56 protein-coding genes and 3 pseudogenes (1 of these 59 running past the window's edge) are annotated in these 55,283 nt (G+C 60.6%); 5 read left to right on the forward strand and 54 right to left on the reverse strand.

Annotated elements, in window-relative coordinates; all coding sequences use genetic code 11:
- Nucleotides 1–37: 37 nt before the first annotated feature.
- Genes hisE through hisC form a run of 10 tightly spaced genes read right to left on the reverse strand, consistent with a single transcriptional unit; the run spans nt 38 to nt 7,423 of the window.
- The gene (gene hisE, locus ACESY8_RS03260) at nt 38–373 is read right to left on the reverse strand and encodes a phosphoribosyl-ATP diphosphatase (protein WP_054339497.1); all 336 of its coding nucleotides are present in this window, start codon (nt 371–373) and stop codon (nt 38–40) included.
- 1 nt (nt 374) lies between these two features.
- Nucleotides 375–725: a phosphoribosyl-AMP cyclohydrolase gene (gene hisI, locus ACESY8_RS03265; RefSeq protein ID WP_009256677.1), complete on the reverse strand. Its 351-nt coding sequence runs from the start codon at nt 723–725 to the stop codon at nt 375–377.
- Nucleotides 710–1,468 (reverse strand): imidazole glycerol phosphate synthase subunit HisF, encoded by a 759-nt coding sequence (gene hisF, locus ACESY8_RS03270; RefSeq protein WP_054339498.1) that lies wholly within the window; start codon nt 1,466–1,468, stop codon nt 710–712. The genes hisI and hisF overlap by 16 nt, the downstream gene beginning before the upstream one ends.
- A 1-nt stretch (nt 1,469) precedes the next feature.
- Nucleotides 1,470–2,183: a 1-(5-phosphoribosyl)-5-[(5-phosphoribosylamino)methylideneamino]imidazole-4-carboxamide isomerase gene (gene hisA / locus ACESY8_RS03275; protein WP_054339499.1), complete on the reverse strand. Its 714-nt coding sequence runs from the start codon at nt 2,181–2,183 to the stop codon at nt 1,470–1,472.
- The gene (hisH, locus tag ACESY8_RS03280) at nt 2,180–2,809 is read right to left on the reverse strand and encodes an imidazole glycerol phosphate synthase subunit HisH (RefSeq protein WP_044939788.1); all 630 of its coding nucleotides are present in this window, start codon (nt 2,807–2,809) and stop codon (nt 2,180–2,182) included. The genes hisA and hisH overlap by 4 nt, the downstream gene beginning before the upstream one ends.
- Nucleotides 2,806–4,089, reverse strand: a complete 1,284-nt coding sequence (gene hisD, locus ACESY8_RS03285; RefSeq protein WP_434307975.1) for a histidinol dehydrogenase — start codon at nt 4,087–4,089, stop codon at nt 2,806–2,808. The genes hisH and hisD overlap by 4 nt, the downstream gene beginning before the upstream one ends.
- Nucleotides 4,090–4,096: 7 nt before the next feature.
- Nucleotides 4,097–4,714: an ATP phosphoribosyltransferase gene (gene hisG / locus ACESY8_RS03290; protein ID WP_007494526.1), complete on the reverse strand. Its 618-nt coding sequence runs from the start codon at nt 4,712–4,714 to the stop codon at nt 4,097–4,099.
- On the reverse strand, nt 4,711–5,781 hold the full coding sequence (locus ACESY8_RS03295) for an ATP phosphoribosyltransferase regulatory subunit (protein WP_021630334.1): 1,071 nt from the start codon (nt 5,779–5,781) through the stop codon (nt 4,711–4,713). Before ACESY8_RS03295 ends, hisG begins: the two co-directional genes overlap by 4 nt.
- A 2-nt stretch (nt 5,782–5,783) precedes the next feature.
- The gene (gene hisB / locus ACESY8_RS03300) at nt 5,784–6,371 is read right to left on the reverse strand and encodes an imidazoleglycerol-phosphate dehydratase HisB (protein WP_007494522.1); all 588 of its coding nucleotides are present in this window, start codon (nt 6,369–6,371) and stop codon (nt 5,784–5,786) included.
- Nucleotides 6,368–7,423, reverse strand: coding sequence for a histidinol-phosphate transaminase (hisC, locus tag ACESY8_RS03305; protein WP_007494520.1), 1,056 nt, complete (start codon nt 7,421–7,423; stop codon nt 6,368–6,370). Before hisC ends, hisB begins: the two co-directional genes overlap by 4 nt.
- 197 nt (nt 7,424–7,620) lie before the next feature.
- On the opposite strand from hisC, the gene ACESY8_RS03310 reads away from it, so the two are divergent.
- Nucleotides 7,621–8,160, forward strand: a complete 540-nt coding sequence (locus ACESY8_RS03310; RefSeq protein WP_009256669.1) for a methylated-DNA--[protein]-cysteine S-methyltransferase — start codon at nt 7,621–7,623, stop codon at nt 8,158–8,160.
- Between the two features lie 487 nt (nt 8,161–8,647).
- Here ACESY8_RS03310 and ACESY8_RS03315 read toward each other — a convergent pair whose 3' ends face one another.
- From ACESY8_RS03315 to ACESY8_RS03340, 6 genes are all read right to left on the reverse strand, one after another.
- Entirely contained in the window at nt 8,648–9,943 is a 1,296-nt protein-coding gene (locus ACESY8_RS03315) for a transglutaminase domain-containing protein (RefSeq protein ID WP_498794618.1), read from the reverse strand.
- Nucleotides 9,855–12,077 (reverse strand): M20/M25/M40 family metallo-hydrolase, encoded by a 2,223-nt coding sequence (locus tag ACESY8_RS03320; RefSeq protein ID WP_054339501.1) that lies wholly within the window; start codon nt 12,075–12,077, stop codon nt 9,855–9,857. Before ACESY8_RS03320 ends, ACESY8_RS03315 begins: the two co-directional genes overlap by 89 nt.
- 149 nt (nt 12,078–12,226) lie before the next feature.
- Nucleotides 12,227–13,153, reverse strand: a complete 927-nt coding sequence (gene speB, locus ACESY8_RS03325; protein WP_007494513.1) for an agmatinase — start codon at nt 13,151–13,153, stop codon at nt 12,227–12,229.
- The gene (locus ACESY8_RS03330) at nt 13,144–14,337 is read right to left on the reverse strand and encodes a M20 family metallopeptidase (RefSeq protein ID WP_024723120.1); all 1,194 of its coding nucleotides are present in this window, start codon (nt 14,335–14,337) and stop codon (nt 13,144–13,146) included. Before ACESY8_RS03330 ends, speB begins: the two co-directional genes overlap by 10 nt.
- Before the next feature lie 19 nt (nt 14,338–14,356).
- A complete protein-coding gene (locus tag ACESY8_RS03335; RefSeq protein WP_054339502.1) occupies nt 14,357–15,754 on the reverse strand; it encodes a YfcC family protein in 1,398 nt (465 codons plus the stop codon).
- 218 nt (nt 15,755–15,972) lie between these two features.
- Nucleotides 15,973–17,343, reverse strand: a complete 1,371-nt coding sequence (locus tag ACESY8_RS03340) for a sigma-54 interaction domain-containing protein (protein WP_054339503.1) — start codon at nt 17,341–17,343, stop codon at nt 15,973–15,975.
- A gap of 215 nt (nt 17,344–17,558) precedes the next feature.
- Here ACESY8_RS03340 and ACESY8_RS03345 point away from each other — a divergent pair, with 215 nt between their 5' ends.
- The gene (locus tag ACESY8_RS03345; RefSeq protein ID WP_055178969.1) at nt 17,559–18,404 is read left to right on the forward strand and encodes a tyrosine-type recombinase/integrase; all 846 of its coding nucleotides are present in this window, start codon (nt 17,559–17,561) and stop codon (nt 18,402–18,404) included.
- Nucleotides 18,405–18,754: 350 nt separating this feature from the next.
- Nucleotides 18,755–22,561: an S-layer homology domain-containing protein gene (locus ACESY8_RS03350; RefSeq protein WP_054338490.1), complete on the forward strand. Its 3,807-nt coding sequence runs from the start codon at nt 18,755–18,757 to the stop codon at nt 22,559–22,561.
- Between the two features lie 143 nt (nt 22,562–22,704).
- Here the strand turns inward: ACESY8_RS03350 and ACESY8_RS03355 are convergent, their stop codons facing one another.
- From ACESY8_RS03355 to ACESY8_RS03540, 38 genes and pseudogenes are all read right to left on the reverse strand, one after another.
- Entirely contained in the window at nt 22,705–23,622 is a 918-nt protein-coding gene (locus tag ACESY8_RS03355; protein WP_204681173.1) for a CorA family divalent cation transporter, read from the reverse strand.
- A gap of 97 nt (nt 23,623–23,719) precedes the next feature.
- On the reverse strand, nt 23,720–24,259 hold the full coding sequence (locus ACESY8_RS03360) for a EutP/PduV family microcompartment system protein (protein WP_065534863.1): 540 nt from the start codon (nt 24,257–24,259) through the stop codon (nt 23,720–23,722).
- Nucleotides 24,256–24,636, reverse strand: coding sequence for a BMC domain-containing protein (locus ACESY8_RS03365; protein WP_007494494.1), 381 nt, complete (start codon nt 24,634–24,636; stop codon nt 24,256–24,258). The genes ACESY8_RS03360 and ACESY8_RS03365 overlap by 4 nt, the downstream gene beginning before the upstream one ends.
- A gap of 1 nt (nt 24,637) precedes the next feature.
- Nucleotides 24,638–24,922 carry a glutaredoxin family protein gene (locus ACESY8_RS03370; protein WP_275556806.1) on the reverse strand — a complete coding sequence of 95 codons (285 nt, stop codon included), beginning with the start codon at nt 24,920–24,922 and terminating at the stop codon, nt 24,638–24,640.
- 9 nt (nt 24,923–24,931) lie between these two features.
- A pseudogene (locus ACESY8_RS03375) lies at nt 24,932–25,450 on the reverse strand (peroxiredoxin); the annotation flags it as partial.
- A gap of 28 nt (nt 25,451–25,478) precedes the next feature.
- Nucleotides 25,479–25,751: a hypothetical protein gene (locus tag ACESY8_RS03380; protein WP_195445996.1), complete on the reverse strand. Its 273-nt coding sequence runs from the start codon at nt 25,749–25,751 to the stop codon at nt 25,479–25,481.
- 38 nt (nt 25,752–25,789) lie between these two features.
- The gene (locus ACESY8_RS03385; protein ID WP_007494489.1) at nt 25,790–26,341 is read right to left on the reverse strand and encodes a BMC domain-containing protein; all 552 of its coding nucleotides are present in this window, start codon (nt 26,339–26,341) and stop codon (nt 25,790–25,792) included.
- Nucleotides 26,342–26,376: 35 nt separating this feature from the next.
- Nucleotides 26,377–27,291 (reverse strand): DUF7973 family transport facilitator, encoded by a 915-nt coding sequence (locus ACESY8_RS03390; RefSeq protein ID WP_498794619.1) that lies wholly within the window; start codon nt 27,289–27,291, stop codon nt 26,377–26,379.
- A 21-nt stretch (nt 27,292–27,312) separates the two neighbouring features.
- Nucleotides 27,313–28,638 (reverse strand): SLBB domain-containing protein, encoded by a 1,326-nt coding sequence (locus tag ACESY8_RS03395; protein WP_054338488.1) that lies wholly within the window; start codon nt 28,636–28,638, stop codon nt 27,313–27,315.
- 18 nt (nt 28,639–28,656) lie between these two features.
- The gene (locus tag ACESY8_RS03400) at nt 28,657–30,072 is read right to left on the reverse strand and encodes an aldehyde dehydrogenase family protein (RefSeq protein WP_007494484.1); all 1,416 of its coding nucleotides are present in this window, start codon (nt 30,070–30,072) and stop codon (nt 28,657–28,659) included.
- A gap of 13 nt (nt 30,073–30,085) precedes the next feature.
- Nucleotides 30,086–31,069, reverse strand: a complete 984-nt coding sequence (locus ACESY8_RS03405) for a cob(I)yrinic acid a,c-diamide adenosyltransferase (RefSeq protein WP_007494482.1) — start codon at nt 31,067–31,069, stop codon at nt 30,086–30,088.
- Nucleotides 31,069–31,335: a EutN/CcmL family microcompartment protein gene (locus ACESY8_RS03410; RefSeq protein ID WP_007494480.1), complete on the reverse strand. Its 267-nt coding sequence runs from the start codon at nt 31,333–31,335 to the stop codon at nt 31,069–31,071. Before ACESY8_RS03410 ends, ACESY8_RS03405 begins: the two co-directional genes overlap by 1 nt.
- A gap of 13 nt (nt 31,336–31,348) precedes the next feature.
- Nucleotides 31,349–32,173, reverse strand: a complete 825-nt coding sequence (locus ACESY8_RS03415; RefSeq protein WP_498794620.1) for a hypothetical protein — start codon at nt 32,171–32,173, stop codon at nt 31,349–31,351.
- A gap of 15 nt (nt 32,174–32,188) precedes the next feature.
- Nucleotides 32,189–33,016 carry an ethanolamine utilization protein EutJ gene (eutJ, locus tag ACESY8_RS03420; RefSeq protein ID WP_009256650.1) on the reverse strand — a complete coding sequence of 276 codons (828 nt, stop codon included), beginning with the start codon at nt 33,014–33,016 and terminating at the stop codon, nt 32,189–32,191.
- Nucleotides 33,017–33,039: 23 nt separating this feature from the next.
- The gene (gene pduL, locus ACESY8_RS03425; protein ID WP_024723132.1) at nt 33,040–33,699 is read right to left on the reverse strand and encodes a phosphate propanoyltransferase; all 660 of its coding nucleotides are present in this window, start codon (nt 33,697–33,699) and stop codon (nt 33,040–33,042) included.
- Nucleotides 33,700–33,714: 15 nt separating this feature from the next.
- A complete protein-coding gene (gene pduA / locus ACESY8_RS03430) occupies nt 33,715–33,990 on the reverse strand; it encodes a propanediol utilization microcompartment protein PduA (RefSeq protein ID WP_007494473.1) in 276 nt (91 codons plus the stop codon).
- A gap of 62 nt (nt 33,991–34,052) precedes the next feature.
- On the reverse strand, nt 34,053–34,733 hold the full coding sequence (locus tag ACESY8_RS03435) for a BMC domain-containing protein (RefSeq protein WP_009256648.1): 681 nt from the start codon (nt 34,731–34,733) through the stop codon (nt 34,053–34,055).
- 4 nt (nt 34,734–34,737) lie between these two features.
- Complete coding sequence (locus ACESY8_RS03440) at nt 34,738–35,097, reverse strand: glycerol dehydratase reactivase beta/small subunit family protein (RefSeq protein WP_007494469.1); 360 nt, start codon at nt 35,095–35,097, stop codon at nt 34,738–34,740.
- A 1-nt stretch (nt 35,098) separates the two neighbouring features.
- Nucleotides 35,099–36,919, reverse strand: coding sequence for a diol dehydratase reactivase subunit alpha (locus tag ACESY8_RS03445; protein WP_054338487.1), 1,821 nt, complete (start codon nt 36,917–36,919; stop codon nt 35,099–35,101).
- A 28-nt stretch (nt 36,920–36,947) separates the two neighbouring features.
- Complete coding sequence (locus ACESY8_RS03450) at nt 36,948–37,463, reverse strand: diol dehydratase small subunit (RefSeq protein ID WP_007494465.1); 516 nt, start codon at nt 37,461–37,463, stop codon at nt 36,948–36,950.
- Between the two features lie 17 nt (nt 37,464–37,480).
- Nucleotides 37,481–38,143 carry a propanediol/glycerol family dehydratase medium subunit gene (locus ACESY8_RS03455; protein ID WP_007494463.1) on the reverse strand — a complete coding sequence of 221 codons (663 nt, stop codon included), beginning with the start codon at nt 38,141–38,143 and terminating at the stop codon, nt 37,481–37,483.
- Nucleotides 38,144–38,159: 16 nt separating this feature from the next.
- Nucleotides 38,160–39,821, reverse strand: a complete 1,662-nt coding sequence (locus ACESY8_RS03460; RefSeq protein WP_007494461.1) for a propanediol/glycerol family dehydratase large subunit — start codon at nt 39,819–39,821, stop codon at nt 38,160–38,162.
- Between the two features lie 24 nt (nt 39,822–39,845).
- The gene (gene pduB, locus ACESY8_RS03465; protein ID WP_024723135.1) at nt 39,846–40,655 is read right to left on the reverse strand and encodes a propanediol utilization microcompartment protein PduB; all 810 of its coding nucleotides are present in this window, start codon (nt 40,653–40,655) and stop codon (nt 39,846–39,848) included.
- A 43-nt stretch (nt 40,656–40,698) separates the two neighbouring features.
- The gene (pduA, locus tag ACESY8_RS03470) at nt 40,699–40,977 is read right to left on the reverse strand and encodes a propanediol utilization microcompartment protein PduA (protein WP_009256646.1); all 279 of its coding nucleotides are present in this window, start codon (nt 40,975–40,977) and stop codon (nt 40,699–40,701) included.
- Nucleotides 40,978–41,210: 233 nt separating this feature from the next.
- On the reverse strand, nt 41,211–42,353 hold the full coding sequence (locus tag ACESY8_RS03475) for a 1-propanol dehydrogenase PduQ (RefSeq protein WP_007494455.1): 1,143 nt from the start codon (nt 42,351–42,353) through the stop codon (nt 41,211–41,213).
- 46 nt (nt 42,354–42,399) lie between these two features.
- Complete coding sequence (locus ACESY8_RS03480; RefSeq protein WP_007494453.1) at nt 42,400–43,467, reverse strand: helix-turn-helix domain-containing protein; 1,068 nt, start codon at nt 43,465–43,467, stop codon at nt 42,400–42,402.
- A gap of 38 nt (nt 43,468–43,505) precedes the next feature.
- Nucleotides 43,506–44,729, reverse strand: coding sequence for a PocR ligand-binding domain-containing protein (locus ACESY8_RS03485; RefSeq protein WP_007494450.1), 1,224 nt, complete (start codon nt 44,727–44,729; stop codon nt 43,506–43,508).
- Nucleotides 44,730–44,963: 234 nt separating this feature from the next.
- Nucleotides 44,964–46,007: a phosphotransferase gene (locus tag ACESY8_RS03490; RefSeq protein ID WP_434307974.1), complete on the reverse strand. Its 1,044-nt coding sequence runs from the start codon at nt 46,005–46,007 to the stop codon at nt 44,964–44,966.
- A 740-nt stretch (nt 46,008–46,747) separates the two neighbouring features.
- A complete protein-coding gene (locus ACESY8_RS03495) occupies nt 46,748–47,200 on the reverse strand; it encodes a low molecular weight protein-tyrosine-phosphatase (RefSeq protein ID WP_007494437.1) in 453 nt (150 codons plus the stop codon).
- Nucleotides 47,201–47,291: 91 nt separating this feature from the next.
- Nucleotides 47,292–47,792: pseudogene (locus ACESY8_RS03500) on the reverse strand (DUF1016 N-terminal domain-containing protein); the annotation flags it as partial.
- A complete protein-coding gene (locus ACESY8_RS03505) occupies nt 47,789–49,243 on the reverse strand; it encodes a recombinase family protein (RefSeq protein ID WP_230982646.1) in 1,455 nt (484 codons plus the stop codon). The gene ACESY8_RS03505 and the pseudogene ACESY8_RS03500, both read right to left, overlap by 4 nt.
- 3 nt (nt 49,244–49,246) lie before the next feature.
- Entirely contained in the window at nt 49,247–49,435 is a 189-nt protein-coding gene (locus tag ACESY8_RS03510; protein WP_009256639.1) for a hypothetical protein, read from the reverse strand.
- Nucleotides 49,432–50,184, reverse strand: coding sequence for a recombinase family protein (locus ACESY8_RS03515; protein WP_054338484.1), 753 nt, complete (start codon nt 50,182–50,184; stop codon nt 49,432–49,434). Before ACESY8_RS03515 ends, ACESY8_RS03510 begins: the two co-directional genes overlap by 4 nt.
- Nucleotides 50,184–51,408 (reverse strand): annotated as a pseudogene (locus ACESY8_RS03520) (recombinase family protein). The gene ACESY8_RS03515 and the pseudogene ACESY8_RS03520 overlap by 1 nt, the downstream one beginning before the upstream one ends.
- Before the next feature lie 782 nt (nt 51,409–52,190).
- Nucleotides 52,191–52,346, reverse strand: coding sequence for a sigma factor-like helix-turn-helix DNA-binding protein (locus tag ACESY8_RS03525; protein ID WP_081032331.1), 156 nt, complete (start codon nt 52,344–52,346; stop codon nt 52,191–52,193).
- 61 nt (nt 52,347–52,407) lie between these two features.
- Nucleotides 52,408–52,842: a hypothetical protein gene (locus tag ACESY8_RS03530; protein ID WP_054338483.1), complete on the reverse strand. Its 435-nt coding sequence runs from the start codon at nt 52,840–52,842 to the stop codon at nt 52,408–52,410.
- Nucleotides 52,843–52,919: 77 nt separating this feature from the next.
- Nucleotides 52,920–53,684 (reverse strand): hypothetical protein, encoded by a 765-nt coding sequence (locus tag ACESY8_RS03535; RefSeq protein WP_498794621.1) that lies wholly within the window; start codon nt 53,682–53,684, stop codon nt 52,920–52,922.
- Nucleotides 53,681–54,196 carry an RNA polymerase sigma factor gene (locus ACESY8_RS03540; RefSeq protein ID WP_131971891.1) on the reverse strand — a complete coding sequence of 172 codons (516 nt, stop codon included), beginning with the start codon at nt 54,194–54,196 and terminating at the stop codon, nt 53,681–53,683. The genes ACESY8_RS03535 and ACESY8_RS03540 overlap by 4 nt, the downstream gene beginning before the upstream one ends.
- A gap of 295 nt (nt 54,197–54,491) precedes the next feature.
- On the opposite strand from ACESY8_RS03540, the gene ACESY8_RS03545 reads away from it, so the two are divergent.
- Together ACESY8_RS03545 and ACESY8_RS03550 are read left to right on the forward strand one after the other, a co-directional pair.
- Nucleotides 54,492–54,869, forward strand: a complete 378-nt coding sequence (locus ACESY8_RS03545; RefSeq protein ID WP_021631591.1) for a helix-turn-helix domain-containing protein — start codon at nt 54,492–54,494, stop codon at nt 54,867–54,869.
- A protein-coding gene (locus tag ACESY8_RS03550; RefSeq protein ID WP_054338481.1) for an RNA polymerase sigma factor crosses the window boundary here: on the forward strand, nt 54,866–55,283 show its 5' portion. The gene runs 140 nt beyond the window's last position; only the first 418 of its 558 coding nucleotides appear in the window; its start codon is at nt 54,866–54,868; its stop codon lies off the right edge, out of view. Before ACESY8_RS03545 ends, ACESY8_RS03550 begins: the two co-directional genes overlap by 4 nt.

Below are 55,283 nucleotides of genomic sequence, written 5' to 3' on the forward strand. Positions count from 1 at the left end.
CCCCCGGGGGCTCCTTCGCTCTGTGTGCAAATTCTCCTCACTCCACCTGATCGGAGGCCATCTTCTCCTGCTTCACCTTGTGGTCGATGACGTGGCGGCCGGCCAGCTCGGCCCTCACCTCGTCCAGGGAGATACCCGCCTCCACCATCAGCACCAGAACATGGTACGCCAGATCCGCCAGCTCATAGACCGTCTCCTTGTGATCCCGGTCCTTGGCCGCGATGATAACCTCGGTGCACTCCTCGCCCACCTTTTTCAAAATCTTGTCCAGGCCCTTTTCAAACAGGTAGGTGGTATAGGAGCCCTCCGGCCGCTTGGCCCGGCGCTCCTCCAGCAGGCGGTAGAGCCCCTCATAGCTGAACTGCTCGTCCATGTCATCTCTCCTCCCTTGCAAAGAATACCGCTCCGTCGAAGCAGGAGTCGGTGCCCAGGTGGCAGGCCGGCCCCTCCTTCCGCACCCGGATCAGGAGGGCGTCCCGGTCACAGTCGGCCCGCAGCTCCACAATGTGCTGGTAATTGCCGCTGGTTTCCCCCTTGAGCCACAGCTCCTGCCGGGAACGGGACCAGAAGCAGGTCAGGCCCTTTTCCAGGGAAATGGCCAGGGACTGCCGGTTCATGTAGGCCAGGGTGAGCACCCTCCCCGTCTCCGCATCCTGCACAATGGCGGGTATGAGCCCCTTCTCGTCAAATTTCAGCGTCTGCACATCAATCACAGCCGCACGCACACCCCTTCCTCCGCCAGTACCCGCTTCAGCGCAGGTATGGTCACCTCGCCGAAGTGGAAAATGCTGGCCGCCAGCCCGGCGGACAGCTCCGGCAGGGCGCGGAACAGGGCCGCGAAGTCGGCGGCGCTCCCTGCGCCGCCGGAGGCCACCACCGGCACGGACACCGCCCGGCTTACGGCCTTCAGCAGCTCCACATCGAAGCCGCCCTTCACCCCGTCGGTGTCCATGGAGTTGACCACCACCTCGCCGGCCCCGGCGTCCACTCCCCGGCGCACCCACTCCAGGGCATCCAGTCCGGTGTCCACCCGGCCGCCGTTCAGAAATACGTGGTAGCTCCCGTCCACCCGCTTCACGTCCACCGACAGCACCACGCACTGGTCGCCGTACCGCCTGGCCGCCTCCCCGATGAGAGCGGGGTTCCGGACAGCCCCGGAGTTGACCGAAACCTTGTCCGCCCCGCAGGCCAGCACCCGCTCGAAGTCGTCCAGCCCCCGGATGCCGCCCCCCACGGTGAGGGGGATGAAAATGGCGGAGGCCACCTTGGTCAGAATATCGGTAAAGAGCTTCCGCCCCTCATGGGACGCAGTGATGTCGTAGAACACCAGCTCGTCGGCACCGGAGCGGGAGTAGTGCTCCGCCAGAGCCACCGGGTCGGACACGTCCCGGAGCCCCTGAAAATTGACTCCCTTTACCACCCGTCCGTCCCGTACATCCAGGCAAGGGATGATACGCTTGGTCACCATGTCACTCCACCTCCCCCAGGGCGTCGCGCAGCGACAGGGCCCCGGTGTAAAGGGCCTTGCCCAGAATCGCGCCGTACAGGCCCAGCGCCTTCAGCCGCCTCAACTCCTCCAGGGAGGACACGCCGCCAGAGGCGATGAGCTGCAGGGGAAGCCGCTCCGCCAGGGACTGGTACAGCGCCACGTTGGTCCCCCCCAGCATACCGTCCCGGGAGACATCGGTGCAGATGACGGTCCGCACCCCCCAGTCCACCAGGCGCTGGAAGAAGGCCTCCGCCGGCTCTGGAGCGGTCTCCCGCCAGCCCTGGATAGCGATGGCCCCGTCCTTCAGATCCACCCCCACCGCCACCCGATCTCCGAAGCGGTCCAGTGCGGTCCGGAGAAAAACGGGGTCGGTGACGGCGGCAGTGCCCAGGATCACCCGCGCCGCCCCCGCGTCCAGGTAGCGGGCCACGGCCTCCAGCGTGCGGATGCCGCCGCCCACCTCCACCTGTAGGCCGGTGGACCGGCACAGCTCCGCTACCACCCGGAAATTGGGGGTGGTTCCGTCCCTGGCCCCCTCCAGATCCACGGTGTGGAGCCAGGCCGCCCCGGCGATCTCAAACTCCCTCGCCTGGTCCAGAGGGTCCTCCCGGTAGACCGTCATCCGGCTGTAGTCCCCCCTGGTCAGGCGGACCACCTTTCCCTCATAGAGATCAATAGCCGGAAGCAGAATCATGCTTCACCCTCCAATCCGCAGAATGCCTTGAGAATCCGCAGTCCCACATCCCCGCTCTTCTCCGGGTGGAACTGGGTGCCGTACACGTTTCCTCTCTGCACCGCCGCCGTCAGAGGCGCGCCGTACTCGGTCCAGGCGGTGAGCCCCTCTCCGCAGGCAAAGCCCGCGTAGGAGTGGACGAAATAGACGTGCTCCCCCTCCTCCAGAGCCGCGAAAATGGGGCTGCGGGGCCGCTCCGCCGGGAAGCGGAGGGCGTTCCAGCCCATGTGGGGCACGGCCAGCCCCACCGGAATCACGTCCCGGATGGGGCGCACCTCCCCCGGAATGAGGCCCAGGCCGGGGTGCTCCCCGTACTCAAAGGAGCGCTCCAGGAGGAGCTGCATCCCCAGGCAGATGCCCAGGACGGGCTTGCCTGCGGCAGCGGCCTCCAGTACCGCCTCCGCCATACCGGCGGCCCGCAGCCGGGCCGCCGCGTCGCCGAAAGCCCCCACGCCGGGGAGGATCACGTGGCTGGCCGCCCGGAGGACCGCTCGGTCCCCGGTGACCACGGCCTCCCGGCCGATGGCCGCCAGAGAGCTCTTGAGGGAGAACAGGTTACCCACCCCGTAGTCGATGATGGCGATCATGCCTCTCCCCCCTCAAACCGGATATCCACCGCCCTGGCGTGGGCGTCCAGGCCCTCCTTGCGGGCGAACAGGCTCACCTTCCGGTAGTCCCTGGCCAGGGCGTCCCTAGTATAGTAGCTGAACTGGGACTTCTTTACGAAGTCATCCACCGACAGGGGACTGTAGAACCGGGCGGTGCCCATGGTAGGCAGAGTGTGGTTGGGCCCGGCAAAGTAGTCCCCCATGGGCTCCGGGTTATAACGGCCCAGGAAGACGGAGCCGGCGTTCTGAATCTCCCCCAGGTAGTCGAAGGGGTTGTCCACGCACAGCTCCAGGTGCTCCGGGGCGATGCGGTTGGCCACCGCGATGCCCTCCCGGAGATCCCGGCAGACGATGAGCTTGCCGTTGGCCTCCAGGGAGGCCCGGGCGATCTCTGCCCGGGGCAGGGCGGCCAACTGCCGCTCCAGCTCATGAGCCACCGCCTCGGCCAGGGGGCGGGAGTCAGTGACCAGCACGGCGGCGGCCATCCGGTCGTGCTCCGCCTGGCTCAGCAGATCCGCCGCCACCCAGGCGGGATTGGAGCGGCCGTCGGCCAGTACCAGCACCTCGGAGGGCCCGGCGATCATGTCGATGTTCACCCGGCCGAAGACCTGGCGCTTGGCCTCCGCCACGTAGGCGTTTCCGGGGCCCACGATCTTATCCACCTGAGGGATGGTCCCGGTGCCGTAGGCCAGGGCGGCCACCGCCTGGGCGCCGCCCACCTTGTAGATCCGGGTCACGCCGGCGATTTTGGCTGCGGCCAGGATGTGGGGGTTCACCGCCCCATCCCGCCAGGGCGGCGTCACCATAATGATCTCCCCCACTCCGGCGATCCGGGCGGGAATGGCATTCATCAGCACGGTGGAAGGGTAGGCGGCGGTGCCGCCGGGCACATAGATGCCCACCCGCGCCAAGGGGATGATCCGCTGGCCCAGCACCACGCCCTCCCGCTCGGTCATCACGAAGCTCTCCCGCTTCTGCCGGGCGTGGTAGGCCCGGATGTGCTCCGCGGCCTCCTCCAGCACGGCCAGGAAGGCCGGCTCCACCTGCGCCGCCGCCTGGTCCACCTCCTCCGCCGTCACCGCCAGGGCGTCCGGCGCTGCGCCGTCAAAGCGGAGGGTATACTCCCGCAGGGCCGCGTCCCCCCGCTCCTGCACGGCCCGGAGGATCTCCGCCACCGGGGCGGATACGTCCGCCCCGCTTCCGCCGCGGAACAGGATCTCCCGATCCTCCAGCGTTTCCATATCATATATTTTGATCATGACCGCCTCACAGCTTCCGCGCCAGGGCCGCCTGCATCGCGGCGATCTCCTGATGCTTGAATTGATAGCTCACCCGGCTGCTGATCAGCCACGCGCTGATGTCCACAATGGTCTCCAAAGGCGCCAGGTGGTTTTCCAGCAGGGTCTTGCCCGTCTCTACAATGTCCACAATCACGTCGGACAGGCCCAGGATGGGAGCCAGCTCGATGGAGCCGTTGAGCTTGATGATGTCGATGTCGCGGGACTTGGCCGTGTAGTGCTCTGCCGTGATGTGGGGGAATTTGGTGGCCACCCGGAGGGTTCGGCCGGGCGCGTCGTAGAAGTTTTCTGGCCCGGCCACGCACATACGGCACCGGCCGATGCCCAGATCCAGCAGCTCGTACACGTCGGGCTCGTACTCCAGCAGGATATCCCGGCCGGCCACCCCCACGTCGGCCGCCCCCCGCTCCACATAGATGCTCACGTCGGAGGGCTTCACCCAGAAATACCGCACTCCCTTCTCCCTGTTTTCAAAGGTCAGCCTGCGGTTTTTCTCCAAAATCGCGGGGCAGTCGTACCCGGCGGAGGCAAAGGCCTCGTAGGCCCTCTCCCCTAGCCGCCCCTTGGGCAGCGCCACATTGATCATAGTCCCACCTCCTCCGGTGTCATGCCGCTGCGGTAGCGCAGCTCAGTCCGACAGCGGAGCTGGGCGGAGCCCCCCGCCCGCTCACAGCGGACGGAGCGGCCGGAGGCCCGCAGGGCCTCGGCAAAGGCTGCCAGCCCGGCCAGCTCCGCGTCGGGCCCATAGGTGAGCAGCACGTCGGCGTCAAACCGTCCGCCGTCCGCCCTTTCCTCCAGCAAGCCCATGGACAGGGCAAAGCCGATGGCCCCCACCTGCTTGCCCATCTTACGGGGCAGGTTGTCGTACCGCCCGCCGGAGAGCACCGGGGTGTGGAGGCCGGGCAGAAAGCCCTGGAAGATCACCCCATTGTAGTAATCCATGCTGTTCACCAGGGAGAAATCCAGCCGTACCCGCTCCTCCAGCCCAAACGACTCCAGCAATCCGGCTGTGAGGGAGAGCTGCCGCAGGGCCTCCCAGGCGGCGTTACTCTTGGCCAGCCGCCCCACCCGGCCAATCCCCTCCTTGAGAGGGGCGTACAGCTCCACCAGCTCCCGCAGGCCGTCGGCCTGCTCCCCGGTCAGCTCCCCCCGCTCCGCCAGGACGCACAAGCCTGGGACGTTCTTTCGGGCAATGAGGCCCAGCACCTTCCCCCGCACGGGGGCGGACAGCCCCATCTGGTCCAGCAGGCTGCCCACGAAGCTCACGTCGGACAGAGCCAGCACGTACTTCGGGGAGAGCTGCTCCAGGGAGCGGGCGGCCAAGGCGATGACCTCTGCCTCGGCATAGGGGTCAATCTGCCCCACCGACTCCACCCCCACCTGGAGGATCTCCCGGAAGGCGCCCCCCACCTCCCGGCAGACGTTCTCGTTGTAGTACACCTTTTCGCTGTCTCCTCCGTTGCTCTTCATGATGGACAGGGTGATGTCCGGCTTGAGGGCCTTGAGGGCGCCGTCGGCGTCGGTAAAGGTGATAATGCGGTCTTGCCGCAGAAAATCCCGGTTCTGGGCGTAGAGGTCGTAATCCTCAAACCGGGACATTTTGAATTTTCGGTAGCCGTACTGCTCATAGAGCCGGTTCAGCCGCTCCTGCATGGTCAAAGCATCCCCTTTGTGGATGGAATTTCGTCCCGGCCCTCTGGATCAATGGCCGCCGCCTCCCGCAGGGCCCGGCCCAGGGCCTTGAAGGCCCCCTCCACGATGTGGTGGGAGTTGCGGCCGCACACCCTCCGCAGGTGGAGGGTGAGGCCGGCGTGGACGGCGAAGGCGTTCATGAACTCGTACACCAGCTCGGTGTCGAAGCGCCCGATCTTCTGGGCCGGGATGTCCAGGGCATCGTAATAGCCCCCCCGGCCGGACAGATCCACCGCGCACAGAATCAGCGCCTCGTCCATGGGCAGGTGGAGGGAGGCGTACCGGCGCACCCCCCGCTTTTCCCCCAGGGCCTGGGCCACGGCGTCCCCCAGAGCGATGCCGATATCCTCCACGCTGTGGTGGTCGTCCACCTGAGTGTCTCCCCGGCAGGTGAGCTCCAAATCCAGCCGCCCGTGGCGGGCCAGCAGGGTGAGCATGTGGTCAAGAAAGCCCACGCCGCTCTGAATGGCGCTCACCCCCCGGCCGTCCAGACAAATGGTGAGGGTGATGTCGGTCTCATTGGTCTTGCGCGCAATGCGGGCGGTTCTCATAGCAGTCCCTCCAGCCGTTCCAGCAGGGCGTCCATCTGGGCCCTGGTACCGATGGTGATGCGGATATAGTCCCCGATGCGGGGGGCGTCGAAGCGGCGCACCAGCACCCCGCGCTCCTTGAGCCTCCGGTAGAGGTCCCCGCCGTCCGCTGCCGGATGGCGGGCAAAGAGGAAGTTCGCCCTGGAGTCGGTGCAGGTGAAGCCAAGCGCCTCCAGCCGCCGCTTGGTATCGGCGCGGGTGTCCACGATGGCCGCGCAGTTGGCGTCGTAGTAGTCCTGCTCCGCCAGGGCCGCGGCCCCTGCCCGCAGGGTCAGGCGGTTGACGTTGTAGGGATTGGTGGAGAAGCGGATGGCCTCCAGATCCTGAATCAGGGCCGCATCCCCGATGGCGTAGCCCAGCCGGGCTCCCGCCATGGAGCGGGACTTGGAAAAGGTCTGCACCACCAGCAGGTTGGGATAGCGGGCGGTGAGGGGCACCGCGCTCTCCCCGCCGAAGTCCACATAGGCCTCGTCCACCACCACCACCGCATCCGGGTTGGCCCGGACAATCCCCTCTACCTCGTCCCGACTCAGGGCCAGGCCGGTGGGGGCGTTGGGGTTGGCGAGCACAATGGTTCGATGCAGGTGATTGTAGTCCTCCGGCACCAGGCGGAAGTCCGCCCGCAGGGGCACCTGCCGGACTGGTATGCCGTACAGGCGGGCGAACACGGCGTAAAACCCGTAGCTGATGTCGGGAAAGGCCACCCCCCGGCCGTCGGCGGCATAGGCCAGAAAGGCGAAGCTGAGGGCCTCGTCGGAGCCGTTGGCGACAAACACATTCTCACGCTCCACCCCGTACCGGGCCGCCAGCGCCTCCCTCAGCTCCACCGCTTCCGGGTCGGAGTAGAGGCGCAGGTTCTCCCCCTCCGCCCGGTTCAGCGCCGCCAGTACCCCCGGCGACGGGGGATAGGGAGATTCATTGGTGTTCAGCTTGATGTATGCCTGATTCCGGGGCTGTTCCCCCGGCGTATAGGGGGTGAGCCGCCGGAGCGCCCCGTTTAGAAACTGCGACATTGAATCACCTTCTATCTCGCTAACGAATTAAAGCGTTAGTGTAATGATACACATATTCCCCGCTCCTGTCAACCCCCTTTTGTTGGCTTGGAACGTTCATAGGAGAAAATCGGTGCGTTTTGTGCTATGATCTCATTGACAGGCGGCCTGCGGTGCCGCTGTGAAATCCATCTGATTGATCAAAAAGGAGGAATTGGATGTACTATTCTGCGGTCTGCCCATCCCCGCTGGGGATGCTCACGCTGGGCAGCGATGGGGAGCACCTGATCGGCCTTTGGCTGGAGGGGCAGAAGTATTTCGGCGGAGCCGTGCGGGAGGCGCTGGAGGAGCGGGACGGGCTTCCCGTCTTTGACGCGGCGCGGGACTGGCTGGCCCGGTATTTTGCTGGAGAAAAGCCGATGCCCTCCGAACTGCCCCTGTGCCCCATCGGCGGGGAGTTCCGACAGCGGGTATGGAGGCTGCTGTGCCAAATACCCTACGGAGAAACCACGACCTATGGAGCTCTTGCCCGGGCGCTGGCGGCGCAGATGGGAAGGCCCTCCATGTCCAGCCAGGCAGTGGGCGGCGCGGTGGGCCACAACCCCATCTCCATCATCATTCCCTGCCACCGGGTCGTGGGCTCCGGCGGCAGCCTCACCGGGTATGCCGGCGGCATCGCCGCCAAGCTCCGGCTGCTGGAGCACGAGGGCGTGGAGCTCTCCCGCCTGTCCGTCCCCAAGAGGGGCACGGCGCTTTGAGCCATGGCAGCTTGACTCTCTCGGCAGACGCGGACCGTCCTCAACCGCCTATTTCGTCTCCCGGATTGGGAGGACTGCCGGGATGCAGAAGGACAGGGGCCGGGATAGAGCAAACGTCTCGGTCTTAATTTGCATACCCAAAATCAGAAATTTGGCTGCGTTTTGCCCCGGGTGTGATCAATATAGAGTCCGGCGGAGAGCACTGTCCCAGTGGGGAAGTCAAAATGGTGATTCCACATATCTGCATATTGCACAGCAGGCATGCGCTGATCCCTTCGGGAGACAAGCCCTCAGCCCGGCTGATGGGGCAGCGCAGTACGCGCTCTGGACAACATCATCCAAGCCGAAACCGCCACACGCTTCTTTCGCCTGCCCAATGCGATGCCTATCATCTGCGCCGAGGCCATGACGATGATTCGCCGGGCAGCCGAAAACGGCATTGACGTATACAGGGGTATGCGTCAATGCCGTTTTCCAATTTTCCCGATTAGGGAAACAGCGCCTCCGTTAAACTGCGCGCCCCCTCCCGGTCCCAGGTATAGCGGAACAGAGCATCCTCTCCCACTCCGAAGTACTGAAAACCGTAATCAACCCTGCCCCGGTCGCTGGTGGGATCAAAATAGAGCCACTGGCCGTCCACCTGGGCCAGAACCCACATGTGGTTCTCTCCACCCATCTTCCCACTGACGGTAATACAGGGAATCTCCGCCTGTTGTAAAAGCATCTGGAACGCCTGGGCATAGCCGCCGCAGATGGCTAGATGGTCATGGAGCGCCCCGTATGCGGTGGTAGCGCTGTAGGGCATCTCACCGGGCTGGCTGTAGTAGCGGAAGTCGTAACGTACCTGTTCCGTCAAGTAAGCATACAGCGCCTCAGCCTGTGCAGCCTTCCCCATCTCCGCCGTGACGATTTCCTCATAAACCTGCCTTGCCAGGCACTCTGACTGAGCCAGCCGGTTCAGGGCCTCCTCTCGGCTCAGGCCACCCTGGGGCGTGACCGTGATAGCGGTGCCGTCACGGCTGAGCTGGCACAACAGCCAACCGCCGCCCACCTGCTGAAGCGCCCGGTTCATGGCATCCACTGTCAGAGTGGGCTCGGTAATCCGGATGGGAATACTCTCCTGTGACAGTCCACCCCGCGCCACCTCCACCAGACGATCCAGGCCATCCACCTCTATTCCCTGAAATCCAGCGGGATACGCGCCGGTACGGTAGGGCATATAGGACACTTTACAGCGGAGCAGTCCGTCCTCCCCTACCTCTGAAGTGAGATCATAGGCATACTTGTACTCCGGATGGTCGGATAAGATGCTGTAGTACAGGTTTTTAACAGCCATGGGCAGCTCCGCCGAACCGACCGGTGCCGCACATGCTAAGGCGGGCGGCTGCTCCACCGCTACAATCGCTTCCATCAGCTTCTGTTCCAATTCCTCCAGAGTAGCGGCCACCGGCGGCGTGGGGCTGGAGCTGCTGGTGTCAGCTCGCTTCGGCCACTCCAACCCCAGGTTTTCCCGGACAGCGGACCGCAGCGCCGTCATATCTGGATCCCTCCAGAAAAAGCGCAGCTTCTCCTCTGCCACAGTGTTTTTTCCAGGCTCCCCACCCAACACAAAGACGGCAAAGGTGTCGGCGATATCCTCATGGAAGTAGTTGGCCCCGTAACGGCTCACATAGTGAGTAGGCGATCTGTCGTAATCACCCGCGCCGCTGACTCCAAGCTCCCTCCAAAACGCATCGTAAAACGCTCTGCGGAAGGCCCCCCTCCACAAATCCCGCCGGGTCATGAGTGTCCCTGCCCACGGTCAGGTCTACCTGTGTCTCGTCCTCCAGCAGGACGTGGCCATACTCGTGCAAAATCGTGTAGGTCAGTTTGCTCCAGTCCCGCTTCTCCCCGTTTTCATCATACACATCGAAGTAGTCAATGCTGATGGAAAAGCGGGTGTTGTCCGTAACGCCCTCCTCCCGAATGGGAGAGGTATAGGCCAGGACATTACTGGTACCATCCGTAAACAGGTTGAACTCGGCCAGCTTCTGTCTGGCCTCCAGCGGGAGGATCGAACACAGATAGTTCCATACCGCCGCATCCTCCGGATCGCTGATGACGGCTTGACCGCCGCTCACCGGATAGGAGGCCAGCACATTGGTAATGCCCACGGAGTAATTTCCCACCGTGACGAGACACCCCTCCTCGTCACGGGACAGCGTGATATATTTGCTGTAAATGGGGTCGGACCAGTCGGTCTGTCCCCCCTCCTCTGATACGGGGGAGCCATACATCGCCTCAATGAGTTCCCGTACCTGTTCCCCTGTATAGCCGGTTTCCTCCGGCCGCAGCTCAATGCGCTCTAGAAAACCGTTGCGGTACTGGTAATAGGTACTCATAGGAGCTTTGCTGTCAAACCAGCGCATGGAGTAGTGGTAGGTCTCATAGGTGTCGGTCCACCCCTCCCCGGATATCTCACTGGCGCCTACGGGCTCTCCCGCCGCTCCGATGTACGCCTCAGTATCCGCTCTGGAACTGCCGAAATAGATCATATTCTGTCTGGTCTGGCGGTAGGCGCTTCTCTCTCCCTGCTCCCGGGCCAGAGCCCGGTAGGAGGGGGTATCGGTCGAGCAGATCTCCTCCGCCGCGGCTGCTGCGCTGTCAGCGGCAGCCGCAATGGCATACAGATCCAACTGTTCCGCCGTATCCGCCGCCGAGTGGTACAGGTAGCCCCGCCCCCTCTGCATCAGCAGGACAGCAGGTATTCCAGAGAGCTGAAACGAGGTATGGTCGCTGGCGGTCTCCACTCCGCTCTCCAACCCCGGATTCTTTTTCTGAAGCAGGTCGCTGACCCAGTTCGCCTCCCCGTCTACAGTACACACCAAAGTCCCTGTGGAACCGAGTCCGCCCAGCATATCGAACTGGATCGCACCGACTATCCGAGTCCGCTCCTCCTCTGTCAGAGAGGCGGTGTAGGTCCGGGATCCATTCTTACCGTTCTCTTCATCGGTGAAGCTGAGGAAGCGCACCTCCGTATCAGTCGGTACATTCCTCAGCGCCTCCGCCGTATAGAGCAGGGCAGCCACACCCGAGGCATTATCATTTGCCCCATAGGCAGTGGGCACACTGTCGTGATGGGCGGACAGCACCAAGATATCCGCATCGGGAACAGAGGCCGCCTTTACCGCGGCGACATTGTGCCCGGTGCGGCCCTGGCCGTCGGTATAGGGCTGGAGAGTGACGCTGTACCCCATTTCCTCAAAGCGGTCCCTCAGATACCGGACTGCATCGGCCTCCCCCTGGGAGCCCACCGGCCGGTGGTGTGCGGCAAGGATCTCCAGATCGTCCCGGAGCTGCCCGACATCGGGCAGCCCGGCGGCCCGCTCCAGCATGACCAACGCCTCCGCTGTGGTGATGGTATCCTCTGGGGCCAGTTTATCCCCGCTCCGGCCTGCCATTACCCCGGCCTGCTGGCACCAGAGCACAGCATCCCTCGCCCATTCCGACACAGTGCCGGCGTCCCCAAAACGCTCGAGTCCTTGGACCGGTACCTCGGGTGTTCCCGCCTGTCTCCAGAGGATAGCGGCAAATTCCTGCCGGGTGACAGGGCGGCCTGGCTCATAGGTTCCATCTCCCACGCCAGTGAGATAGCCCTGCCCTGCTGCCCAGCCCACGGCTACGGCATCCTTTTCAGACACATCAGAGAAAGGGCACTCCTCATGCGCAGCGGGCTGCCCTGCCGACTCATAGAGCAGCCGGGCCACCGCTCCGCGGGTCAAACGCTGTCCCGGCGAGGCCAGAAATGCCCGGCTGACCGACTTTTCCCGTCCCCAGGCCAGCGCCTCGGCTGCCCAGGCCGGCCAAGGGGTGCCGGAAGCTCCGGCGGCCGGGAGCAGCAGAATACCGCAGAGCAGCAGCGCACCTATCCGCTTCATTAAGCTCACCTCATCCAAACGTATACCGCCGCAGTGGCTGTTAAACATTGGACGGATGAACGGTCTGAAAAGTTTTTCTGAGCGCATAAAACACGGCCTCCGCCTGAACCGGAGGCCGTGTTTTATGCGCTTGGTCTTCTTCTCTCTGCTTACGCACGGGCGAGGTTTTTGAAGTAGTGGTGGGCCCAGCACTCGGTAATAATTTTCCGGGCCGCGAACAGCGCCGCCAGAGAGGGGTCCAGTCTGGGGGCCACCTCCACCACGTCCATGCCGATGATGTTGAGGCCGTCAAAAAGGCCCTTCAGCAGGTCCAGGAGCTGCCGGGCGGTGAGGCCGCCGAATTGGGGCGTGCCGGTACCGGCGGCATAGGCGGGGTCCAGGCAGTCAATATCCAGAGTGATATAGACTTTGGAGAACCGCTTCATGTGGGACACCATCCGCTCCAGTGCCGCCGGCACCCCCAGGTGGTCCACATCAGCGGCGGAGAGGACGTTGATCTTGTTGTTCTGGTAGAACTCCAGCTCGTCGGACTCGATGGAGCGGATGCCGAGGAAGTAGAGGTGGTCACTGTCCCCCACGTGGGACAGCTCGGTGGCCCGCCGCTCGGTGGAGCCGTGGGACAGAATGTCCCCGTGCATCTCGTGGCAGAGATCGAAGTGGGCGTCGATGTGGATGATACCGAAGTCCTCCTCCACCGCCCGGTTGACGCCCCGGTGGACGGGGATCGTCACCGAGTGGTCGCCGCCGATCATGGTAAAGAACTTTCCCGCCTTCACGGCCTGATAGGCCAGCTCCTCCGCCTCGGCGAACATCTCGTCCCGGTCCTTCCCCACGCAGTCACCCAGATCCTTGACCTTCACAGGGGAGATATCCCGGAAATCCTCGGTGGTGGGCGAGATGGTGTGGGTGATTTTCCGCAGCTCCTGGGGCGCCTCACAAGTGCCGGAGCGGAAGCTGACCCCGCCGTCGTAGGGGATACCGAACACAGCTATGTCGGCCTCCTCCAGGGGGAGCTCCGGGTGGTTCAGGCCAGCCCAGATAGTCTTGTCCTCCGTGATAGAATTTTTCAATAGCATGATGATGAAACTCCTTTCTCGTCCTGTTCCCGGATGCCCCGCTGGAAGTCGGCCCGGACAGCCTCCAGCAGCTCAGGCCGGGTGAGCAGGTCGTAGCCCACACCCGCCAGGGCACAGACTCCCAGCCGGGTGGCCTCCCGGCCCTCCTCGGTCACGGTTCGGGCGGCGAACTCCTCCGTATGCAGATCGACACCCCCACATCCGTGAATGCCGAGCATCCCGTGGAGGGTGGGTATCCGGAAGCTCACGTTGCCCGCGTCGGTAGATAGGCGGTTGGCCTCCTCCACCACGACCGGCTCACCCAGCGCGGCCATGTTCGTTTCATAGGCATCCAGCAGCGGCTCGTTGAGCAGCAGCGGCTGGGTGGGACACAGGTACTGGGTGATCTTCAGCTCCGCCCCCATGCTGTCCGCCGCCCCCTGGACACAGCGGTTGATGCGCTCCACCGCCCGACGGGTCTTCCACTCCTGGTCACAGCGGATGTAGTAGCGCAGGCTGGCATAGTCGGGGATGATGTTGGGCAGGGTGCCGCCGCTGTTGAGGATACCGTAGATGTTGGCGTCCAGATACTGCTTGACCTGGTTGACGCTGAGGTAGGCGGCAACGGCGGCGTCCAGGGCGTTGATGCAGTCGCTGCCCGGCCCGGCCTCGTTGGCATGGCACTTCTTTCCGAAAAACTCGTACTGCACCGGATAGATGCCGATGCTCCCCATCCGGCCGCAGGTCTTTTGATAGGGGTGTAGCATGAGGGCCACATCCAGCTCGTCAAAGGCCCCTTCGTCGGTGAGCTGTACTTTGGTACAGGTGACCTCCTCGTCGGGCGTACCGTAGACAATCAGGGTGCCGCCGACGGCGTCCACCGTCTGCCGCAGGACAGCCGCAGCTCCCGCCGAGACGACGCCAATGAGGTCGTGGCCGCAGCCGTGGCCCACCTCGGGCAGCGCATCGTACTCGCACAGGAAGCCCAGCACCGGCCTGCCGGAGCCGTAGACTGCCCGGAAGGCGGTGGGCAGGCCGTGGAAGTTCTCCTCCACCTTGAAGCCCTGCTCCGCCAGCCACTCCCGCAGCATGCGGGAGGAGTTGACCTCCTCCAGCCCCAGCTCAGGGTGGTCGTACATCGCACGGGACATGGCCCAGAGCGCGGGGAGGAAGCTCTCCGCCGCTGTTTGTATTGTCTCTTTCATCGAAATACCTTCTTTCTGCTCACATTGGCCCGAGGCGGATGGCGTTGGCGATCAGCACCAACACCGCGCCCGCCGCGAACTGGAGGCCCAGCAGGGGAATAAACCACTTGGCCCACTTGCCGTAGGGAACCTTTGCCATGGTCAGGGCCACCATGAAGGTGCCCGAGGTGGGCACCAGGATGTTGGACAGGCCATTGCCGATCTGGAAGATGATGCAGGTGGTCTGTCGGGTAATGTCGGCCATGTCGCCCATGGGGAGCAGGATGGGCAGAGAGGTGGCCGCCTGCCCGCTGGCCGAGGGAATCAGGAGGTTAAGGAAGTTTTGGAATACGTACATACCCAGCACTGTCAGAGAGGAGGGCAGCGAGGTCAATAGGCCGGAGGCGCCGTACAGGATGGTGTGGAGAATGTTGCCGCCCTCCAGCACGATGAGGATGCCGCGGGCAAAGCCAACCGCCAGCGCGCCGGCCGCGAAGTCGGCCACGCCGCGGCTGAACAGGCGGCCAAAGCCGTCGAAGCCCACCCGGGCCACAAAGCCCACGACGATGCCCATGCCCAGGAACAGGGCAGAAAGCTCGTTGATATACCAGCCCCACTTGAGCACGCCCACGATCAGCAGGGCGAAGGTGGCGCCCATGACCAGCAGGACCAGCTTCCGGGTGCCCGTCAGCTCCGGAAGATCGTTCAGATCCACCTTCTCCTCCCGCTGGCGGTCGAACTCGTACATCAGGCTGCGGGTTGGGTCCCGCTTGATGCGCTGGGCATACAAATAGATATACACCGCCGCGATGGTCAGCATGACCACCAGGATGATGAGGCGGTACCACATGGCCGAGTACATGGGCAGACCCGCGATGCTCTGGGAAACCCCCACGTTGGCGGCCTGGACAAAGGAGCCTGCGTAGCCGCTGGAGCTGCCCACGATGGCCACCGCCAGGCCGGTGATGGAGTCGTAGCCCATAGCGATGCAGATGGGTACCAGGAAGGGGATGAAGACCAGGCACTCCTCAAACATGCCAAAGGAGCCGGCGCCGAAGCCCACCACAAAGATCATGATGGGGATCAGCAGCTCCTGCCGTTTGGAGGTTTTCTTGATGATGCGTCCGATGCCCGCCTCAATGGCCTTGGTCTCCGCCACAACTCCGAAGGCGCCGCCAATGATGAAGATAAAGGCGGAAATATAAGCGGTTTCGATCAGGCCCTCCTGTACGGCCATCAAAGCCTTCATCGGGGTCACCGGGGCCTGCTCGATGCGGTGGTAGCTGCCGTCCACCAGCATCTCCACGCCGTTCTCATCCACGTAGGTTTCGTACTGGCCCGCAGGAATCACATAGGTCAGAATGGTACATACCGCGATGATGAGCAGGAGCAGCGTGAACATGTGGGGGATACGGATACCTTTTTTCTTTGGTGCCATCTTTAACCCTCTCCTAACTTCAGATATGTGGTCCACGCATAACCACTGCCCCTAGAATAAGCAAGCCGGATGCCAGCTTGTCAAAAGAGGCAAACATAGTTAGAACTGCCTGCGCTGCCAGGGGTTGCGCAGAACGCGGCCGCCTCGCGGGACAGGCCCGGCAAAAAGAAAGCAAGAATTTTTGCGCAAAATGCAAAAAATTCTTGCTTTCTACAGTCCTATCCGTTGAGATGGTACTTCATCATCTTGTATTGAAGTGCCTGCCGGGTCAGCCTCAGCTTCTCCGCGGCCTCCGTAACCGTCCGGCTCTGCTCCAGCGCACGGACAATCAACCCCTTCTCGTAGCGGCGGACCGCCTCCTGAAGCCCCATATGTTCCGGCATAGGCCACGGCTCCTGCCTCTCCCCCGCCTCCTCCTCGTGGTAAAAGATATAGCGGGGAATATCATTGAGCTGTACCGTGGCCCCGGTACAGAGGTTGAACGCCGACTCCACCGCATTGCGCAGCTCCCGTACATTGCCCGGCCAGTCATAGGCCAGCAGGGCATTGCGCACCAGCTCGCTCACGCCGGAGATCGCCCGCTCCATGTTCCGGTTGTACTGCTCCACATAGAAATCGGTGAGCAGCGGAATGTCCTCCGGCCGCTTCCGCAGGGGTGGCAGCGCCAACTGCACCACACCCAGCCGGTAGAACAGGTCACGCCGCAGCAGCCCCTCCCGTACTGCGGTGATAGGATCCACATTCATGGCGGAGACAATACGCACATCGCTGTGCACATCCTGTTCCCCGCCCACAGGGCGGAACCGCTTCTCCTCAATCGCCTTGAGAATCTTGGCCTGGAGGGACAGATCCATGGAGTTCACTTCGTCCAGGAACAGAGTGCCTCCATCAGCCTGTTTCAGCAGTCCCTTCCGGTTTTCCGCCCCGGTATAGCTCCCACGCGTAGTGCCGAACAGGGTGCTCTCCAGCAAGGTGGTTGGGATGGCCGCGCAGTTTTGCGCCACAAACGGTCCCCTGGCCCTGGAGCTGTGGCTATGGAGTGACTGGGCAAAGAGTTCCTTCCCCGTGCCGGTCTCTCCCCAAATGAGCACGGGAGAGGTGTTGGCCGCCACCCGCTGAACGGTATCCTTGAGCGTCAGCATCTCCGGGTTTTGGGTAATGATGTCGTCCAGCCGGAACAGCCCCTTGTGCGGATTGGCCAGCCAGTGGTTTTTCCCATCCAACTGAGCGTCCTTGTGGTAGAAAACCGAGGTCTCCATCGTCCCAATCAGCTCGCCGCTGTACTCCAGCGGAAAGGTGGAGCTGACCAAGATGGTCCGCCGGCCGTAAAAGTCCGTCAATTCCTGCTTTTCATTGAGCACCGGCGCCCCCGTCCGCATGACCCGGAAGTGGCTGGAGGTCTCCTCGGTCAGTTGCGGATAGGCTTCGAGGATGTTCTTCCCGATAAAGCCCTCGTCGGCCAGCCCGTTTTCCTGCTCGGAGAACATGGCGGAGTATTCGATGGTCCCATGCCGGTCTGCGATCAGAATCGCATCCACACCGTCGTGCAGTCTGGACATGTAGTTGAGCCATTTCCCTATCACAGGCATCACCTCGCCGGAAATCACGCGCCAGCCTGCCCTCCTCGGGAGCGCTCCGCCGGCACGCCTGTTTTTTCTATTTTACAACTATACCATAAAATGTTCCGGCACACAATTCCCGCGGCAGCGGCCCCCCTTCTCCCGAACCCGCCTCCGCCGCTTCATATCGTCCCGCGTAGTTGGGTAAAATAAAAAATATTTGATTCAATGGGGGGCAGAACCATATGGAACTGCGAAGCATTACCGTGGAAACGCTGGCTGCATTCGCCCAGGCGCTCCGGGCAGAGGAGCGCTGCACAGAGACCATCAAACAGTACACGCGGTCGGTGCGTCAGTTTGCCGCCTGGCTGGCGCCGGAGACCGTGGCCGCCGGTTCGGCGGGCGGCTGGAAGGCCGAGCTGCTGCGCCGGGGCCTCTCCCCTGCCACAGTTAACAGCAAGCTGGCCGGGCTGAACCGTTTTTTTCGTTTCCTGGGCTGGATGGACTGCACGGTCAAACCACTGCGGCTCCAGCGGCGGCTTTTTCGCTCCCCCGACCGGGAGCTGAGCCGGGCCGAGTACGGCCGCCTGCTCTCCGCCGCCCGGGGACTGGGCCGTGAGCGTCTGGGCCTGCTCATGGAGGCCATCTGCGCCACCGGAATCCGGGTGAGTGAGGTGAAATACCTGACCATGGAGGCCGCCCGCCGCGGCCGGGCGGAGGTGTCGCTGAAGGGGAAAATCCGCACAATCCTGATCCCCGGTAAGCTGTGCCGCAAGCTGCTGCAATACGGGCGGGCACAAAAAATCGCCTCCGGCGAGATCTTTCTCACCAGAAGCGGCAGAGGCATATCCAGAAAGCAGGTGTGGGCGGAGATGAAAGCGGTGTGCCGGAAGGCCGGAGTGGCAGACAGCAAGGTGTTTCCCCATAACCTGCGCCACCTGTTTGCCAGAGCCTTCTACCAGGCCAGCCGGGATGTGGTCAAGCTGGCCGATGTACTGGGCCACTCCTCCATCGAGACCACCCGGATCTACCTGCTCTCCACCGGCGCGGAGCACGCCCGCCAGCTTGCCCGTCTGGGGCTGATATCATAGCGGCAAAATAAATCTTTTGTCCTATATACGGCTTGAAAAGCAAATGTTCAGTACATAGAACGGTATTCATTTTACCACATCTTTTGCTCTCTTTCAAGAAGTGCAGCCTGTTTTGGACATGGAAAAGCAGACCGGGGCAAGCAATTATGCTTCACCGGCCCATCTTCTGCGCCCATTTTTAGCCCCGTGCCTCGGCACGGGGCTTTTTTATCGCCCTTTATGCCGCATCCTGCCGGAACACACAGGTGAACCTAGGACAAAAGATTTATTTTGCCATACAAAGCGAGGTGATTGCAGCAGGTCTTTTTGAACAATAGAGTCCCAGCATATTTGAAAAAAGGAGGATAAGTATGCGAAGAATTTTGAAGCGATTCACGGGTTTGTTCTGTGTGCTGGCCCTGTGCCTGTCCCTGCTGCCGGTTTCCGCGCTGGCGACAGAGCTACCCGTGGACCAGACGGCGGAGGAAACGGAGACCACCACCCAGCCCCCGGAGGACGCGGACACGCCGGAACCGGAGGAGGAGGTCTCCACCTCCGCCGAGGGTACTGTGGCACAGATCGGGGCTACGTCCTATGCCACACTGGACGAGGCGGTGAACGCAGCGGAGGACGGTGCAACCATCGAACTTCTGGCCGATGCCACCAGTGAGGGTATGTTCTTGAGCAAGAAATTAGTAATCCAGGCCGCAAATGGGCTCAATAAAAAGCCTACTATTACATTTATAAAGAACGGTATTGCGATGGGGTATGGTGCCGCAGGTGCTCCCTTGACTTTTAAAGATGTCAATATTGTGATGACTGGTATCGGTTCTACCCCGGCTACTGGCGAGTGGAACTGGATGACCATCTGTGCTGGTAACGGCGCAAAAATTACTCTGGATAATGTCAAGATGACCATGGACGGTACCGGGGTGTCCAAAGACAATACCCAAGCTATTTACTTTTGCGGCGGCAATGAGTTAAATATTTTGAATGGTTCTAACCTAACCATTCAAAATTATCCCCATAACGCTTTGTCTTGGAACGAAGGAAATGAATATATTACCAATATAGTTGACTCTACCTTTGTTTCCGACGGAAACCGTTCCGGGTTTACTGGTACCTTTGATGTCAACATAACAAATTCCAAGGTCAAAGTTATCAACAGCCGTGGAAACGGCTCTAACGGATCTCATTTTATAATTAAAAATTCTGACGTTGATTTCAACAACAACGGTTCCCATGGCCTTTCTGCCGGTGAACTGAGTATCGATAACTCCACCGTTAACACAAAAAATAACAACGGTATGGGGATTACCGTAAACAACGCCTTTACCGTCGAGAACGGTTCCATTGTTACTGTGACCGGAAACGCCGGGAATTCCAGCTATGGTTATGCCGCTGTACGGCTCTACAACAACTATCCATTCACAGTGGACAGTACCAGCGAGCTTTATATTGAGGATAACAACAACACCGGACTGTATGTGCGGCAAGGCAATCTGACGGTAGAGGACGGGGCTGTCCTCAAGATCACCGGCAACAAGGTTTCGCACAGCCTGCTGGATGGCTACGGCGGCGGAATTTATGTCGGCTATGGCGATAACTATGACCCGGCTGTAATTCTGCCCGCCGATGCCATAATCTGCAACAATCATGCACTTGTTGCAGGCGATGATATCTATGTTTCCGAAGGTGTCAGCGGGCCCTCTCTCTCCTTCGGAAAAGTGGGCTCCGGCTGGACCCTTGACGGAGGGGAGGGAGACTGCATCGACGCCATAGACGGCTGGTACGACGACAGCGAGGGCGCCCGCTGGGAGGCGCATGAGGAGCCCTATCACGCGGTGGAGTTCACGGATTTTGAGCCGCTGACCGGGTTTGCCTCTGCAACCGGACTTACGGCGCTGAAAGCAGCCCATGGCCTGAGCCCTCTGGAGCCCGGCGAAGAAACCGGATGGGACACCTCCAAATCCAAGACCGCAACCAATCTGGACAGCAATTTTGAGTCCGACGTGACCCTGTCCCTGCCCGCGGCAGAGGAACAGCTCGTTACAGATGTGGTCTTTGTATTGGACAAATCTACGAGTGCAACGGTTGAGGCCAAGTCTCTGGAGATGCTTCGTTCCCTAAAGGATCAGCTTGAGAACACTGGCGCGAAGATCAATGTCGGTGTAGTTATTTTTAATGCGGTTGCCAATGTCGCCAATAATGGTGAATTCTTTGATCTGGCTACCGAATATGCGGACATTGAAGCCGCGATCCAGCAGACACTAAAGAGTGGAACCAATATGCACGCCGGACTGCTGGCTGGCAAGGCAATGCTGGATGCAGATACAAGTGTTGATAGCTCTCGGAAATATTTAATCCTTGTCAGTGATGGTTTAACGTATTATTATTGCAAAGGCGGAAACTACGATCAGGCATACACAATTTCTTCCAGAAACGGCGGTGATACCGGAACGGGCGGAAGGAACGAACAGCCAAATGACGGATTGTCCGCGTGGGAATGTAAGTATTCCTCTGATTATGTCCCGGAAAATTGGGCCAGCTACTTTGATGCAGTAAAAGGCGTATTGGATAGTGAATACACCAAATATGAATATTCTTTGAACGATCCGAATCGTCCAAAAACAAGTGATTTGGATTCTGAAGGCTCCATCCCTTATGTAAATAGGAACGGCTATCCAATCAACGTTGATCTGTCTCTCTACAATAGTAATGCGCTCTATCAGGAAATGAGCAAAGAGTACCATTGTTATGCACTGAAAGCTGAGAGCGGTGTCGACAGTTATGGCTTTGGCATCAGTTTCATGGACTACCTGGCCGGCGGCGAAACCGTTGATTTTGCCGACATCCAGAACGACATCTACTACCTACTTGATAAAGGCAGCTATGTGGTGGATGAAATTGGCTCCGGCACCGACAACAAAAGCAACGGGTACGACTTTGATTTTGTCAACGACATAGACCGGCTGGCCCTGACCGTGGGCGGAGAGGTTCTCGACAAGACCGAATTGATTGATCCCTCGTTCAGCGATCCCTATATCACCAGCGCCTATGGGTTTGGAGCTGGGGAAAGCGGCGCCTATGATTTTGAGCTCTACTACTACGCCAAGGGGCGGGACGGCGTCTCCAACGAGTGCTTTGTCTGGAAAATCAATGTTCCCATCTCCAACTTCGCCCCTGTTCAGTTGACCTACACCGTGAAGCTGACGAATCCCCAGACCGCCGAGGGGACTTACGGCCAGTACGATGCGGACGGCAGCGAGAACTACAGCGGCCTTTACACCAACAACAGCGCGACCCTGTACCCGGTGGACAGCAACAGCCGGCCCGGCCAGCCGGAGAACTTCCGCAGGCCAACCGTGTCCTACACCATTCAGACCAGCCGCCCCGACCCCGGCCGCCCCTCCCACCGCCCGGACCGCGACGACGAGCCTGAGTCTCTGAATACCGAGGACCACGTGGCCTATATCATCGGCTATACGGACGGCACTGTGCGGCCGGAGGGCGATATCGCCCGCAGCGAGGTGGCCACTATCTTTTTCCGTCTGCTCACCGACGAGGCCAGGGAGGCCTATTGGAGTCAGAGCAATCCATACTCCGACGTGGCTTCCGGCGACTGGTACAACAACGCCATATCCACCTTGACCAGCATGGGTATTCTGGACGGCTATCCGGACGGCACCTTCCGCCCTACCGAACCCATCACACGGTCTGAGTTTACCAAAATTGCAGTGAGCTTTTTCGAGTTTACCGAAGGGGACTTGACATACGACGGCCGATTCTCCGATGTGGAGGGAACCGAGTGGTATGTGACCTTCCTGGCCGCAGCGGTGGAGTACGGACTAATTGAGGGCATGCCCGACGGCACCTTCCACCCGCTGGACAATATCACCCGGGCCGAGGCGTGCACCATCGTCAACCGCACCCTGGGCCGGGCCCCTCATGAAGCACACCTGCTGCCCCGCGGAGAGATGCTCACCTGGCCGGACAACAATACCTCCGCCTGGTACTACGCAGCCATGCAGGAGGCCACCAACTCCCATGACTATATCTGGACAGAAGGGGAAGACACGGAGGAGTGGACCGGCAGGCTGACGGAGCGCGATTGGGCCGCTCTTGAGCGAGTCTGGTCCGACGCCCATGATGCGCCCGGCGGCGAGGTGATGGACTGAGGCCGCCGGAAAAACGGCGGCAATCCGGAACATCTGCTTCCTAGTGAAACCAAAATGGGCCGGAGAGGACATTCGTCCTCTCCGGCCCATTCCGGTCTTTGGCGGCACGGGTTCGGCACACCCCCTCTGTCACCGCTCCATATTCATTTTTCCCACTGATCCCGCTCCAGCTTCTCTTTCCTGTGGAATTTCGGCAGGGAGGGAAACGCCTGAATCGGACCTCGCCCGGAGGAAAGCGGCGCATTGCCGCGGCGGCTGACATGGTAGACCGCCGTGGCCCCCACAGACAGGCCCGCAACCGACAGGCCGCCGATGATTCCCAGAAGTGGATTGGCGGCCAGCAGACTTCCGAACATGAAGTTGAGAACCACCCCCACCAGCGAGATGATGCTCAGCAGCCGGGCATTCCGGTTGATATTGTTATTGATGATGGAGGTATAGGTATCAAAGTCCTTGAGAACCGTGCTCTTGATGAGCTCATACCGCTCCTCCAGGAAGCGGAACTCCATCAGCACCTCGCCCTGCAACACATAGCTGTTCTGCATCTGCATCGGATAGTAGCCCTTGTCGATCCGCGACAGGATCTCCTTTACCGCCAGCACCATATTCCCGCACTCGGTGTAGCGCCTGCGGAAATCCAGCAGACGATAGGTGCCGCTGTTGTCGATGCAGTTATCCAGGGCGTCCTCCAACTGTTTCATCTCGCCTGTGCAGCCCTCAATGCGCAGGGAGAGATCCTGTATTTTGAACTGGAGCGCATACATCAGCAGTTGTCCAATATACTTGACCGGCTTCTCCTCCAGGAAGGCACGAAACGCCCCCTGTGTGGACTCCTCGACAACTGCGTTGCTCCCCACCTGCCTCACCCGCAGGGCGCCGGGTAGCATTTCATCGCCGTAGAGCAGCTCCAGCACGACCTGGTCCTCTCTTCCGGTCATACGGTCCTGGGTGACCAGCTCCTCCATCGGGGCAAAAAAGATACAGTAAGAGCTGCCCTCAATCCCCTGTTCCTCCCGGAACTGTCCCCGGTTCATCGCGGAAAAAAAGGTCAGCGCTTCCATGGACAGCCCTCCTTCTGCAAATTGTATCGCCTAACGTATCATAACAGCAAAGCTCCCACCGCAGTCTCTCCCGCGGCAGGAGCACTTCTGTTTTTTCCTAAACTGTTTGCGGGTGTCCGCCGCCCTCTTCGGGCAGCCTCCCATATTTGTTCGAGAGAACCACCCGGGGACGCTCCGCCGCCTGTTCCGAATCCCAGGGCAGGATGTCTCCCGGCTCCCGGAGATAGTTGAGGATCTGCCAGATCCCCTCCCCGGTATAGGAGCTGACCCGAAAAATCGGATGGCATCCCGCCAGCTCCAGCCAGCTCTGCGCCCGGTCCGGATCACCGTCCGGATGGTCAATCTGGGTCACAATGCCGATCACCGGGCGGTTGCAGCAGGCCGTCACACAGGGTGGGTAGAGCGAGTACGGCTCGGTGGAGCTCAGCAGCAGCCCCACCACGTCGGCCTCATAGGTATAGAGCGCCAGCGCCTTCGCCAGGCTGGCGTTTTCTGCATACTCCCCCGGCGTGTCAATCACCACATCATAATGGTTTATGTACTGTGTCTTGTGATAGTGGATCACATCGCCCTTCAGCGCCTGCGTGAGGGTGGTCTTTCCGCATTCGCTCCGGCCCATTAAAATAATTTTCTTCATGTCCTCGTAATTTCACAGATGGTAAACCCCAGGTGATTCTTCAGATAGGTCAGGATACTGGACACCGCGGCCTGTACGTTTGAAATGCGTCCGGTAAAAATGAGGGTTCCGCTGAAGCGGTCAATAAACCCCATCTCCACCTTGGAGGTCTTGGTCGCAATATCGCCCGCGATTACGGAAATTTCAGAGGGCGTCATGCTCAAAATTCCGATGGCGGCCTGCTGGTAGTCCACATTGGGATTGAGGCCCAGCTTCTGATAAATAATCTCATCCGGGCTTGCAATAATATGGGCCAGAGTGACCTGCTTGCCGGGCACCATCTCCTGAACAAGCCGCATCTTCCCCTCCTGCACGGTTCCAAAGTCCATTAAGTCCATCCTATTTCACCTCGTTTGCTCCGCTCAGGCCCAGCGCCGCCTTGATTCTGGGCATATTATAGCCTACAATCTCCTCCGCGCCGATCACCGTGACCGGCAGGCCCGTGTAGCCGCGGCTCTCCATAAAGGCCTGCCCGGCCTTATCCTCCGCGAGGTTGATCTCCTCATAGGAGATCCCGCCCTGTCTCAAAAACTCCTTTACGCTGCGGCAGTAGCTGCAACCGGGCATCGTATAGATGCGCACGGGCGCCGTACCCGCCAGCACTGGAGCCTCGCGTTCCGGCATGTCCGGGCGGAGGTTTTCCTCCCCGGCCTTCCAGCCGGCCGCGCACAAGCCGCCGGTTTTCAGCGCGGCCAATACCCGGAGCACCTCCTCCGGATTGCGGCCGATGTTGTTGTCGTGGATTACGCTGTAGCGCACTTTTTGCTCCGGGTCAATCAGGAACAGCCCACGCAGGGCCACCCCCTCCTCCTCCAGCAGCACTCCGTAATCGGCGCAGACCCGCAGAGTCTGATCCGCCGCCATGGGGTAACCCAGCCCGCCCAGGCCGTTGCGCTGCCAGGCCTGATGGGTGTAGACGCTGTCCGTGCTCACGCTGAGCAGCTCCGCTCCGGCCGCACGGAAGGCCTCCCGGTGCTCTGAGAAGGCTGTGAGCTCTGTGGGACAGACAAAGGTGAAATCCATGGGGTAGAAGAACAGCACCAGCCATTTCCCGGCATAGTCCGGCAGCGCAACGCGCACAAAATGTTCTCCGTCCGCCGACAGCGCCTCCATGGAAAAATAGGGCGCCTGCTTTCCAATGAGTCGTTCCACAGAGCTCACAATCCTTTCTTACCAATTCTTATTTATCCGGCTTATAGAAGCACTGAGAGCAGTCGTCCTCCTTGTCCTCCTCCCGCTTCTGCCCGTCCTCGGGCTGGTAGAAGCACTGGGGACACTCCTCCTCCGGCCTTTCCTCCACTGCCTCCGGCTGGTAAAAGCACTGGGGGCACTCTTCCGGCTCACCGCTCCTGTCGGGGGCGTGGTACATACCCTGGGGCACGCGCTCCCCCTCCCCAGGCTTTTTGCGGTTGGGTGCTGGATAGTGGCAGTTGGGACAATCCTGTGAAGCCATACTGATGGCCCTCCTTTCCGCGTCTGTTCCTGTTTCCCTTAGTTCGTCAGCTTGTCAATCAATCCCGGATGGGGCGATGCGATCACGCTGCTGCTTGTAATATCCCCGGTCTCCTCCAGTTGATTCATCGCGGCCTTAACCGCAGAGCGAACCGCGGAAACCTCGCCGGTGAGAATAACAAAGCCCTTGCCGCCCAGGCCGCGGGCAATGCGGATCTCCATCAGGCGGACGTTCGCCGCCTTGGCGGCATAGTCCCCCGCCTCAACGGCAGTCAAAGCCGTCATGGTCTCAATCACGCCGATGGAGGCGATGTGTCCCACCTCCGATGTGCCCACGATCGCCTCCGGGACGGAAGCATGCACGTTGTTGATGGTGTGGTGCCCGACCAGATAGATGCCCGCTGTCTGGCGGCCGCTCTCCATGGCGCTCTTCACAGCGCCTACCGCGCCGCAGATGATAATGACATATTTACCCGGACAGGTGGGGGTCGCGGTCAGCAGCTCCACATTGGCGGCCTTCAGCACCGCATCGGCGGTTTCAATGCCGACGGGGATGCTTTTCAATTCCAGTAATCCGATGGACTTTCCCATAACTGGCCTCTTTTCCTATGGATTCCTCTGTTGGCTCAGGCATTGATCACGCTGCTGACAGCGTTGATCACAATCGTCAGGATAAAGATCGTGGTAGCAGGGGGGTCGATGTGGGTGTCGCAGTGGCTGTTCAAGCTCTTGCCCACCAGGTCGCCCAGCAGGGAGCCCAGGATGCCGAAGAGCACGCCCAGCAGAGCGCCCGCAGGGCCCCAGGCGGTGATGCCGGCCACGGCAGCCAGCCCGGAGGGCAGGAAAATGTGGTGAGTCGCGGGCGTGGCGAAGCCGGTCTGGGTGAAGATCAGCGTGATGGCCGCAAAGCCGAAGCACACGATCGGGAAGATGCTGAACGCGGCGGTAAACTCATTCTCGTACAGGAATGCGGCGATGAAGCTCACCACAATGCCGATGCCGCCGCCCAGTACCACGTTATAGACGAAGCCCTTCCCAGTGGCGAACCACTCGCGCTTTCCGGAGCCGGTGTACTTGCCGGTCAGGCCGGTCTTGCCGAAGGCCAGACGGGTGACGACCGCCAGAATGAAGACGGTGATGCCGGGCAGGTCGGTGGTGGCGGGGCCGGCGCTGCCGATGACGGGCAGCAGGCCGATGCAGTAGTGGATCAGGAAGCCCAGCACCCCGAAGATGCCGCCCACCAGGAGCACGTCGGGCTCACCCAGGCCGTTGAGGGAGGACAGGATGTCGGTGCCGGAGGCCAGCTTGCCCTTGCGGCCCGCGTAGCCGGGGGCGGCCACGCCGCCGGCAAAGGCGATGTGGGGGCCGACAAAGGAACCAAAGGCGAGGTAGTTGACTGCAACATCGCCGCCCACGCCGGCAGCCGTCAGGACTCCGCCCACCAGGGCGTAGATACCAGTCATAATAAAGGCGGGAAGGGCGCCCATGTAAGCGCCGATAATGCCGCCGCCAAATGCGGCGATCAGAGCCAAGATATCCATAAATCAGTTCCTCTCCAATCTTTATTGTTGGATGGTAATCTCTCTCTCGGTCACCGCGGTCACCGTGCCCGCGATGCTCGCGTGAAGGTTTGCCCCCAGCTTTCCCTCTGGGGCCGCCGCAATCAGGGCTCCCTTCTCCACTCTGTCCCCTGCGCACACCACAGGCTGGGCGGGTGCGCCCACCCCCTGGCTCAGCGGCAGGGTCACCATTTGATAATCGTGGGAGCTGTCCTCCATCGGGGCGGGGACATCATAGCCGTCCAGCCCCAACTGGTGAATCAGCTTGTGAACCGGGTATCGCTTGTACTGCCGGAACGGCGCGGCCGCCTCCGGCTGGTTGTGCAGCGCATTGCGGACACCCTTCTTTCCCATCTCGCCCTTGAGCATCCCGTTCAGTTTCCAGGGCTGAAGCCCCATCACGCAGGCGTACTCGCACAGGCGGCAGCCGCAGCACAGGAAGGCGTTCATGGGGGTATACTCCGGGTCGCAGAGGGCGCCATAGGCGGCCAGGCGCATCATCTTGTGCGGCTGGATGCGGTGCCCCAGCAGGCCCCGCGGGCAGACCTCGGAGCACAGGGAGCACTGCATACAGGCCACGCGGGCATCCTGGAGCATCCGCGGCACGGGCCGGTTCAGGCTCTGGAGGAGGGAATGGCCCTCCGGGACCACGATGAGTCCCTTTGTGGTCTTGGTAATAGCGCTTCCGGTGCTCACCACACGCCCCATCATGGGCCCGCCGTTGATGACCTCATAGTGCTCCACGGTGGGGCCGCCCGCCAGGGCCAGCGCCTCCGCCACTGTGATTCCCAGGGGCACCTTCATGGTCTTGGGGGTGCGCACCGCACCGGTCAGCGTGACATACTTCTCAATCACCGGGGCCTGATGGCGGACGGCCGCCAGCACATTGAGGGCCGTCTCCACATTGCTGACCACCACGCCCACATTCAGGGGGATGCCCCCCTCCGGGACCACGCGTCCGGTCACCTCGTAGACGATCACCTGTTCGTCACCGGCGGGATAAAATGCGCCCATCCGGTGAATCCTCAGCTTGGGATGCCTGGATAGCTCCCGCTCCAGCGCCTCCACCGCCGCGTGGTAGTGCTCCTTGAGCGCCACCACGCCCTGGGACGCCCCGACCTGCTCCACGAGCAGATCGAGGGCGTCCAGCAGGTCGCCGGCCTGGAGGGCCATCAACTGCTGATCCACCCGGAGCAGCGGTTCACACTCCGCTCCGTTGATGATGACGGTGTCCGCCTGGGCCTTGAGCTTCACATGGGTGGGAAATCCGGCGCCGCCGGCGCCCACCACACCGGCCTGTTCCACCAGGCCGAGCAGATTCTCTTGCATAATGGCCCAAACCTCCGTTTATCTGACGTCCATCCCTCCGACGAGCACGCATCTGCGGCGCCGGGCAAAGGATTTGGCCGAAGTCAGGCCCTCTCCGGTGGGACCGGCGATGGTAAACGTGGTATAGCCCTCGCCGCCTACGCCGATGCCGGCGTAAGAGGGGCCGTTTTTCACAAAAATCGTGGTCTGGATGAGCTTGGCCATCTTGGTCAGCTTCTCCACATTGCGGGAGTGCATCATGGCGGTGTGGCGGTTGCCGTGCTCCACCCGGACGGCCATCTCAATGGCCTGGTCCACGTCGGGAACCCGCACCAGAGGCAGGATGGGCATCATGAGCTCCACCTGCACGAAGGGGTGGTCCTCCTTGGCCTCCATGAGGATCACTTTCACGTCATCGCCCACGGTAATGCCGATCTTGTCCAGGATGTACTTGGCGCTCTTGCCCACAAACTCGGTCTTGGGGCTCTTGCCCTCCTTGGTCACCAGCTCCACCAGCTGGCTGATCACGGCGGGGTCCTTGACCTCGTAAGCACCGTTCTTCTTCATGTTGAAGATCAGGTAGTCGGCCACGGAGTCCACGGCGATGACTTCCTTCTCGGCGATGCAGGGCAGGTTGTTGTCAAAGGAGCAGCCGTCCACGATATCCTTGGCGGCCTTCTCGATGTCGGCGGTCTCGTCCACCACGACGGGGGGATTGCCGGCGCCGGCGCCGATGGCCTTCTTGCCGCTGGAGAGCACCGTTTTGACGATGGCGGGGCCGCCGGTAGCCACCAGCATGCGGATCTTGGGGTGGCTCATCATGGCGTTGGTGTTCTCAATCGAGGGGGCGGACACGGTGACCACCAGGTTGGCGGGCGCGCCTGCCTTGCAGAGGGCCTTGTTGATGAGCTGAATCAGGTGCAGGGACACCTTCTTGGCCCGGGGATGGGGGCTGAACACCACCGCGTTCCCCGCCGCCAGCATGCCGATGGAGTTGCAGATGATGGTCTCAGTGGGGTTGGTGGTGGGGGTGATGGAGCCGATCACGCCGAAGGGCGAGTACTCCACCAGGGTCAGGCCGTCGTCGCCGCTCATGGCGTCGGTGGTCAGATCCTCGATGCCGGGCGTCTTGACCGCGGCCAGACGGTTCTTGATGAGCTTGTACTCATAGCCGCCCATGCCAGTCTCCTCCACGGCCAGGCGGGAGATGTACTCCAGATTCTCCTGGTCCAGCACCACGTCGCGGATGGCCTGGACATAGCAGGCCCGGTCGTGCATGGAGCGGTTCAGATACTCCCGCTGGGCCTCCACGGCCGCGTCCACCGCGTCGTTCATGCTCTCAAATACACCCCAGTCCCCGCCGGACGGGCAGGTCTGGGCGGAAGCGGTCTCCGTGCTCAGTTGGGATACAACCCGCTTCACAATGGATTCGACCACATTCTCATCAATGTTCATTTGCTGTTCCTCCTTAGAGAGACATCGCGTACCGTGCGATGTCCATATCCTGTTCCACCGTACCGCCGGATACGCCGATGCCGCCCACGACTTTCCCGTTTACCACATAGGGGAAGCCGCCGCCGAACAGCACGATTTTCCCGGGAGCGGAAGCGTCAATGCCGTAGAGCGGGCCGTCCGGCCGGGCCGCCTGGCCCAGCTCATGGGTCGGCATCTGGAAGGCGTTGGCGGTATAGGCCTTTCCGGCCGAGACGTCCACGCTGCCCAGCAGCGCGCCCTCCATTCTCTGGAGCAGGACCAGATTGCCGCCGCTGTCCACCGCGGAGAACACCACCGGAACCCCGAGCTGTCCGGCCCGCTCCACGGCCCGCTGGGCCATCCTCTGGAGCGATGCCAGGCTAAAAGGGGGCAGGCCGCCCTCCGGGGCGGACAGCTGTTTCCGGACCAGCGCAGTCACCTGCGCCCTCAGGCGCTCCTCCTGCGTCAGATCCTCTTGAAGCCTGGCCAGCGCGTATACCGCGTCGGACAGGCGGTTGATGTAGCGGGCCAGCACCTCGCGTACCGGCTCGTGCTCCGCCAGGGCCACCACATGGCGCTCCGCCCGGCGGACAATGGTACGGGCCACATGGAGCGCCGCCGAGGCGGGGTCCACGCCCGGAATGACGAAGTGGGTCTGCTTCCCGGTGGTCTCGGTGCACTTGTCCACCACGCCCTCCAGAAAGGCCACGTCCTCCTCCGAGATCTTTCCCGTCAGCCCGGCCGCACCCTGCTCGTCGCTGGCCAGCTCCGCCCCCAGAGAGAACAGCCGGCCCTGGATGCGGTGGACCGTGGTGCGGATATATTCCCGGTCGGTCTGGGCATACGCCAGCCCCAGCATGGAGTTGGCCTCGTCAATGGTGCCGTAGCACTCCACCCGCAGGCTGGACTTGCTCACCCGGGAGCCGCCTACCAGGCTGGTCTGGCCCTTGTCTCCGGTTTTGGTGTAAAGATTCGCCATCAGCCCACCTCTACCGTATCCACAATGCCCACGATGGAGGTATCCACCGGGGCGTCACCCTTGCCGAACACATAGCGCGCGGAGCTGCCCTTGCAGACAATGACAATCTCGCCGGTGCCCGCTCCCACGGAGTCCACGGCCACCTCGCTGGTGCCTTCCCGCTCCAGGCGCTCCGTCAGCTTTTCCACAACCAGGAGCTTCATCCCCACCAGATGCTCGTTCTTGCTGGTGGAAACCACCGTCCCGATCACTCTTCCCAAATACATTTTGCCACCTGCTTTACGTCTCTTTTCGGATGCAGATGTCCCGGCGGCGCGCCTCATCGGCGGCCAGTTGGGTAATCAGGGTCTCCCGCGGCACCCACAGGGTGCTGTGAGGCGGGCAGCCCTGGACGTGGCGTCCGCTCAAAACCCGGCCCTCCAGCCGGATGCGGGCAGCCCCCTCCTGCTTCCGGGGCGCGGCCTCCGGCCTCGCAGCCGGTGCCGCCGTCCGGGCCTGTGCCCCGCCAACCGCCCGCAGCGCCTTGTCATAGAGGCCGCCGGAGGTGGTCAGGCGCGCGCCGAAGGAGCGCAAGGTCTCCAGCTTGTTCCGAAGCGCCTGCTTCAGCGGCTCCGCCATATGGAAGCCGCGCTTCAGGCGCTCGGCGTGATCCGGGCAGCAGCCGTCGATGTTCACCACCACGTTCTTTCCCCGCATCAGGCCGTCCAGAATAACGGCGGACGCCGGTGTGTCCGCCATGCAGGCGGCCACGTGGGCGGCGGTATGTACCGTCATGGCCGGAACCAAAATGGTGTCGTACCGGGCGGTCAGCGCCTCCGGAGTCTCCTCCGGAGTCTCCACCCACAGCTTCTCCGGCTCCAGAACGGAGCGGAGCCGTTCCACGTCCAGCAGGCCGGACGCCCCCCGGGAGAGGAGCACCCGGAACGTGAAGCCCTCTCCGCGCAGGCGGCCCATGGCCTCCAGCGCGGCGGCCTCACCAATGTTGGAACCGGTGTAGACTACCAGCGCCTGCTTCTGCCGCGCCAGGAGCTTCTCCACAACGCGCTGGGCCAGAATCTCGACAAACGCCTCGTCCGCCATTCCGCGCAGTTGCTCCGTCGTCAACGGTCCTCACCTACTTTACAGCTTGCAGTTTACGGCAATCCCCAGGGGCGTCACCAGCAGCGGAGCCGCCGGCTTGACCACGGGGACACCCAAAAATTTCTCAAATACCGATTCAAATTGGGTGAAACAGCACGCGCCGCCCACCACATAGACCGCCTCCACCGGGTACTCCCGTAGGTAGTTCCGGACAATGGACGCCATTTTCTCCACAACCGGCTTGATCACAGGAAACACATTGGCCTCCTGCGCCGGATCCCGCTTGGCCAATTCGGCCTCCTGGGTATTCCAGCCGTGGAAGCCAGCCAGCACCAGTGTCATGTGGGTGCCTCCTGTGGGCTCGTCGCCCGTGAAGATCACCTTTCCGTCCTTCAGGACGCTGATGCCTGTGGTGCCGCCGCCCACGTCCACCACCGCGCCGTCGGAAATACCCAGCACGGAGGAGGCCGCCGTGGGTTCATCCACGATGTTGGTCAGGCGGAAGCCCGCCGCCTCCACGACGTTTCCGATGGCCTTCACATTGCCCTCAAGGATGCCGGGCGGGATGGCACAGGCTCCGGCGTCCAGCATGACGCCCAGGCGCTCCTCCAACTGTCCTTTCAGATGTGTGACCGCCCGAACCGCCCCCATGTAGTCCACCACGATACCGTCCCGGACCACTGTGGAGGGATAAGAGGCCCCGGCCACCGGCCGGTTCTGCTCATCCACCACCGCCAGCACGATGTTGGCGGTGCCCAGATCCACTCCGGTACGCAGCGTACCCTCCCAGGCATTGCAGCCTCCGGTTTGAATCAGCCGCTCAAATTCCAGAAGGGTCTCATTGGCCTGCGTCAGCTCCTGGCCCACCTCTGCCCTGCCTCCTTCCCGGCTCAATCGTCAAGGAAAAAGGCCCGGTCGCCGTTTTTGACGCCCAGAGCATTGGCCTCTTCCACATCAATGTGCATTTCCAGCGCGTACTTGTCAGAGACGCGCACCAGCACATTGCAGAGGATCGCGCCCCGCAGGCCGTCGATCTCCGTTTGGATATACTGGCCGTCCTCCACGCCGAAGCGCGCCGCGTCCTTCGGAGTCATGTGCACATGCCGCAGCGCCGCGATCACGCCGCTGTCCTTCTTTACACTCCCACAGGGCCCGATGATCTCAATGCCCGGGGTATCCTTCAACTGACCGGACTCGCGCACCGGGGGCTTGACCCCCAGCGTGAAGCCGTCGGCGATGGAGATCTCTACCTGCGTCTGAGCGCGCAGGGGCCCCAGCACGCGCACGCGGCTGAGCTCCCCTTTGGGCCCGCGGATGGTGACGGTCTCCTCCGCAGCATACTGCCCCGGCTGGCCGAGCATTTTTTTGACCGTCAGCTCGCTGCCCGGACCAAACAGGGCGTCCATGTCCGCCCGGTCCAGATGGACATGGCGGTTGGAGACCCCAATGGGGGTGGAGCGCTCCAGCCGCTGCTGCTTCTGGAGCTCCTCCACCACCATGCGGGTGATCTGGCGGACAATCTCTGCTGAAACCACGTTGTTCTTGTCCATGCCTCAAGCCTCTTTTTACAGGCCCTTCGGCAGAATCTTCTCCACGTCGGTGTGGGGACGGGGGATGACGTGCTGCGCCACGATCTCGCCCACCTTCTCGGCGGCGCAGGCGCCGGCGTCCACCGCGGCCTTGACCGCGCCCACATCGCCGCGCACCATGACGGTGACCAGGCCGGAGCCGATCTTCTCATAGCCCATCAGCGTAACGTTGGCGGACTTGGTCATGGCATCGGCCGCCTCGATCGCGCCGACCAGACCCTTTGTCTCGATCATACCCAGAGCTTCACCCATTGTGATAACCTCCTAGAAAATATCAGAAAAATCAGTGCTGCCGTCCCGCTTTTCTGCGCGGTTCAGCGTTTTGCGGACTTCTTCCCCCGCCGTTTGGAGGGCGTCTCCTTCGCCTTTTCAGAGGGGGCTTCCTTCGGAGACTCCATCGCCTCCGAAGCGCCCTCCTCTGCGGGCTGCGCCTCCTCCGGAGACTCCGTCGTCCCCGAAGGCTCCACCTCAACGGGCTGTACCTCCTCCAGAGACTCCGCCGTCCCCGAAGGCTCCACTTCAACGGGCTGTACCTCCTCCGGAGACTCCGTCGTCCCCGAAGGCTCCACTTCAACGGGCTGTACCTCCTCCGGAGACTCCGTCGTCCCCGAAGCACCCTCCTCTGCGGGCTGCACGTCTGCCGGAGACTTCGGCGGCTCCGGCGGATCCGTTGGAGCGGGCGGCGCAGGCGGCTCCGGCGGCTGATCTCCCACCGTGTCGGTGTTGTGGATCAGGCCGGTCAGCCCCATGGACGGCCGCGCGATTACCCGGGTGCTTACCACCCGGCTCACCTTGCCGGCGGCAATCCGCGCGGCGTCTACCGCCGCCTTCACCGCGCCCACATCGCCCAGGATCTTGATGGTAGTCCAGCCTCCGCCTTTGGTCAGCTCATAGCCCACCAGCTCCACATTGGCCGACTTCACCGCCGCATCGGCGGCCTCGATGCCGGCCGCCAGGCCTTGGGTCTCTATGAGTCCCAGGCTTTTTTGCTGCATGCTCTCACCTCCTGTCCAGGGCCTTCAGCGGCAGCTTTTTCACTAGCCGCGCCGCATTGGCCCCCAGCGCCCGCACCGTCTCCATACCGGAATTGGCGGGAATACGGAACAGGGGCTGCTCGCGCTCCAGCTTGGAGTAGTGGAGAACCAGCGCCTGTCGGTCCAGGCCGATTCCCACCTCCAGCCGGGAGCTCCGGGCGGCCTCCCAGGCCAGGGACAGGGCGTCGCCCGTCCCGGCTGCGGCCTCCCAGGGAATGCCCTCCTCCTCCATGCCGTACTGGAGCTGCCGCAGTACCTCCTGCGGGGTGTCCTCTGCACAGCGGACATGGACGGTGGGCTTGATCCTTTCTTGGATTACGGGCATATCAGCCCCTCCCTTCCGTCAGGGAGAGCACCAGCCCGGTGGCCACCGCGTTGCGGGGGCCTTCGGTGCCGCGGATATTTCCGCGGCCCGCGACAACCTTGTACTGGGAAAGTGCATCGGTCACCATCTGCGGAACCTCGAAGTCCAGCGCGGAGCCGCCCACCAGCACCACGAACTGAATATCCCGGACATTGCCGGTGGGGCTGACCCGGGTCAGGGCCCGGATCGCGTTGGTGATGAACACCTTCTGCTTGGCCTGCTGCCGGATGAGCCGGATCTTCTCCATGCTCCAGTCACCCTCCAGGGGGAGCAGCTTGCCCTCCTTGAGAATGACCACCTTGGCAAACAGGTTGGGATCCAGCGGCTGCTGGAAGAACTCCACGGTGCCGTTTTCATGGCGGATGTGGAACAAGCTCTCCACCTTGGCCAAGGGGTACTTTTTCACATCCTCCGCCGTGTCAAAGTCGGGCAGTCCCATCTCCGACTGGATCAGGAGTGTGACCATGTTGCCCGCTCCGGCCAGGTGGATGGAGTGGATCTGTCCCTCGGCGTTGATGATGGAGGCGTCCGTCGAACCGGCGCCCATGTCCAGAATGGCCAGGGGCTTGTTGGTGCCCGGGGTGGTGAGGGCGCCGCGGATGGCCATGTCGGCCTCCACGCCGCCCACCTCGACCGGGACGCCGATCTGCTGGGCAAATTCCCGGGCGATGGCCTCCATCTGGAGGCGGTCCGCCTTGACCATGGCGGCGATGCCCACGGCGTTCTCCTGGGAAAACTCGTTGGCCAGGCCGCCCTGAACCTTCTGGGGTGTGAATGTGTCGACCGCCAGCAGATCCTGAATCTTGATGTCCCTGGGGTGCTGGCTAGTCAGATTCGCCATGACCTGGCGCACCTTCTCCAGCATGCCGCCGGCGTTGGTTCCCGGCTCTCCCCGCACATCCTCCAGGCTGGGAATGGACTCCACGGCCTTCATGATCTTGTCGGCCCCGTCGTCCACATCCACTTTGACGCTGCGGTTTTCCCCCAGTAGCTCAATCGTGCCGGCCGGAATTTTTCGCTCCTTCACGTCTCCGGCCGGGGTCTTGATCACCACCGCCGAGCGGTTTCCAATCAGGGCCCGGGCGATGGGCACCACCTGCCGGGTCTCGTCAGAGGACAGGCCAAACAGGGTGGCGATGCCGTAGGGGTTGGAGAGCACCTCCACCACGCCGCCCACGGCGGCCACCTCCACGGCGGAGCGCATGCCGATGGGCACCTTGTCAATCAGCGCCACCTCGTCCACGATCGGGATCTTGCAGGTCAGGCGGTTGTGAATCAGCACGCCGTCATCCCGCTGGACAATGGCTGCGGTGACCTTGCGGTCCCCGGCGGTGGCCCGGTTGATCAGCCGGGCCGCCACCTCAAAGTCCACCGTCCCGGGCACCACTGCAATATAGTCCCGCCCGACCGGAGCCTGTTCCAGCTCCGTGATGAGGACCGTCTCTCCCACGCCCACGCCCATTCCGCCGGGTGTGGCGGGGTTGTGGCCGATCATGGTGGACTCGGTGATGATGGTCTCGGTAATGGTCTCCATGGCCACATCGCCGATGACGGGGGCGGCTTCGTTCAGGCGCACCTCCGACAGCTCCTTGAGCTCCAGCCCGGCCTTCTCCAAAGCGTTGGTCAGGGAGTGAAAGATGCCGTTGATGTTCTGGCGGGTCCCCTTGATGCCCGTGGTGGGGACGGTTCCGCTGGCCAGAAAGACCGCGTGACCGTCCTCGATGCGGGCCAATGCTGTCTCTGTTGTCGCGTTTCCGATGTCAATGCCTGCGACCAGTTTCATTCTGGGGCCTCCTGACTCTGGAGTATGATTAGAACTTCTTCAGGCGGCCGCGCTTCTCATAAACCTCGGCAGCCTCCCGCACCAGGGAAGCGGCGGTCTTGGCGCCGTACTTGCCGTCCAGCTCGCCGGCGATGTCCAGCAGCTCCTGCTTGGTGGAGCGGTAGGGACGCAGGGCATTGTAGATCTCCAGCAGGCGGTCGTCGGGCACGGCGATGAGCTCGGCTGCGCGGCGCAGGTTGCCGGCAAAGGCCTCGCGGTGGACGGACTCGGCCACCTGGGCCTGCATCTCCAGGGTCTCGGGCGCGATGCGCATGTCGTCGGCGGAGAGCTCGCCGTTGATGACCTTCTCATAGCTCAGAGAGGTGAAGTCCTTGCCGGTGGGGGTCTTGATCTGGTCGGCCATGCTCTCGGCCAGAGGATAGTTGGCCGCGGTGACCTTGGAGCCGCAGCTGGAAGCGGCGGCGGGCGCGGAAGCGGGCGTGCCGTTCTTCATGGCGGCCATAACCTGCTCCACGATCTGCTTCATCAAAAGTTCCTGATCCATAAAACGTGCTGCCTCCTTTACTGGAACGAGACCGTAACGGCCTGCGGCTTCTTGTTGTTGTCCACCAGCTCAGTCTCCTTGATGTGGAGCAGGGCGGACAGCGCCTGATAGGTGGGGCGGGCCATCTGGTCGTTCCTGGTGGGAACCGGCGTGGGGGACTCGCCCTTGGCGTACTTGGCGGCGTTCTTGCCGATCTTGCGGTAGGTGTCCAGGTCGATCAGAGGCGCCTGGGAGAACAGCTCCAGATTGGACAGGTTGGGCAGGTCCTTCTGGTGGATAACTGTGGTGCCCTTGGACTGGATGCCGATACCGATGCCGGAGCCGGAGTACTCGGCGGCCACATGGGCGATGAAGGAAACATCGGAGGTGTGGTACACCTTGATGATGCGCCACTTCAGGCCCTCCTCCTCGATGCCGGCGATGATCTCGCGGAGCACCTTGTCATGGGGCAGGTCGATAATGGTCTTAACCTGCTTGGTGCCGAAGGCGGGCGCCAGGCCGATGACCACCTCGTCGGCGGCGGTGCCCTTCCGGGCCTCGCCATTCTCGGTGATGGTCAGCTTGCCCGCGGCCGCGGCGACAGGCGCCGCAGCGGGGGCGGCGGCGGTGCCGCTCACCTCGCCCATCTCCTTCAGGACCTCTTCAATTACACTGCGCAGCGTGTTTTCATCAAACGTCATGACTGCTTCACCCCTCTTAGATATCTTCCGGACGGATGGCGTTGGGAATGTTCTTCAGCTGGTTCCAGCGCTCCTCGCTGATCTGGTAGCCGGTCATGGGCCCGTGATACTCGTTGGGCACATTGACGGCGGAGAGCACGTGGAACTGCTCGTCGAAGATGGAGGCGGTGTGCAGGTAGTCGCCGGCCACCTTCTGGCGAAGCATGTTGTAGATGTTGTGGGCCACATCGGGGAAGCCGGCGCGGTCCAGCGCCTTCACGAAGTCAACGCCGGTCACCTTGCGGGCCATCATGTCCTCGATGGCCTTCAGATCCTCGTTGACGTTGCGCTCGGGCATGTCGTTGGAGCCGTTGGCATAGGTAGCGGCCTCCACCTCGGCGTCGGTGATCTCGGGCAGGCCCAGCTCACGGAACATGCCCTGCAGGGCGCGGGCAGCCTTGTTGCGGGCCTTGAGCACGTCCTCCTCGCGGACGGGCTGCAGGCCGCCGTCGATCTTCATGTCGCGCTGGATGATGGTCCAGTCGTCGTAGTCCTCGGCGTCCCAGTTGGAGCCGGCGAACATGTTGTCGTAGTTCGGGGTGGCGGAGTAGCCGGAGCAGATGTAATCGGTGCCGGAGAAGAGCTGAGGCACGGTACGGGCCACGCGGCGCAGGTCGGAGTGGGTGAAGGTCTGGTCGTTGGAGGTGGTGGACTCCAGATCCAGCAGCATGGCGATCAGGTTCTCAGCGGCCACGGCGCGGATGCCGCCGGGTACGCCGGCGGGCACGCCGATGCAGGACACGGAGCCGTTCTGCGTACCCTGCACGCCGGCGCCCTTGGTGACAGCCAGGCAGCGGGCCTCCAGGTACAGCATGCTCTTGCCCTCGGCATAGCCCATCTGGACCTCGGAGCCGGTGCCGGAGGTAAAGCGCATCTTCAGGCCGCGGCTGGCGTAGCAGCTGGCCAGGAACGCCTTGGAGTAGGGGGTGTCGTCGCCGTCCATGAAGACGGGCTCGGTGCCGTAGACGGAGATGGTCTCCGCGTAGGTGGTGAAGCCGCGCATGCCGAGCTGCAGCTCGGTGGCCTCCTCCAGGGCGCACTGGGTCATGACACCGGGGCGGCCCACCTGGGCGCCCACGAACAGGGCCATGGCGTTGAAGGGGGCGTAACGGGCGACGGCCACGGTGGTCTCCATCTCGGCGAAGCCGCGGACGCCGGCCTCGGCGGCATCCGCCGCGATCTGAACCGGGTTGTCGCGCACGTTGGTGACGTGGCACTGGTTGGCGGGCATCATGCGGGCGCGCATCTTGGTCATGCCCATCATGATCTCCACGATGTTCAGCTTGCCTACGACCTCGGTCAGCTTGGCGGGGGTCAGGGACAGGGTGATGTCCAGGATCTCCTCACGGGAGACGTTGATGTCCACGATCTTGCGGGCGATCTCCAGGGAATCCATGGCCATGGCCTTCTCCGCGTTGCCCAGGCGGATGGCGTGGTCGGCGATGAAGGTATCGAGCATATCGAAATCGGCGCGGCACTTGCCGTCCATCTCGGTGATGACGCCGTTCTCAATCTTGATGCTGGGCTTGGGGTCGAAGGGGCTGTTCATGGCGATCAGGCCCACCTCAGGCCACTCCTGTACGTAGCCGTCCTGATTGACCGGACGGGCGGCCAGAACTTCAAAACGTTTTGACTTCATAGCTGTCTGACTCCTTCCCGGCAATTACAGAATATAGGGGGTGGTGGTGGACTTGAGCTCCACGCTGGGCTCCAGGGTCTTCAGCACCTGCATGCCCACATCGCGGGCGGCGATGATGGCCTGCTTGACGGCGCCGGAGTCGCCGGTGAAGGTCAGGATGACCTCGTTGGAGAAGCTGGTGCCGCCGTTGGCGGGGGAGCTGTAGCCCACCACGTCCACGGTGGCGGCCTTCACGGCGGTATCGGCCAGCAGCACGCCGATGGCGGCGGGAGCGCCGACGGTGATGCCGAAGGCCTTGCCGATGGGAGCGCCGAAGGCCTTGTTCAGGGCGTGGCTGGCGCGGGCGGTGTACTGGAACTCCAGGTGGCCGGCGGGGCTGCCGTATACGTCGCCCATGGTGCGCTCCACCTCCCGCAGGCAGACCTCAACGGCGCGGCGGGCATCGGACACGTCCTCGGCGCCGAAGATGATCAGGGAGCCGTGGCCGGCGCCGCCCTCGGTATCACGGGGCAGCTCGATCTTCACGATCTCGCAGTTGGTGGCCTTCACCGCCTCGTCAGCGGCAAAAATCTGGGGACCGGCGCCGGTACGGTCGCCGATGATACCGATGGAGCGGTACTTGGGATCAATGTCCATCTTCTCGTGGATCTGGTGGTCCACATTGGCAATCACCAGGCCGATGGTGTGGCCGATGGCGGTGCCCACAAACTCCGTCAGGTTGCAGTTCGCGCTGGCATTGCTGCAGCACGCGGCGGCGGGGGCGGAAGTCGCGTCGGACGCGCCCATCTTCTTCATGACCTCGTCCATGACCTTGCTGATCAGTTCGTCTTTCATCTATGTTCCCTCCGAACTCTAATTTAAGTTTCCGTTATGTCGGTTACGCCATATGGGGAAGGATCTTCTCAACGTCGGTGTGGGGTCTGGGGATGACGTGCTGGGCCACGACCTCGCCCACCTTCTCGGCGGAGCAGGCCCCGGCGTCCACGGCCGCCTTGACGGCGCCCACGTCGCCGCGCACCATCACGGTAACCAAGCCGGAACCGATCTTCTCGTAGCCAACCAGACTGACATTGGCGGACTTGACCATGGCATCGGCGGCCTCAATGGCGCCAACCAGGCCCTTCGTCTCTACCATTCCGAGGGCTTCCTGTTGCATATTACTACCTCCTTATTGTGGTCCGCGGCGCGCCTGAAACAGCATTCGCACGCTTTCTGGCGAAATTATACCGGAAACACTCCCCTGTTTTCTTGGCTGCCATATATACTTTTTTGTCGGAAGTCCTCCACCTGTTCAAAGCCTGTTTGTTTGCTTTTCCTATAAACAACGCAAAAAAGCACCCCTTCGGGTGCTTTTTTGTAAATAGAGTGGTGCCGCTTCTCGCTCCGGGATTATCCCCCCATAACCTTATTCAAAAGAGCCTCCACATGCTCCGCCGCAGCCGGTCTGGGATTGGTGGCGGTGGTGGCATCCGCCAGGGCAGCGGAAACAATCTCCCCGCGCAGCTCCTTCACCTTGGAGGGCTCCGCTCCCCACTCCTTCAGGGAGGCCGGGATCTTCAGGGTGCGGTTCAGGCGCTCCACCTCCCGCAGAAGGTTGGTCACGCCCAGCCGCACACTGGGGGCCGGCAGGTCCAAAACCTTTGCCATGCGCTGATACTTTTTTGCTGCGAGGGCGTACTCGCCGTTCCGAATCCGTCCCAAGTCGGCGTTGAACGTAATGATATGCGGCAGCAGCATGGCATTGATACGGCCATGGGCGATGTGGAGCTTGGCGCCGATGGCGTGGGCCATGCCGTGGTTCAGCCCCAGCCCCGCCGAGTTGAACGCCAGGCCCGCCATACAGGAGGCGTTGTGCATCTTTTCCCGGGCCAGCAGGTTTGTGCCGTCCTGAAAGGCCAGCGGCAGGAAGCGAAACACCAGAGAAACCGCTTTCTCACACAGCGCGTCGGAGAAATCGTTGGCTCCCTTGGAGACGTATGCCTCCAGCGCGTGGGTCAACACATCCATACCTGCGTCGGCCGTTACCGAGGCCGGGGCGGAAACTGTAAGCTCCGGGTCCAGAATGGCGACCGGCGGGCGGAGCGCCTGGCTGTCCAGCGGATACTTGATTCCCTTTGCCCGGTCGGTGATCACGGCGTAGTCCGTGACCTCCGAGCCGGTGCCGCTGGTGGTGGGCACGGCAAAGCACTCCCACCGGTCTGTGTCGATGTGCAGAGTCTCCTTCGCCACCGCCCGGATGGCCTTGGCCGCGTCGATGGTGGAGCCGCCGCCCACGGCGATCATGACCTCCGCGCCGCAGTCCTGAAGGGCCTGGACGCCGGCCGCCACCACCTCGATGGGGGGATCCGGTACCACGCCGTCAAATACAGATACCTGGCACCGGGTCAGGTGCCCCGCCACCTTATCCGGCACACCGATACCCGCCATAAAACGGTCGGTCACAATCATAACTTTTTTGTCCTGCACCCGGCGCAGGCGTTCCAGCGCGCCCTCACCAAAAAAGATTCTGGTGCTGAAGCTGAATTCCTCCATGTTTCTCCACCCTTTCCGGCGCTGCAAGGCGTCTGCGCGGCCGGTATCAGCCCGCCCCCTGCTCCCTGAACAGCTCGGAATGGGCTGTCCGGTATTCGCTGGGTGTCACTCCCACCTTTTTCTTGAACGCCTTGCTGAAATAATTTGTCTCGTTATAGGACAGCTCATAGGCGATATTGATGACCGGCATTTCCGTGTCCACCAGCATGCGCTTCGCCATTTCAATTCGGCTGTCCGTCACATAAGTAATATAGTTTTTCCCGGTCATCCGCTTAAAGAGCTTGCTGAAATAGCACGAGCTCATATTCGCGTACTCCGCCGCCTCATCCAGGCTGACCCCCCGCCGGATATTCCGGTCAATGTAATTCAGAATCTTCTGCTCGCTGTCTACCTCGTACAGCCCGCTCTTCTCTATGGCGTCAAAGATCGTGTCCAGCATCCGGACAATAAACTCATAGGTTGCATATTTCCGCTCCTGCTGGTCAAAGCGGACCCGAAAGTGCTCCAGACTTCCCGACAGCTTCCACTGGGTGGTCCTGCTGAACGGGATTCCGGCTTTCGCCACTCCCTCCGCAAAGCGGACCGCACTCGTGCGGATAACACCCTTATTATCAGTACTTTGATAGAGCAAATCAAGGTATTCTCTTGCGGCATCGGTGCACTTTTTATACTGGAATCTCTGCAGGTGCTCCGTCAGGCGCCTCAGGTAAATCTCCTGCTGGTCGGCGGCGCATCCGCCGCTGCGCTCCTTACGCACCAAGGCGCGCACCGCGGCCAACAACCACGTGGGCCGGTACGGCTTGAGCAGATAGTCCCGGACGCCGAGGCGCCAGACATACCCTGCGATTTCCTCCTGCGTCCCCACCGATGTAACCAGGATCGGAGTGTCCGGGGCCGTCTTTCGCGCCGTGGTGACCATATTGCAGTGGGCCACGTCAAACCGTTCAACATCCGCAATGAAGAGATCCACCGCTCCGCTCTGAAGCTGCTGGATGGCCTGCTCCGCCCCGGCTGTGAGGGTGATTTCCGCCTCAGCCCCCAGCCCGGAGCGCAGAATATCCCCTGTAATGCTCTGCTCCAACTCGTTTTCAATCAAAACCAGAATCTGCTTCATGCGGCAGCTCCTTCCCGTTTACAGCACTCTTGAGCCGGCTATCCGTTCCGCTCCAGCGGCAGGTAAAAGCTGACCGCTGCACCGGCCCGCCCGTCTCTCCGCCGGTTGACCATCAGGCGGTATCCCCCTCCCAGCGTCTGCTTCAACAGGCGGTCCACACCGCCTGTATGAAAGTATCCCTCTTCCGCCGCCCCGGATAACTCCTCCGTCAGCTCCTCTACCGAGCGGCTGGTGTCATTGCTGAGAATCTGAAACAGCAGCCTGCCGTTCTCCTCCTCCGCATAGAAATCCAGCTTTCTGGGCTCCGCAGCCTCCGTTTCGGCCCCCTCCAGAGCGCACTCCACAATGGGCTGCAATACCATAAAGGGACAGGATACCTGATGATACTGCTCCGGGACAGAAATAGTATAGGCTAACTTGTCCCGAACCCAAGCCTTCCGTATCCGAAGAAGCGCCCCGATATAGTTCAGTTCTTCCCCCAAGGTGGAAATTTTTTGCTCTGCCCCCGCTGCATAACGCATCATGTCTGCAAAATCGTATGAAACCGCCTCTGTTTTGGCCGCCTTCTCCTCATAGGCTAACTTTGAGATAATGTTCATGACAAAAAAGAAGTAGTGGAGCTCTGTCCTGCGGCGGGCCGTATTGCTCTCCTGCTTCTGTACCTGCTTTTCCAGGTCCAGACGGGCCGCCCGCTCCTCCGAGAGTTGCTTTTCCTTCTCTCTCAGGACTCCATCCGCCCCCTTCCCAGTCCGCCTTTCCACAAATGTCACGATGATGTCGCGCAGCAGCTTTACAGATGCCTCCACTTTTTCATAGGTGACGACCTCCAGCTTCTGGTAAGCCTCCTCCCATTCCTTATCCCGTTTCCAATTGGGACGCTGTGGGAGGATGTGCTCCAGCTCCCGCTCGCTCTCCTCCTGTAGCCGCACCTGCCCGCCCAGCACCGCTCCCATATAGCTTCCATTGACAATGAGAGGGACCGCGAAATCCACCAGATCGGCGTGGCAGCGGTAAATGTACGGCTGTCCGGTGATCGCGGCGTGAAGTCCGCCGTGCGCGTCGCATTGCTCACACATCTCTGCAAATCCCTTTGCCTGTCTCCCCAGCATGCAGTGAGATGTGAAGCCGCTGTATTTGGTAATGGGTATGCCTTTGTAATCCACCGTGATAAATGCAAGGCCCATCGCTTTTGAGCAATTATCCTGGATGTTCTGCAGCAGGTCCAGATCAATAAAATCGGACAATTTTCTTGCGTCCTCCATGCCCCTCTATCCTCCTTCTCAATTTTCCGTTCCGCCCCATCTCCCGGCGCAGACAAAGGGTTTTACTCTACCGGATATCCGGTAGCGCAAGTGGGTACCCACTTGCGCACCAGCCATGTTTTTTCTCTATTATAACAAAAAAGTCCATTTGAGCAACACCACTTTATCCAAATAATTACTTTTTTGAGAAAAAAAACACATGGCAAGCCCGCCATGTGTCTTAATTTGCTGCGTTTATTCCAGGCAATCCAGGTAAATTTGCGTAACCGCTCCGATGGCCTGAACCGCATCCTCCATCGTATCCCACCGCTCCCGCTCAAGCAGAAGGTACCGGCTGAGCACCAGGCAGAGCTCATGCGCCTGTCCTCTGGCCTTCCCGTCCAACTGAGCGAACTCCGGGGTCAGAGATGTTGTAATCTGGGGGAAACAGGGCACCGCCGCAAACCCAAGCACATCCGGCAGAAACCCACGGGCTAGGTGCTCACAAAACCCGCCCGATCTCTGATAAATCGGCTTTGCATCCTCTCTCCAAAACTCCGTAAAGTGCTCCACAAAGGAGTAGTAGAGCTCCAGCAGGCTGGAGAGGAGATAGGAGAGAAAGGTACGGCGCGCCCCTTTCGATGGGAACGGCCGGAAACACGCTGTGCAGTACTGGGTCAGCAGGCTGGCCGCAAAGTATCCGATATCATAGCAGAGCGGTCCGGCAAAGGTATACTCCATGTCAATAACCTTGAGCCGCTCCTCGTCTGCAAACACGTTGGACGTATGCAGATCCCCATGTATCAGAGCCTCTCCCCGGGTCATAAATTTGTGGCGCAGCTCGTAGCAGCAAACCCTGATGCTCTCATCCCGGTCAATAAGCTGTTTGAGCACCGGGTTTCCATTATGGGTGAGGTAGGGTGCATCCCGCAGGAACACCCAGTCTTCCATGATGGACCGCATATCGCTGTTGCGGAAGCGTGCAGAAAGTCTTCGAAACAGGTCTGCTTCCAGATAAAACTCCGAGCAGTAAAAGGTGCTCGCCGCAACAAATTCCCCCACCTGCTCCGCCAGTCTGGGTAGCATGACTCCCGAGCAGAGCAGCTTCCGAACCTGAGCGAGATCAGACACATCCTCCATCAGAAAAATTGCGTTCTCCCAGTCCACATAATAGGTCTCCGGCGTGTACTGGGGTACAATGGCATGGCGAAGCCGGAGCGTCTCATATTCCTGACGATTCCGCCATATGGGCAGAACTATTTTGTCGTTCTTCCGGCTGGCGGAACGCCCCTGCTTCACGATGACAGACTGCTTCCCGTTGGAAACCCGAAATATATAGTTGATCAGCCCGCCTTCATCCGGTTCCCGAGGCTTCTCCTCTCCTTCCAGTGCGCCTATGCACTGGATATCAACCGGTCCCGATTGGTCAAACACAGGGTAATGGCTGCGCAGATAGGGCAAAATCTGTCCTTCCTCCAAAATCCACATCTGCGTATCACCCCCGTTTTATGTGTGCTGTTATCAAAATAGCACCAAACCGGCGCTGCCACAATGGAATATTTCGTCCTGTCACCCTATTTTTCTGCCATAGTATGCATAATTTTTGTCTTCCCATTCCAGCCATGCATGGCTTCTTACTGCTATCCAGCCCTCTCCAGTACAAGCATAATTGCCGAGTCCAGGACTCAACTCCGGTGATCAGGGACATTATGAGTATGCTCTCCAGCAGTTCCCAGAGTGTGGGAACTGCAAAAAATACCCGCCGGAATCTATGGACTCCGGCGGGCTCCAGGAAAAACTCCAATCTAAATATTTTTATTAGGACATACCTTTCCTTTTGATTGACGATACTTTTATGCTGTACGAACGTTTTGGCGTAGGAGAAACCTTAATGCCAGCAATATAACGGTGTTCAGTTTTTTTGATGACCCTTTACATTTGCAATATCTCAGGCTGGCATAGTTGTCCCGTTCCATTTTCCATTGGATACCGACTTTTGCTTCGCAGACAATCAGTTCATCGACTTTGGTTCAACCTTTTTACATTAAATTGTCTAAAAGTCCCTCACACCCCTCCAGCACATCCTGCCAGGTGGAATCAAAGTCTCCCGTATACCAGGGGTCCGCCACCTCTTGATCCGGTCGGCCGGCGTACTCCAGCAGGAGATGCATCTTGTTGTTAAAATCGCCGCCGCAGATGCGGAACATATTGTGGAGGTTGGCCTTGTCCATCCCAATGAGCAGGTCGTACTCCTCGTAGTCGCGGTTGCAGAGCTGCCGGGCGGCGTGGCCCTCGCAGGATATGCCGTGCTCCGCCAGCTTCCGCTGGGCCGGCGGGTAGACCGGGTTGCCGATCTCCTCCCGGCTGGTAGCCGCCGAGGCGATTTGAAACTCGGCCTCCAGGCCCGCTTTTTTCACCAGATCTTTCATGACATACTCGGCCATCGGGCTCCGACAAATATTGCCGTGACACACAAAAAGGATTTTCTTCATGCTCCAGACACTCCACACTCTCTGTATTTTCTTCAGTATAGCAGGAATCCGTCTGTTCGTCGAGTGTGGATTGCAGCCATGCCCCAGCCTGGATCTGTTCCAGCAGCTCGGACTTGGTCCAGCGGTGCTCCAGAGCGGCCCGGAGATACCATGTGCGTTCCTGGCTGCCTTCACAGCCCTCCAGAATGGCCACATTCTGCGTCCAGCCCAGCTTTAGGGCCAGCGCCCGCAGTCCCCGGCTATCTGCGTAGGCTCGGTAGAACTCCCTCATCCGGCGCAGGTTTCTGGGGGAGAAGCCCCCGCACTCGGGGTAGTTGGCCTGGAGATACTCAGCGGCCATTACCGCCGCGCCCTTCTCCGGGCGAGCACAGATGGCCCTGCCAATCTCAAGGTACAATTCCGCCTCCGGCAGTTCGGTTTGCAGCAGGGTGTCCAGGGCCTCGTCATCCCGTTTATCCCCGAACCACACGCCGCCGAAGTCTCCCAGCTGGAGTACCACATCTTTCTTGGTGAGCTCTTGGCCCTCCGGGAAGTATTCCGGGCGAAACCGCTCAAAATTCCAGTGGGTATCGCCTGTAGCGAAGATCTTCATGCAAGCTTCCTCCTTTTTGGCTGTGCCACATACTGCTCGATCTCCCGGCCATCCCGGAAGGTCACCCGGATCTTCTCCTGGGAGAGTACCGTCACCTTCTCCAGCAGCTGGTGGATGACCTCCTCATCCCACTCTGTCAGTGCCGCTGTCATATGCTCCATGGCGGCCGAGACCGCCCGCAGGCGGTTCTGGAGCCGACCCTGTTCCTGGCAGGCCCCCTCCAGCTGTGCCTTCCGTTCTTTGAGACGGGTGGTGGACTCGGACAGCTCCCGGAACCGCTCCGTGTAGTCCTCTGCTGGGTTGGCTGACGCCTCGGCCAGCAGGCTGTTGAACTGGCTGCTCAGTTCCTCCAGGGCCCGGTCGATGTCCGCCAGGCTCATACTCTCACCCAGCATCGGGGCCAGCTCCCACTCCATGACGGCGGTAAGCTGCCGGGCCAGGGTATCGCGGTCCAGCATGACGGCATTGACGGCGGCCAGGATGGCCTGCTGGAGCGGTTCCTCGTCCAGGGTGGGGGATTGGGTACAGAACTTCTTCCCATAGTCCAGGCGGCTGACGCACCGCCATACGGGGCGCTTGACTCCGCGCTGAGTCCACACGCACCGCCGGTAGGCCGTCCCGCACTCCCCGCAGAACAGCAGTTTGCTGAGGACATGCTTGCCGCTGTACTTGCCCCGGCCGGTGGGGGTGCTCTTTCGCGTGTCGCCCGCCTTGGCGTTCCGCCGAGCCATCTCCAGCTGGACAGCGTCGAAGGTCTCCCGACTGACGATACCCTCATGGTGGTTTTGAATCAGGTATTTGGGGAGCTGTCCGGTATTGGGGATCACCTTCTTGCTGATGCAGTCCTGGATGAAGTTCTTCTGGAGCAGGACGTCCCCGCAGTATTTCTCGTTGGTCAGGATGCTCCTGATATGGGATGCCATCCACTCTGCTTTTCCGGAGACCGTGGGAATTCCCTGGCCCTCCAGGGCCGCCTTGATCTCCCGGATGCTGTCCCCGGCCAGATAGCGGTCATAGATGAAGCGGACGGTCTCCGCCTGCTCCGGCACGATCCTTGGCTTGCCGTCGGGGCCCTTCTCATAGCCCAGCAGCTGCTTGTACTGCATGGCGACATGGCCGGATTTCATGGCCTGACGCTTGCCCCAGCGCGCCCGGCTACTGGTGCTCTCGCTCTCGGCCTGGGCGAAAGCCCCGTGCAGGGTGATCAGAAACTCGCTCTCCGGGTAGATGGAGTTGATGTTCTGCTCCTCGAAGACCACTGGGATACCCAGGCTCCGCAGCTCCCGGGTGAAGTTGAGGGTGTCCACGGTGTTGCGGGCGAAGCGGGAGACGGATTTAGCCAGGATCATGTCGATCTTCCCCTGCCTGTACTGGCGGATCATCCGCAGGAACGCCTTCCGCTTGCAGGTGGAGGTGCCGGTGATGCCCTCGTCTGCGAATACCCCGGCCATGGTCTAGCCCGGTTCCTTCATGATTTTCTCCGTGTAGTAAGAGAGCTGGTTTTCATAGCTGGAGAGCTGCTCCTCGCTGTCCGTAGACACCCGGCAGTAGGCGGCCACCCGCAGGTGGCGCTTTTTATCCTGTTCCTGGGGTGTTTCCACTTTGGCTGGGATGACGATGACATTGGGCACGGTATCGTTCATGTGTAATTTCCTCCTTCCAAGGTCTGGTTATTTTTTAGCAGGACGGTGACTGTCCCGTTGCTGACGGCGATGCGGCGGACGCTCTCATGGAGCAATTCCTGCTCCAGTTCTGCCATGGGTGCCCATCCCTGAAACAGCCTCCGAAGGCGGAGGGTTTCATACTCTTCCGGCCCGATGGCATTTAACTGGAGGGTTGCCAGCTGGAAGGCCAGTTCTCTGGCCTGAACCTCGTCTACTGGCGGGCGGTGCAGGAGCTCGTCCAGCCCCCGGCGCAGCTTCGTCACCTCTGGTGGTGGCTTATCCTCCAACACGGAGCAGGTGATACGCTCTGGACACTGGATCAGGCGGTTCAGGAGGCCCAGCACCTGCCGTTCCACCCAGGCCGGCGGGCTGCCGCCGCACAGCTTCCGCAGTTCCTTCTGGGCTGGGCTCTTTTGGCAGGGCATTGTCCGCTCCTGCCGCCGTACCTGCACCATGTGGAACTGCCCCTCCGGGATGATGGACGGGAATCCACCCTCGCCGGTGTACCAGCGGTCTGCCAGGATGCGGGCCGCCATATTCTTGTTCCAGGGCTTGTCCCCGTCATAGGAAATCCCCCGCTCCCGGAGCTTGTCCACCAGAGCGTTGTAGCTGGCCCCGGCCAGGTAGCTGTCGTAGATCCAGCGCACCGTCTCCGCCTCTGCCGGGTGGAGCACGATCTCCCCGAACTCCATTTTGTAGCCGAAGGGCCGTTTCCGGTTGCTCCCCATCACCGCACCGTCCGTTCTATGGGCTCTGTCAGCTCCAGGCCATTGACCAGCCGGAACCGTAGACGGTCATTGCTCTCCACGATAATCTTGTCCACGAGCTCGCGGAACAGCTCCCCATCGAAGGCGTCCAGGAAGTCCGGCCCAGCCTCCAGGGTTTCAATCAGCTCCTGAGTCTGTTGGATCGTCTGATCCTCCTCGGCCTTCAGGAACCGTTCCTTCTCCAGCTTTGCGGCGCGGAGCTGTTCCGCCAGCTCGTTTTGGCGGGATATAAAAATGTCAGGGTCGACAAGGCGGTTTTCCCATCGTTTTTTGCGCAGTTCCTGCGCCTTATCGAATATCTCTTGCGAAACCACTGCTTCATTGATTCCTGCCACAAAACACATGGGCCTCTCTCCACGGTTGCGCTTCACTTTGCGGGGTATAGTATCCGTCGTGTATCGCTTCCGCAGAAGGGCATTGCCGCTGTACCGCTCATTGGTGAGGATGTAGTCGATCCGCTGTGGCTTCCAAGGGCGGTCATCAGAGAACAGATTCAGCGTCGCTGCGATGTCCTCCGCCGTCTTGCCTGCCAGGTAGGCGTCATAGATATACCGGATAATCGGCGCCTGCTCAAGGATCAGCTCCAGTTTTCCGCCCACAAGTTGGTATCCAAACGGGGCGAAGCAGGCATTGTATTTCCCCGTGCGCATCCGCATATCGATACTCCACCGGAGGTTGTCCGAGATGTTCTCGCTCTCCTTCTGGTCCATCATGGCAAAGATGGCGGTGAGAAGCTCGCCGGCCAGTTCAGAGGTGTCGATACCCTGTTCCTCGAAGCCGTACCCCTACCCCCAGGGCCTTCAGCTCCCGGATGGCCTTCAGGCACTCCTTGGCGTTCCTGGCAAATCGGGAGGAGGATTTCACCAGGATCTTATCCACCCGGCCCCGCCGGCAGCCCGCCAGGAGCCGTTGGAAGTCGTCACGCTTCTCCGCTGAGGTGCCAGTGATGCCCTTGTCCGCGTACACGTCCACGAACTCCCACTCCGGGTTGGCTGTGATGAGCTCTGTATAGTGGGCGTTCTGAGCGGCAAAGGAGTTGAGCTGATCCTCCGAGCTGGAGCTCACCCGGGCGTAGGCCGCCACCCGCAGCTTTCGATCCCTGACTGGGGTGCTGGGCGCGATGGTGATCACCCGGGGCGTGCTGTTCAATGCCAGGGAACCACTAGTTTTCTTCTGTTCGTCCACGAAATCGCCTCTCTATATCTCCTGTCAGCAACACACAATACCAGCACTTCCGCAAAATATCCATATCCAAACGCAACAAAAATCAGGGAGAAAATATGACGTCCGCCCCGGTCTCTACACGGAGCCGGGCCGCGGTCCTCCCGGCCTCCTTCCGACTAACAAGGCCGACATTCTGGAGGTGATGAAGGAGGTTCACCATCCCGATATAGTTAATGTTGTGGTTCATTTCATATCTCCATTTTCAAATGGGGGCCGTTATGAGGCGTATGGCCGCAGAACGGCCCCCGCTAATTCTCTCAAAAATACATTTCGCTGGTTGGCCCTATTCGACACTACTTCCCGGGCCCTGGGCGGCAGCAGACGGACTGTGTTGGCACACATCACGGGAATCTCATCCCTCCGAGGATCTCTCCGAGCTGCCCCCATTGCTTGATCCCGGTTTTACCCGGGGCTGTGGCTGGACAGGAGTATCATTATCAGATTGCTGACGAGGGTCGGGCCGGATAAGCCAGCCGCAATGCGAAACAGCCCGCCACAGGCTGCTTTGTGGACGGATGGGCACCGCTCTGCACCTTTCTTGGCCGTCTTTAATACAGATAATCGCATCTGTACAGGTGGTCTTGGCGCATCCTCCAGCGTCGCTTCAGCCCTCCTCCTGGAGAGCCTCTCGTCAGCGGACGTATCCCGCTGCCGGATATGAAGTTCTCAAAGGACAGGCCGGGGCTTTGAAGAACCCCCTCACTCTATATAGGCACTGAGTGAGGGGGTCGCACGAAACTTTTTTACTTTTTCAGCAAATTTTTTAGTTTTTGCAGGATGCGGATTTTTCGGCTGTGTACGGTCATGTAGTGCAGCCCAGTCTGACTTGCAAGTTGACGCTCTGTTAGTCCGTCGAAGTAAATTGCCAGAATCAGCTCTTTTTCCGACCGCGCCAGCATTTCCAATGCCGAAGGAGAAGGCGGGCACCCTAATTGGGTGCCCGCCTCTCTATGTATATAATCAGTAGGAAATAGTATCAGAATATTGGGTATAGGTGGTCACATATTTCCCTGCGGAGTTATAGACCTTGACAGTCAACTTACATCGATAGTCATAGCCGGAAGTAACAAAGCGGCTTTTTGTCAGTGTATCACTGCCGCTGCCCGTCCAACTGGCAACATTGGACCAGTTTCTCCCGTTTGTGCTCTTCTGAAGGGCAAGGGTAATTTCCGAGTCATAGCCCGCCTTCATAGAGACATCACCCAAACAGCTTGCGTTTCCGTTGGAAGAAATCTCAAGCCGGCAATCCATTTTTGCAATGCCAATCTCGCGAGGTTGAACCATGACAGGTTCATTCGGGAGTATTTCTACGGCCTGCGCCGGTAAAGTTCCTCCGAGTAAAGCGGCAGATAATGCAATCAGAAGCATTGTCTTGCCAAGATATTTCTTTCCCATGTTTGTATGCCTCCTGTATTTTGATGTGGGCCATACCCATTATAGGAGACACCAGTTCATTTGACGTGCAACAGAGATTATTCAAAAATACTCTCTGTGATGTGGACAATGCCATTACGGCTGATGGGGGGCGGAGCCGTGGTTGAGTGCGGAATCGAAATCACACTGAGTATATATCCCTCCGCCTCATTGAGAACAATCACCTTAATAATACCATGGTTATCTCCCTCTAGGCTGAGCTGGTCAATGATATACGCAGGAAGTCCTTGAATTTGTGTTGGTTCCAGCTCCGCGCCCTCTGTATCAAAGTGTCCACTTGGAGACAGCTCAATCTCCAAGCGATCGCCCGGGCTGTTTTGGTAATCCACCCAATACGTACCCGCGAAAGCGCCTTCATCTATCAGTTCATAGCCATCCGGTATAAGGTTAGGATAGAGATCCTCCAGGCCAGCCCGTTCTGAAACAGGCTGTGTAGAAATCCGAAAGCTCACACCTTCATTTACCGTATCAATTAGCATATTGAGGGTGCCAACCCGAAACTCTGGGTATATAGCGAAGGCAGTCGAGAAAAGCAGTGTACCCAACAGCGCAACAAGGGCGACCTTGTTGATCACCCTTACCGTGATCCGCCCCACAGATCGGGCAGACTTTTTCCGAAAAGCGCGGTGGATCTCTTTCAGACACGCCCGGCGTACCTCCTGGGGAAACTCCGCGTCTGGATCCTCTTGAAGTACACGGTTCTCCTCCAGAGCTTTTTCCCCTTCAGATTCCGCCACGTAGTCCATCAGGAGGGCGAACATGGCGTCCTCATAGGCCTCCTGCAATTCTTCACGCCTGGTCATACTTTGTCACCTTCTTCCTCTGTCATAAGCTGGAATGCCCGCCGCCGGGCTCTAGTCAGCTTCATGCGGACGCTGCTCTTCTTGCACCCCAGCATGTCGGCCAGCTCGGCATCCGTATAGCCCAAAATGTACTTTCCCTCCAATAGCAGCCGATCTTCTTCGGGCAGACTACTCCATATCTGCATCAGGCGTTCTTTTTGCTCCGCAAGCATAATTCGCTCATCCAGCGAGGGCTCCGGAATGGCCATATCCTGCTCCTCCTGTTCCTCCAGGCTACAGCACCTGCCATCTGTGCGCCCCTGTTTCCGCATATAGTTGATGGTGGTGTTTCTAACTGTAGAGACAACATAACTGGCTTTTATGCAACGCTCTTGCCGCCTTAAAAACGGGATTTTTGGAATGAGCCTGATTACACATTCCTGGACAATGTCCTTGGCCGCCTCCGGATCCGTGAGCCGTTTCCGTACAGTGGCATACATCAGCCGCTCATATTCCAAGTAAAACTGTGTCATGAATTCCCGGTCATCGGGATTTTCTATGGCTGCTGTGAGTAACGCAAGCACGATTGTTCCACGCCCCTACATTTTTCCTTGGTATCTCTATTCATAAAGCTGACACCCAAAAACTGCTTGCGCAACGGGCCATTTTGAGTGCAATCCAAGAGAAATAGCAATGTATTAAACTAAAATATAGTTAAACTATATTATTTTGAATTATACTACAAATTATATTAGAAATCTATCATTTTTGCAGGATAAATTTCAGAAAATATATAATAAGTAACAAACTGAAATTTTGAGGTGCGAGATGGCGCAATTCGGAGAAATTTTGGCGGAGCTCCGCCAAGACCGTGGCCTTACCCAAAGGGATCTGGCAAAGCTCTTTTTTGTCACCCCCGGTACAATTTCCAATTATGAAAAAGGCCGTCACCTGCCCGATGCGGAACGGCTGATAAAAATAGCGGACTATTTTTCCGTCACTACCGATTATTTGCTGGGCCGCAGTTCCTCCAATCTCCCCGCTGACGTATTTTCTGCGCCTCTGCTGGATGACATGACCGCTGGCGAAATGATCCAACTCGTGCAGACACTATCCCCGGATCGTAAGAAAGCTCTCTGTCTCCTGCTGCGGGATCTGCACTTCAGTACGGTTGTGGGCCAGTACAACTATAAGGAGGCAAAATGATCCCTTACTGTATCTTAGTCATTGAGGATGATGACGACCGCACTTTCATGGAGCAGCTCTTTGTCGATTACCATCGACTGATGTACCATGAAATCTTCAAGCTGGTCCATGACCAATGGGCCGCAGAAGATGTGATGCAGTCAACCCTGGTTCGGCTGATTGACAAAATTCCTGAGCTTCGCCTTAAAGACCGGGGTCATCTGGTGAACTATATTATAACGGCTTCCAAGAATCAGGCCCGCAATTACCTGCGGGACTCTGGGCATCATTCTGCGTCAGACCTGCAGGAATTTATGGAGTACGAAGACCCCAATATGGATGGAGGGGCGATAGAACTTCAGATTATCAAAAAGGAAGACCTGGAGGAGTTGGCCCATATCTGGACGCAGCTGGATGAGCGAACCCGCTATCTGC

This window comes from Clostridium sp. ATCC BAA-442 (assembly GCF_964239415.1).
In the GTDB taxonomy this organism is placed as follows: domain Bacteria; phylum Bacillota; class Clostridia; order Oscillospirales; family Oscillospiraceae; genus Flavonifractor; species Flavonifractor plautii.

What these genes read in the sequence shown, in the direction of transcription:
- hisE (WP_054339497.1), bottom strand. Translation starts at nt 373, where the DNA reads ATGGACGAGCAGTTCAGCTATGAGGGGCTCTACCGCCTGCTGGAGGAG.
- hisF (WP_054339498.1), bottom strand. Translation starts at nt 1,468, where the DNA reads ATGGTGACCAAGCGTATCATCCCTTGCCTGGATGTACGGGACGGACGG.
- hisA (WP_054339499.1), bottom strand. Translation starts at nt 2,183, where the DNA reads ATGATTCTGCTTCCGGCTATTGATCTCTATGAGGGAAAGGTGGTCCGC.
- hisH (WP_044939788.1), bottom strand. Translation starts at nt 2,809, where the DNA reads ATGATCGCCATCATCGACTACGGGGTGGGTAACCTGTTCTCCCTCAAG.
- hisD (WP_434307975.1), bottom strand. Translation starts at nt 4,089, where the DNA reads ATGATCAAAATATATGATATGGAAACGCTGGAGGATCGGGAGATCCTG.
- hisG (WP_007494526.1), bottom strand. Translation starts at nt 4,714, where the DNA reads ATGATCAATGTGGCGCTGCCCAAGGGGCGGCTAGGGGAGAGGGCCTAC.
- ACESY8_RS03295 (WP_021630334.1), bottom strand. Translation starts at nt 5,781, where the DNA reads ATGCAGGAGCGGCTGAACCGGCTCTATGAGCAGTACGGCTACCGAAAA.
- hisB (WP_007494522.1), bottom strand. Translation starts at nt 6,371, where the DNA reads ATGAGAACCGCCCGCATTGCGCGCAAGACCAATGAGACCGACATCACC.
- hisC (WP_007494520.1), bottom strand. Translation starts at nt 7,423, where the DNA reads ATGTCGCAGTTTCTAAACGGGGCGCTCCGGCGGCTCACCCCCTATACG.
- ACESY8_RS03310 (WP_009256669.1), top strand. Translation starts at nt 7,621, where the DNA reads ATGTACTATTCTGCGGTCTGCCCATCCCCGCTGGGGATGCTCACGCTG.
- ACESY8_RS03315 (WP_498794618.1), bottom strand. Translation starts at nt 9,943, where the DNA reads ATGACCCGGCGGGATTTGTGGAGGGGGGCCTTCCGCAGAGCGTTTTAC.
- ACESY8_RS03320 (WP_054339501.1), bottom strand. Translation starts at nt 12,077, where the DNA reads ATGAAGCGGATAGGTGCGCTGCTGCTCTGCGGTATTCTGCTGCTCCCG.
- speB (WP_007494513.1), bottom strand. Translation starts at nt 13,153, where the DNA reads ATGCTATTGAAAAATTCTATCACGGAGGACAAGACTATCTGGGCTGGC.
- ACESY8_RS03330 (WP_024723120.1), bottom strand. Translation starts at nt 14,337, where the DNA reads ATGAAAGAGACAATACAAACAGCGGCGGAGAGCTTCCTCCCCGCGCTC.
- ACESY8_RS03335 (WP_054339502.1), bottom strand. Translation starts at nt 15,754, where the DNA reads ATGGCACCAAAGAAAAAAGGTATCCGTATCCCCCACATGTTCACGCTG.
- ACESY8_RS03340 (WP_054339503.1), bottom strand. Translation starts at nt 17,343, where the DNA reads ATGCCTGTGATAGGGAAATGGCTCAACTACATGTCCAGACTGCACGAC.
- ACESY8_RS03345 (WP_055178969.1), top strand. Translation starts at nt 17,559, where the DNA reads ATGGAACTGCGAAGCATTACCGTGGAAACGCTGGCTGCATTCGCCCAG.
- ACESY8_RS03350 (WP_054338490.1), top strand. Translation starts at nt 18,755, where the DNA reads ATGCGAAGAATTTTGAAGCGATTCACGGGTTTGTTCTGTGTGCTGGCC.
- ACESY8_RS03355 (WP_204681173.1), bottom strand. Translation starts at nt 23,622, where the DNA reads ATGGAAGCGCTGACCTTTTTTTCCGCGATGAACCGGGGACAGTTCCGG.
- ACESY8_RS03360 (WP_065534863.1), bottom strand. Translation starts at nt 24,259, where the DNA reads ATGAAGAAAATTATTTTAATGGGCCGGAGCGAATGCGGAAAGACCACC.
- ACESY8_RS03365 (WP_007494494.1), bottom strand. Translation starts at nt 24,636, where the DNA reads ATGGACTTAATGGACTTTGGAACCGTGCAGGAGGGGAAGATGCGGCTT.
- ACESY8_RS03370 (WP_275556806.1), bottom strand. Translation starts at nt 24,922, where the DNA reads ATGCCGGAACGCGAGGCTCCAGTGCTGGCGGGTACGGCGCCCGTGCGC.
- ACESY8_RS03380 (WP_195445996.1), bottom strand. Translation starts at nt 25,751, where the DNA reads ATGGCTTCACAGGATTGTCCCAACTGCCACTATCCAGCACCCAACCGC.
- ACESY8_RS03385 (WP_007494489.1), bottom strand. Translation starts at nt 26,341, where the DNA reads ATGGGAAAGTCCATCGGATTACTGGAATTGAAAAGCATCCCCGTCGGC.
- ACESY8_RS03390 (WP_498794619.1), bottom strand. Translation starts at nt 27,291, where the DNA reads ATGGATATCTTGGCTCTGATCGCCGCATTTGGCGGCGGCATTATCGGC.
- ACESY8_RS03395 (WP_054338488.1), bottom strand. Translation starts at nt 28,638, where the DNA reads ATGCAAGAGAATCTGCTCGGCCTGGTGGAACAGGCCGGTGTGGTGGGC.
- ACESY8_RS03400 (WP_007494484.1), bottom strand. Translation starts at nt 30,072, where the DNA reads ATGAACATTGATGAGAATGTGGTCGAATCCATTGTGAAGCGGGTTGTA.
- ACESY8_RS03405 (WP_007494482.1), bottom strand. Translation starts at nt 31,069, where the DNA reads ATGGCGAATCTTTACACCAAAACCGGAGACAAGGGCCAGACCAGCCTG.
- ACESY8_RS03410 (WP_007494480.1), bottom strand. Translation starts at nt 31,335, where the DNA reads ATGTATTTGGGAAGAGTGATCGGGACGGTGGTTTCCACCAGCAAGAAC.
- pduL (WP_024723132.1), bottom strand. Translation starts at nt 33,699, where the DNA reads ATGGACAAGAACAACGTGGTTTCAGCAGAGATTGTCCGCCAGATCACC.
- pduA (WP_007494473.1), bottom strand. Translation starts at nt 33,990, where the DNA reads ATGGGTGAAGCTCTGGGTATGATCGAGACAAAGGGTCTGGTCGGCGCG.
- ACESY8_RS03435 (WP_009256648.1), bottom strand. Translation starts at nt 34,733, where the DNA reads ATGCAGCAAAAAAGCCTGGGACTCATAGAGACCCAAGGCCTGGCGGCC.
- ACESY8_RS03440 (WP_007494469.1), bottom strand. Translation starts at nt 35,097, where the DNA reads ATGCCCGTAATCCAAGAAAGGATCAAGCCCACCGTCCATGTCCGCTGT.
- ACESY8_RS03445 (WP_054338487.1), bottom strand. Translation starts at nt 36,919, where the DNA reads ATGAAACTGGTCGCAGGCATTGACATCGGAAACGCGACAACAGAGACA.
- ACESY8_RS03450 (WP_007494465.1), bottom strand. Translation starts at nt 37,463, where the DNA reads ATGGATCAGGAACTTTTGATGAAGCAGATCGTGGAGCAGGTTATGGCC.
- ACESY8_RS03455 (WP_007494463.1), bottom strand. Translation starts at nt 38,143, where the DNA reads ATGACGTTTGATGAAAACACGCTGCGCAGTGTAATTGAAGAGGTCCTG.
- ACESY8_RS03460 (WP_007494461.1), bottom strand. Translation starts at nt 39,821, where the DNA reads ATGAAGTCAAAACGTTTTGAAGTTCTGGCCGCCCGTCCGGTCAATCAG.
- pduB (WP_024723135.1), bottom strand. Translation starts at nt 40,655, where the DNA reads ATGAAAGACGAACTGATCAGCAAGGTCATGGACGAGGTCATGAAGAAG.
- pduA (WP_009256646.1), bottom strand. Translation starts at nt 40,977, where the DNA reads ATGCAACAGGAAGCCCTCGGAATGGTAGAGACGAAGGGCCTGGTTGGC.
- ACESY8_RS03475 (WP_007494455.1), bottom strand. Translation starts at nt 42,353, where the DNA reads ATGGAGGAATTCAGCTTCAGCACCAGAATCTTTTTTGGTGAGGGCGCG.
- ACESY8_RS03480 (WP_007494453.1), bottom strand. Translation starts at nt 43,467, where the DNA reads ATGAAGCAGATTCTGGTTTTGATTGAAAACGAGTTGGAGCAGAGCATT.
- ACESY8_RS03485 (WP_007494450.1), bottom strand. Translation starts at nt 44,729, where the DNA reads ATGGAGGACGCAAGAAAATTGTCCGATTTTATTGATCTGGACCTGCTG.
- ACESY8_RS03495 (WP_007494437.1), bottom strand. Translation starts at nt 47,200, where the DNA reads ATGAAGAAAATCCTTTTTGTGTGTCACGGCAATATTTGTCGGAGCCCG.
- ACESY8_RS03505 (WP_230982646.1), bottom strand. Translation starts at nt 49,243, where the DNA reads ATGGCCGGGGTATTCGCAGACGAGGGCATCACCGGCACCTCCACCTGC.
- ACESY8_RS03510 (WP_009256639.1), bottom strand. Translation starts at nt 49,435, where the DNA reads ATGAACGATACCGTGCCCAATGTCATCGTCATCCCAGCCAAAGTGGAA.
- ACESY8_RS03515 (WP_054338484.1), bottom strand. Translation starts at nt 50,184, where the DNA reads ATGGGGAGCAACCGGAAACGGCCCTTCGGCTACAAAATGGAGTTCGGG.
- ACESY8_RS03525 (WP_081032331.1), bottom strand. Translation starts at nt 52,346, where the DNA reads ATGCTGGCGCGGTCGGAAAAAGAGCTGATTCTGGCAATTTACTTCGAC.
- ACESY8_RS03530 (WP_054338483.1), bottom strand. Translation starts at nt 52,842, where the DNA reads ATGGGAAAGAAATATCTTGGCAAGACAATGCTTCTGATTGCATTATCT.
- ACESY8_RS03535 (WP_498794621.1), bottom strand. Translation starts at nt 53,684, where the DNA reads ATGACCAGGCGTGAAGAATTGCAGGAGGCCTATGAGGACGCCATGTTC.
- ACESY8_RS03540 (WP_131971891.1), bottom strand. Translation starts at nt 54,196, where the DNA reads ATGACACAGTTTTACTTGGAATATGAGCGGCTGATGTATGCCACTGTA.
- ACESY8_RS03545 (WP_021631591.1), top strand. Translation starts at nt 54,492, where the DNA reads ATGGCGCAATTCGGAGAAATTTTGGCGGAGCTCCGCCAAGACCGTGGC.